The sequence below is a fragment of the Nannocystis sp. genome, assembly GCF_016714285.1.
Taxonomy (GTDB): Bacteria; Myxococcota_A; Polyangia; order Nannocystales; family Nannocystaceae; genus Nannocystis.
In genome coordinates, this window is record NZ_JADJNN010000012.1 from 229358 (window position 1) to 286792 (window position 57435).

Below are 57435 nucleotides of genomic sequence, written 5' to 3' on the forward strand. Positions count from 1 at the left end.
TATGTAGCGGCGTGACGCGAACTCCGAGGGCGATGATCATGGCCGCCGGCTTCGGCACGCGGCTCGGCGAGCTGAGCGAGCTGCGACCCAAGCCGATGCTGCCGGTCTGCGGCGCGCCGCTGGTCCGCTGGGCGGCGCTGTGGCTGCGCGCGCAGGGGATCCGCGAGATCGTGATCAACCTGCACCACCGCGGCGAGCAGATCGAGGCCGAGCTCGGCGACGGCAGCGAGCTCGGCCTGGCGATCGCCTACTCGCGCGAGGACGGCGAGATCCTCGGCACGGGCGGCGGCCTGCGCCAGGCCAGGCCGCTGCTCGACGACGGCCACGGCACCCCGATCGTGGCGATGAACGGCAAGATCATCCTCGACCAGGCGCTCGCGCCGGTGCTCGCGCTGCACCACGCGCTCGCGGCCGAGGCGACCATGCTGCTGCGCCCCGACCCCGAGGCCGAGCGCTGGGGCAGCCTGCGCGTCGACCCCGAGGGCCGCGTGACGCACCTGCTCGGAAAGTCAGGTCCCAAAGACCAGGTCGGCGGCGCGGCGCTGATGTTCACCGGCGTGCAGGTGCTGGCGCCGCGCTTCCTCGATCGCATCCCGGCGAGCGGTCAGCAGTGCATCGTGCGCACGGCGTACAGCCAGCTGCACGCCGAGGGCGGCGCCTTCGCCGGCTTCGTCACCGACGACTACTGGTGGGAGCACTCGACCCGCGAGCGCTACCTGCAGGGCGTCGCCAACGTGATCGAGGGCCGGGCCCGCGTCGCCCACGCCCCGGGCCCGGTGCGCGGCGTCGGTGCGAGCGCGCAGATCGACGCGACGGCGCGGGTCGACCCGATGACGTGGATCGGCCCGGGCGTGCGCGTGGGCGCGGGCGCCGAGATCGGTCCCCGCGTCCAGCTCGGCGCCGGTGTCGTCGTCGACCCCGGCGTCCGCCTACGCGACGCGATCGTGTGGGACGACGCGCACGTCACCCGCGACCTCGAGCACGAGGTGCTGGCCCGCTGATCACTTGCTGGCTGATTGGACATGTCCGTCACGACATGTCCGCCCAGCCATGTTGCTCAGGTCGGGCCTGTCACAGGCGCGACCCATGGCCGAGGATCACGAGACCGGACCAAAGGTCCGGATCGCGCCGCAGGCGCGACCCAGGCCCCGGATGGGGCCGTGAAGCTAATTCTGGCGCTCGCGGGGCGGGGGCAGGCCGTCGAGGATGCGCTTGAACTCCGGGTGGTCCGGGATCATCTGCAGGGCCGCGGTGCAGACCTGGCGGGCCTCGTCGAAGAGGTTCGCGTCGCGCATGCAGGAGGCGAGGGCGATCACCGGCTCGACGTCGCGCGGGTTGATGGCGACCACGGCGCGCAGGTGATCGACGGCCTCGCGCGGGCGGCCGAGCTTGCGCAGGATGATGGCGAGCAGGCTGCGGACCTCGGCGTCGTTCGGGCGCAGGCGGACGGCGTCCATCAGGTGGGCGAGGGCCGCGGTGTCGCCGTCGCTGCCGCGGACGGCGAGCGCGAGCAGCAGGTGCGGCTGCCAGTAGCGGGGGTCGCGGGCGATGAGCTCGCGCAGGAACTTGGCGGCGTTCTGCTTGCCCTTCGGGTCGTCGCCGCGGACGGCGTCGATGACGGCGTCGTAGCGGTCCTCGAAGTCCTCGATGTCGAGCGCGAGCATCGAGCGGCGGGCGAAGGCGTCGTCGTCGAGGCTGCGGCGGGGCAGGGCGAGGATCTTCTCGAGGTAGGGGCGAGCGGCGAGCGGGTTGTCGCCGTCGAGGTACATGCTGGCGCCGTAGCGCAGGACGGTGGCGTTCTGCGGGTGCTTCTCGGCGGCGCGCAGGAGCATGCGGGTGGCCGACTCGAGCTTCTCCTCCTCGTGCAGGTCGAGCAGCATGTCGAGCGAGCTCTTGGCCAGCGAGGGCTGCTCGATCGCGTGGGCGAGCAGGGCCAGCGCCTCCTCCTTGTCCTCGCGGATCTTGCTGGCCTCGGTCTCGGCGGTGTCCCACAGGACGTTGGCGAGGTCGCCGTAGGCGCTGGGGACCTGGCCCTCCTCGACGGCGCGGCGCAGGAAGGGCTCGGCCTGGTCGAACTGGTCGTTCTCGATCAGCAGGCTGCCGAGCTGGGCGAACACCACCGGGCCCTCGTTGCCGTTCTCGACCACGAACTGGGCGACCTTGAAGGCGTTCTCGAGGTCGCCGGCGCTGCGCAGGGTGTCGATGAAGGTGGCCGCGACGGCCGGGTTCTGCGGGTTCAGGTTGAGCGCCTGCTGGAAGGCCTGGACGGCGCTGCCGACGTCGCCGACGCGGCGCAGCGCGAGCGCGAGGTGGTGCCACGCGCCCTGGTCGCCCTTGCGGCGCTGGGCGGCGATGTTGAGGGCCTGGATCGAGAGGGGGATCGCGCCCTGGTCCGGCTGGCCGCCGATCAGGATGTCGACCATCGCGTGCAGGGCCTGCATCGCGGCGTCCATCTCGGGCGCGCGGGCCAGGGCGTCCATCAGCGGCGAGAGCAGCTGCTCGGAGGTGGTCGGCACGCAGCGGCCCTGCAGCGCGCTGAGGTTGCCGAGGCCGACGAGGAAGGAGACGAGGGCCTGGATGTTCTCGCTGCCGAAGGCCTCCTGCCAGGTCTTGCTGGTGGCGGCGAGGCCGAGGCGGTTGGCGATGCCCTGCTGCAGCTCGAACAGCTTGGCGGGCAGCTCCTCGGGGGTGCCGGCGAAGGCCCACTGCTCGAGGGTGGTGAGCGAGGCGCCCTCGCCGGAGCCGTTGAGCTCGACCATGCGGGCGCTGACCTGCAGCTGATCCTCTTGCACGTGCATGTCGGTGACGAGGCCGCGGCGGGCGTTGGCGAAGCGCTGGATGCCCTCGAGCGCGCGCTGGTCGGTCCACGGCTCGCGGAAGATCATCAGCGCGGGGATCTTGCGGCCCTGCTGCTCGTGCAGGGCGGTGAACACTGGCGCGGCCGCCTTGCCGCCGGCCTCGGCAAGTTCCTGGGCCCACCAGCGCTGGATGCCCATCGCCAGGGGGGCGCCCTTGCCCTCGTTGGTGCAGGCGATCGGGAGGCAGACGAAGTCGATCGCCTGGGCCGCTTGCTGCAGCTCCGCGGGCGAACCCTCTTCTTCTTCACCCTCGCCTTCGCCGCTCTCGTCGATCATGAGCTCGCCGTCGTCGAGGGCTTCGGCGTTGTCAAAGTCGGGGTTCGTCTCGTCAGCGGACATAGGCGCGAAGCCTGCCAAAGCCGGCACGAACGCGCAACCGCGGATCTGGTACGTTGGCCGCCGTGCCGCCCCGAATCATGGCGACCGCGGGAGCCAAGTCACGCCCACGGAATTGGGCCGCGCGGGCCGTGGGGACGCTGTGCTTGCTGCACCTGCCGCAGCTGCTGTCATTGGGCTGTACGCCCTCGGTCGCGGCGCGGGCGGTGTGGATCGGCAGTGCGCACGACGTCGACGGCGGTCGCACGCTGTTCGCGTACTCGGCCGGATCGTTCACCAGCAGCCACATCGCTCCGCTCGCGGGCGAGGCCGACGCCGAGGTCGGCGAGTTGCCGCTGCTCCTCGAGCTCGAGCCGCGTGGCCGCGGTGTGCTCGTGCGGGCGGTCGACAGCGGGTGGTTGCACGAGATCGGGACCGGCTCGACGCTGCGCGCGGGCTACGTCGACCTGGCGCATGAGCGGGTGCTGCCGCTGGCGCTGCCGTCGGGGCGCGACGCGGCCAGCTTCCTCGCCGCGGGCGACGGGCTGTGGTGGTTCGAGGACTGCCCGCGGGCGCTGGCCGTGCTGCCGCTGGCGCCGGAGCTGGTGCTCGCGCGCGAGGGCGAGGCCGGCACGGTGGCGCCGCTGCGGCACCTGCTGGACGCGAGCGCGGGCAAGCCGGCGGCGCGCGCGTGCAACCCCGGGGCGATCGACCACGCGGTGGTCTCGGCCGCCGATGCGCCGCGCCTGTTCCTGATCGCGGCGCGCGGGACGAGCCCCGACCTGCGGGCCGAGCAGGAGGCGACGATCGAGCTGTGGCAGGTGCCACGCGGCGACGGTGCGGCCCAGCTGCAGCGCGTCGTGCAGGGCAGCTTGCCGGCGGGGCATGTGCCGGTGCGCCTGCCGGGCCTGCAGTGCAGTGGGGGTCCGGCGTGTCCGATCGCGGCGGTCGACCCCGACGGGATGGGGCTGACCTTGTCGGTGTACGGCGCGGGCTGCCGGCTGCTGCGCTTCGACGCGGCCAGCGGCGCGGCCAGCTGCGCGGTCGCTGACGACGCGCCGGCCGAGCTCGCGGCGGCGCGGATGGTCGCGGCGATCTCGAGCGATCACTACGTGTTTCACGACGGGCTCACGCTGCTGCTCCACGACTGGCGCACGGGCAAACGGGTGCTCCGCACGTTGCCGGGCGACCCGGACGACGCCTTCGTGCGCGTCACCCAGGACGGGCGCGCCGTGGTGCTCGGCTCGAGCCGGGGGCCAGTGCTGCGGGGCGACGCGCAGGGCCTCGACATCCTGAACCTCGAGCAGGGCCTGTGTCCGAACCCGCAGCCGCCGGTGCTGAGCCCGTCGGGGGCCTTCGTCGCGTGGACCTGTACGATCAGCCCGCCGGAGGACGGGACGCTGGTCAACGAGGACGAGCCCAGCGCGGACGCGCTGTCGCTGGGCGACGTGATCCGGGTGTCGGGCGCGGGGCTCGAGCGCTACCAGGGCGTGCCGATGTGGGCCCTGGCGATCGACGACAGCGGCGACCTGCTGATCCACAGCCGCAAGAACCCGCGCCTCGATCACGAGACCCTGCTGCCGCCCGATCCGCCGCGCAACCTCTACGTGCTGGCCCGCGACGGCGAGCTGGCCCGGATCGACGGCCTCGAGCCCGACCCGGAGCAGAGCGTCGGCCTGGCCCAGGACAGCTACCAGTGGATCGCCGCGCAGGCGCTGTGAGGGGCAGATGGCCTCACGGGGCGGCCGCGTTGGCGCGCGTCAGCATCGCGTCGGCGAGCGACCTGAGCATGCGCAGGTAGATGACCAGGATCGTGATCGCGGCGGCGAGCAGGCTGAAGGCGACGCCCATGAACAGCAGCAGCGCGGTGTTGCGGTGGAGGCGTAGTTCGGGGGTGAGGTCGTGGGCCGCGAGGTAGTAGGCGCCGAGGCCGAGGCCGACGATGGTGGCGAAGGCGATGAGCAGGGCGTCGCAGCGGGCCCGCGCGGCGTCGGCCTGCGCGGCGCGGGCGAGGCCGCGAAAGCTCAGCAGCAGCACGACGGTGGCGACGAGGGCGAGCAGCTGAGTGCCGCCGGTGAGACCGCCGAGGTTGAGGTCGCGCAGGGCGTTGCGGTCGCCGTCGCCGAGGACGAAGCCGGCGATCGGGAGCAGGGCGGCGCACTCGGCCGCGAGCCCGAGGGCCATGAGTTGCACGCCGAGGCCGAGGCGGGCGCGAGCGACCGGGACATCGGTGACGCGGACGAGGGCGGCGATCTGGACCAGCCCGATCAGCGGTCCGACCGCGCCGAGCAGGGCGAGGCCGCCGAGCGTGACCCGCGGCGAGAAGCCGCTGTAGCGGGCGAGAAACACGAACGCGGCGGTGCAGACGACAAGGAGCACGCGCAGGGCGGTGGCGTCGCGGTAGCGCTCGATGCCAGCGGCGGCGCGACGCCAGGCGTTCGCGGGCGGGCCGGGCTCGGCGCGGGCGGCGTGGCGGAGGAGGCCGACGACGATCGCCGCGGTGCCCGCGCCGAGGATCAGCGGCAGGGCGTCGCGGATGGTGAACGGCGGGGGCGTGCCCTGTGCGAACGCGGGGAGGTCGGTCATCCAGGCGAGCGGGTAGGCGAGGAGGGCGAGCGTGGCGACGAGCGACCAGATCGGCACGCGAGGCCGGCGCGCGCCCTGCCCTCGCTCGCCGCGGAGGAGGGCGGCGATCAGCAGGCCGAAGCCGCCGAGGCGCAGGGCGAGGCCGCCGAGCAGAAACAGCTGCGCCGACGCCTGGCGATCGGCGGGCGCCATGTTCGGGTCGCCCCACGCGAACATCAGGGCGAACGCGGCGGCCCGCGCGGCGTCGAGGGCGAGGAGTACACCTGCCCCGAGGGACAGGTGATGGGTCAGGCGATCCGCGGTGGCCCGGCCCAGGCGGCTGGCGCCGACGAGCACGAAGCTGACGAGCAGCAGCTCGCCGCCGAGCTCGGCGTGGGCGGCCGCGTCGAGCGCGGCGAACAGCGACTCGCGCTGGTCGTCGGGGATCTCCAGCAGCGCGAAGCCGCGGATCGCCCGCTGCCGGGCCCACAGCACGACCAGCCCGAATAGCGCCGAGCTGGCGAGGGCGAGGGCGAGGAGGCGGGCGCCGAACGGCGTGTCCTGGCGGGGGTCGGACATCTTGGGGCTCAGGGTGCTGGGCTCAGGCGCGGCCGGCGAGGGCGGTGATGCGGTCCATCAGGCGCGGCCGGCGAGGGCGGTGATGCGGTCCGATCAGGCGCGGCCGGCGAGTACGGCGACGCGGTCCATCAGGCGCTGGACCTCGGCCTCGGTGTTGTAGAAGTGGGGGCCGAGGCGCAGGCCGCAGTTGGGGCGCCAGTCGAGCTTGAAGCGCTCCGCGATCAGCTGTTTGCTGGCGGCCTCGCTGGAGGGGAAGTCGACGGCGACGAAGCCGGTGCGCTGGTCGTCGGCGAGGGGCGAGTGGACGGTGAGGCCGCGGGCCTGGGCGCGCTCGATGATGATGTGCGCGAGGGCGAGGTTGTGGGCCCGGATGCGATCGAGGCCGATCGCGTGGAGGTTCTCGTAGGCGGCGCGGGCGACGTAGTAGGCGGGCATCGAGGGGGTGCCGGCGAGGAAGTGGCGGTGGTCGCTGGCGTAGCGGATCGGCGGGGCCTCGAAGTTGAAGGGGTCAGCGTGGCCCATCCAGCCGGTCAGGCGCGGCCGCATGCGCTCGCGCAGCGCGGGCTTCATCCACATGAAGGCGGTGCCCGGGCCGCCGCACAGCCACTTGTGACTGCCGCCGACGACGAGGTCGGCGTCCCACTCGTGCACGTCGATCGGCATGACGCCGACGGTCTGATAGACGTCGACCATGACGAGCGCGCCGACCTCGTGGGCGCGGGCGCAGATCGCCTTGACGTCCTGCAGCGCCCCGGAGACGTAGATGCCGTGGGAGATCGGGACGATCGCGGTGCGCTCGTCGATCGCGGCGAGCATGCGCTCCAACGGGATCGTCATGCCGTCGTCGGAGGGGACCAGGTGGAGGTCGGCCCCAAGCTCGCGGTAGCGGTCCCACACGTAGAGCACGTTGGGGAACTGCAGGGCCTCGACGACGACCTTGTTTCGGGGGCCGGAGAAGTCGAGGGCGCTGGCGACGGCGGCCTGAAAGTAGGCGACGTTCTGATTGAGGATCGTCTGGCCGGCGGGGGCGCCGAGGAAGCGGGCCGCGCTGTCGGCGGTGGCCTGCAGCACGTCGAACCAGTGCGGCCAGACCTCGACGCCCTCGCGGGCCCAGTCGGCGGCGTACTGGGCGAGCGCGGCGACGGCCTGTCGCGGCATGGCGCCCATGCTGTTGCTGTTCATGTAGGTCGTGTCGGCGAGGATCGGGTAGTCCTCGCGGTAGCGGGCCAGATCGGGCTGAAATTGCGGGCGGATCGCGGTCATGGCTGGGCTGCTCCGGAGGACATGTCCCTGGGGACAGGAGATGAGGGGCGGGCGGCGCGGGCCTCGTAGGGGGCGAAGGGTTCGACGCTGACGCGGCGGCGGTTGAGCTCCTTGAGCTCGTCCGCGGTGTAGGCGCGGGCGCTGCCGCGGGGCAGCTGGCGGCGGATGAAGCCCTCGATGGTGCGGCGGGCCTTCTCGGCGGCGGCGAGGCGGGCCTCGTCGATCGCCGAGACGGCCTCGGCCGGGAGCTCGCCGCCGCTGCCGGGCAGGCCGGCGAGCATGCGCTCGTCGCACTCGTCCCAGCGCTGGAACAGGATCGCGCGGCGTTCGACGAGGCTGCGGCTGGCGTCGGTGGTGAGGCCGAGCAGCTCCTGGCCGAGCTCGGCGAGGCGGGTCTCGAGCAGCTGGCGGGTGAAGGCGACGGCGATCTGGATGCGCAGCTCGCGGGTCTGGTTGAGGAAGGCCGTCTTGGCCGCGGCGTCGAACTCCTGGCCGGACAGCGCGAGCAGCCACTCGGTCGGGCCGGTGACGGCCATGCCGACGCCGCCGATGCCGCTCGGGCCGAAGGTCCGCAGGGCCGCGCCCGAGCCGCGCATGCGCTTGCCGTGCTGGTCGCGGCCCCAGCGGTCGCCGAAGCGCACCGAGCCGTCGCGGTTGACGGCGGCGGTGAAGCGCTTGCCGGGGTCGACGAAGAGCACGCTGCCGTCGCGCTGACGGGTCAGGCCGAGGCCGCCGCGCGAGGCCTCGGGGTCGCCGGGCGGGGCCTCGGCGAGCCAGGGGCGGGCGGTCTCGATGCGCGCGCCGCCGGGGTCGGGCGGCAGCGCTGGGCCCTCCGGGGTCGGCTTGGAGCTGGCCTTTGGGGCAGGTGAAGCTGGGCCCTCCGGGGTCGGCTTGGAGCTGGCCTTTGGGGCAGGTGAAGCTGGGCCCTCCGGGGTCGGCTTGGAGCTGGCCTTTGGGGCAGGTGAAGCTGGGCCCTCGGGGGTCGGCGCGGGGCTGGCCTTTGGGGCAGGCGACGCTGGCGGGGCCGGGCCCTCGGGGGTCGCGGCTTTGGAGCTGGCCTTTGGGGCAGGTGACGCGGCGGACGCGGACGCGCTCGCGCTGGTGAGCGCGAGCGCGAGGCCGACGGGGAGCCAGCGGCGCACCTGCGTGTCTCAGCCGTTCTCGGCGACGTGCCGGATGTACTGCTCCGCGCTGAGCAGGTCGCCCAGGGCGGCGGGGTCGCTCGGGCGGACCTTGAGCATCCAGCCGACGCCGTAGGGCTCGGCGTTGACGGCCTCGGGCGAGTCGTTCAGGTGCTCGTTGACCGCGACGACGGTGCCGGAGATCGGCGCGAACAGCTCCGAGACGGCCTTGACCGAGTCGACGTCGCCGAAGCGCTCGCCCGCGGTGACGCTGGCGCCGACGGCGGGGAGCGAGACCATGGTGATGTCGCCGAGCTGGTCGACCGCGTGGGTGGTGATCCCGATGGTGACCGTGCCGTTGGCCTCGGCGCGGGCCCACTCGTGATCCTTGGTGTAACGCAGGTTGTTGGGGATGCTGCTCTCGGACATGACGGGGTCCCTGGTGGGCCTGATGGTGGTTGGCTGGCTGGCGCTCGGGCCAGGTACTTACGGACAGGTTGTTGCGGCCAGGTGCTACGGCCAAATGCTACGGCCAAATGCTACGGCCAAATGCTGCGGCCAGACGGTTTAGGGGCGGCGGTAGAAGGGGCCCTTGACGACCTCGGCGGGGAAGCTGCGCCCGCGCTGCGAGATGGTGAGGACGGTGCCGGGGGCGGACAGGGCGATCGGCACGTAGGCGAGGCCGACCGCGCCGCCGACGGTGGGCGCCGGGCCGCCGCTGGTGACGTGGCCGATCACCGCGCCGCCGGCGTCGACGACCTCGGCGCCGTGGCGGGCGATGTTGCGGTCCTGGACGCGGAAGCCGACGAGGCTGCGGGTCAGGCCGGCGGCCTTCTGGGCGGCCAGCGCCTCGGCGCCGACGAAGGGCTCGCCGCGGCCGAGCTTGTCGAGCTTGACGACCCAGCCGAGGCCGGCCTCGAGCGGGCTGGTGGTCTGGTCGATGTCGTTGCCGTAGAGCGAGAGGCGGGCCTCGAGGCGCAGGGTGTCGCGGGCGCCGAGGCCGATCGGCGCGGCGCCGCCGGCCAGCAGGGCCTCCCACACCGGGGCCGCGACGGCCGCGGGGACGAACAGCTCAAAGCCGTCCTCGCCGGTGTAGCCGGTGCGTGCGGCGGTGACGTCGACGCCGGAGATCCAGCAGCTGGCGAAGCCGAAGCTCGGGACATCGAGCAGGTGCTGACCGCCGAGCTCGGCGACCAGCGCCCGCGCCTTCGGGCCCTGGACGGCGATCAGGGCGAAGTCGTCGGAGTGGTCGGCGATGTCGCAGAGCTTGCCCGCCTGCTGGACGAAGAAGGCGAAGTCCTTGGCGATGTTGGCGGCGTTGACGACGATGCGGTAGTCCTCGGGGCCGCGGCGGTAGACGATGCAGTCGTCGACGATGCCGCCGTCCGGGTAGCACACGCAGGTGTACATGGCGCGACCGTCGACCAGCTTGGCGGCGTCGTTGGTGATCAGGCGCTGGACGGCCGCGAGGGCGCGTGGACCGGTGAAGTCGATCTCTCCCATGTGCGAGACGTCGAAGATGCCGACCCGCTCGCGCACGGCCCGGTGCTCGGCGAGGATGCCCTCGTATTGGAGCGGCATGTGCCAGCCCCCGAAGTCGACCATCTTGGCGCCGCGGGCGACGTGCAGGTCGTGGAGCGGGGTGTGCTGGAGGGAGCCTGGATCGCGGACCATACCGTACCCACGAATAGCCAATCTCGACCCCCGCGGGCAAGGGCACGTGCTACACATGCCCGGCGATGTCGACCTCGGTGAGCGCACGCAGCAGCAGTTCGCCAGGGGCCACAAAGGTGGCCACGAGTGTGGCCGCGCGAATGGCGCGAGGGGGCCTGCTGGTGCATTTGCTGCCCCTGGTGGCGGGTGCGCTGCTGTTGGGCGGCATGGGCGGCTGCAGCGGCAAGGGGCGCCGCGACGAGGTGGTGCCGCCGACGGGGATGAACACGCAGTCGCAGATCCGGCGCTATGTCGACAAGGCGGTGCGACGCTCGAGCGAGGGCGTGATCCTCATGCCGTCGAAGAAGGCCGACACCCTCTTCGATCGCACGCGGCTCAACGAGATCGCCCAGAGCCTGCGGGTGCCTGCGGCGCTGTGCTTCGTCAACCGGGCGATCGAGACGATGAAGCTCGGGCAGCAGGACGGCGAGACGACCTTCCTCGGCGTGCCCGAGGGCCAGATCCGCATCCGCACGCGCATCAACCCGGCCGGCGAGGTGCTCCGCACCGAGATCGTCGAGACCGGCTTCCAGGACGAGTCGATGTACGCGTGCCTCAGCAAGGCGATCAAGGCGATTCGCTGGACCACCAACAAGAGCGGGGTGGTCCAGTTCATCGACGTGATCTACTGGGTCAGCCTCGGCTACCAGGCCGAGGACCACTCGGACGAGGCCCTGCTGCTGCTGCGCAAGCAGCAGGCGATCGCGGCCGAGAAGGCGCGCGGCTGCCTGGTCAACCGGGTCTCGGCCGGGCGCTACCAGGTCCAGGGGCTGTCGCTGATGGACCGCGACGGCCGCACGCTGGTCAACCGCGTCGAGCCGGGGGTGCTGCCCGAGAACGTCGGCGAGTGCGTGGCGATCGTGTTTCGTGACATCCGTATGCAGCCGGTCAAGGAGGCGTTCGTGCGGCCGTTCACGCCGCGCGCGGACTTCGTGGTCGCGACCGACGGGACCGTGAACTTCACCGACGAGCGCTGGCTCGCCGTGCTCAAGCTCGAGGAAGAGGCGATGCGCGAGGCCCGGCTCGCCGAGCTGGCCGGCGACGACCCGGTGACGCAGGTCGATGAGGGCGAGGCGCGGCCAGGCCCGGGCACGCCGCGGCCGTCGCAGGTGGCGGGCACCAGCGGCGCCTCGACCCCGGAGGCGACCCGCGCTGACCCGGCCGCGGGCGGGCAGAAGCTCAAGCTCGGCGGGATGCGCAAGAAGCCGCCGGGCTGAGCTGCTGCGGCCTCAGGGCCCGTGGGCAGGGTTCGTGTGCGGGGCCCGTTCGCGGTCCGTTTGCGTTCGCGGCCCGGCGCTCGTTCAGGGCTTCGGCTTGTCGTGGGTGGCGCGCGGCGGGAACAGCAGGCTGAGGAGCACCGAGCTGAGGATGAGGCCGGCGACCACCGCGAGCGAGACCTTCACCGGGATGTGGTAGGGGGCGAGGTAGCTGCCGAGGCCCATGCCGAGGATCATCTTCGTGCCGACGAAGCTGAGCACCAGGCCGAGGCCGTACTTGAGCAGGTGGAAGCGGTCGATCACGTTCTCCAGCAGGAAGAACATCGAGCGCAGGCCCATGACGGCGCACATGTTGCTGGTGAACACGATGAAGGGGTCCGTCGTGATGCCGAAGATCGCGGGGATCGAGTCGAGGGCGAACACCACGTCGGCGGTCTCGACCATCAGCAGGGTCACGAACAGCGGGGTGGCGTAGCGGCGACCCTCGCGGAGGGTGAAGAAGTGCGGGCCGTCGAACTCCTTGGTGACGCGCAGGTACTTCTCGACCATGCGCTTGACCCAATTGTCCTTCTGGCCGCCGCTCGGCTCGCCCTCGTCGCCGCTGACGAAGAGCAGGCGCAGGCCGGTGAGCAGGAGGAAGCCGCCGAACAGGTAGAGGCTCCACGTGAACATCTCGATCAGCGCCAGGCCGGCGCCGATGAACACGCCGCGCAGGATCAAGGCGCCGAGGATGCCTGCGAACAGCACGCGGTGGAGGTACTCCGCGGGGATCCGCATGTAGCGGAACAGGACGACGAACACGAAGATGTTGTCGACGCTGAGCGCCTCCTCGATGAAGTAGGCGCTCATGAACTCGAGCGCCTTCTCCTGGCCGTAGGCGTAATAGACGTAGGCGTTGAAGGCGAGGCTGAGCGCGACCCAGACGACGGACCAGCGCAGCGCCTCGCCCATCGTGACGCGGTGCGGCTTGCGGTTAAAGACGCCCAGATCGAGCGCCAGGATCACGAAGAAGCCGAGGAGGAAGAGGCCCCAGGAGAGGGGCGAGCCGACGGTATGGAACAAGGCGGGGCTGCTTTCGGCCGGGGGCGGCTCAGGGGGCAGGAGCGGCCGGTGCAGCAGGAGCGCCAGCGGGAGCAGCGGCGGCGCCAGCGCCCTGGGGGGCCGGCGGGGGTCTTGTCGGTGATCGTCTCCACGTGGTCGGCCTTGACGCGCAGCGTCAGCTTGCGGGGTTTGGTCTCGTCGGTGAAGTCGAGGTCGACGAGGGTGCCGCGGAAGGCGATCGGGAAGTTCGGCGCGAGCGGCTTGCCGAGCTCCGGGGTGGTGAAGACCTGGTACTCGAAGGTGATCTCGTAGAGGACGGGATCGGGGACGTGGGCGAACAGCTCGTAGGCGCCGTACTGCGAGTCCTCGACGGTGGGCGCGAGGCCGTTGCCGCTCTGGAAGATCGCCTGGCCGGTGAAGCTGCCGGGGGTGGTCTTGAGCTGCTTGACGTGGTCCCTGCGGGCGTCCTTGCTCATCAAGTTGAACGCCTCGAGGTTCTTCTTGTTGAAGGTGAGGTCGGTGCCGGCCGGGTCGTAGGCCTTGGGCAGGGCCAGCAGGTCCTTCTTCTCCTGCTGACAGCCCGCCAGGAGGGCGCTGGTGATGATGAGCGCAGGGAGCGTGCGGCGCATGGCGGGCAAGCTAGCACGTCCGGACGGGAGCGTGCACCCAGGGACCGGCGTCCGCTGGCGCACGGGCTGGACGAGGTGGCACCGAGGTACCGGCGTCCGCTCGGACTGGCACGGGCTGCCTTGGACTGGCTTGGATCAGGGGGTCGGGTCGTCGGGGAGCAGCTGCGCCGGGCCGAGCGCGCTGGCGAGGGCGTCGCGGGCGGCGCGGGCGAGGTGTCGCTGCGCCCCGGTGGCCTCGAAGGTGACGCGCACGACGCAGCGCAGGCGGCCCTGCGGGTCGGCGCTCCAGCGGGGGTAGGACCCGATCTCGACGCTGGCGAAGTCGGCGACGACGCGGTTGAGGGGGGCGGCGAGGTCGGCCTCGTCGAGCTCGGTGTGCAGGCGCCAGAGGGCCCAGCCGCCGGCGTCGGGGAGCTCGCCGGGGATCGCCTCGAGGGCCTCGATCTTGGCCAGGCACAGCTCGGGGATGCCGGGGAGGACGTAGATCCGGCGATCGTCGACGCGCAGGCGCATCACCGGCCAGCCGTGCTCCGCGGTGAGTTCGGTGCCGGCGGGGAGCTCGGCCATCTTGAGCGCGGCGGGGGTGATGCGCTCGCCGAAGTGGCTCCGCAGCAGGCGCTCCATCGCCGGGTCGCGCTGCAGCGGGCGACCGAGGGCGAGGGCGATGGCCTCCATGGTCACGTCGTCGTGGGTGGGGCCGACGCCGCCGGAGGTGAACACCAGGGGGGTGCGGGCCAGGAGGCGCAGGAGGGCGTCGCCGATGGCGCCGAGCTGGTCCTCGACGGTGCAGACCTCGAGCAGCCGGATGCCGCGCCGGCGCATCATCTTCGCCAGGTTGTGGCCGTTCTGATCGCGGATCTTGCCGCTCAGCAGCTCGTTGCCGATGAGCAGCACGGCCGCGGTCGGGGTGACGGTGAGCTCGGGGGCCATGCGCGGGTCCTTGGCGCGAGGGTAACAGCATGCCGGGCTCCTGTGAGCGATCGACGGGCGCCCGCGCTTGACGTCGGCGGCGGGCGGGGGGTAGTTCGGCGTCGGCGGGAGGCATGGACATGCGCGCGGCAGTCGGCACCAGCGGGGTTGATTTCCAGAGCGTGCAGAGCGCGCCGTCCGCGGTGGGGGCGTCCTTCGCGGTGGGGGTGCGGCGCCCCGGTCGTGACCTGTGTGAGATCGGGGATCTCGATCTCGACGCGACCTGCGAGCTGCTGGCGGCCGCGCGTGCCCTCGTGCCGCTGGCGGCCGGTGACGGGCCGCGCGGGCGAGTGGCGCTGCGCGGCGCGCTGATCTTGAGCCTGTTCAACGAGCCGAGCACGCGCACGCGGCTGAGCTTCGAGGTCGCGGCGCGGCGGCTCGGGGCGCAGGTGGTCGACTTCCAGCACGACGGCGCGAGCTCGGCGGCGAAGGGCGAGACGGAGCTCGACGCGCTGCACAACCTCGACGCGATGGGCTTCGACGCGGCGGTGGTCCGCGACGGGCGCGACGGCTATCCGCTGTGGCTGTGCTCGCAGCTGCGGGCGCGGGTGGTCAACGCGGGCGACGGCGTGCACGAGCACCCGACGCAGGCGCTGCTCGACGCGCTGACGATCCTCGAGGCGTTCGGGCGCGAGCCGGTGCCGGGGGCGCTGGACGGGCTGCGGGTGGCGATCTGCGGCGATCTGCGGCACGGCCGGGTCGGTCGATCGAACCTCCGGCTGCTGCGGACGCTGGGGGCGGAGCTGGTGATCGCGGGGCCGGGCTCGCTGGCGCCGGCGGAGCTGGCCCGAGAATTTGGCGTCGGCCTGGCGCCGGATCTCGACGCGGCGCTGACGGGCGCGCACGTGGCGATGATGCTGCGGATCCAGCGGGAGCGGCTGCCGGCCGACCTGCGCCTGCCCGACGACGCCAGCTACCACGCGGCCTGGGGTCTCACGCAGGCGCGGCTCGGGCGGCTCGCGCCGGGCGGGGTGGTGCTGCACCCGGGGCCGATGAACCGTGGGGTCGAGATCGCCGACGAGGTGGCCGACGGCCCGCGCAGCCGCATCTTGCGGCAGGTGACGCTCGGCGTCGCGGTGCGGATGGCCGTCCTGGCGCGCGCGTGTGGGGTGTCCGCGGAGACATGTCTCAAGGAGCAGGTGGTATGAGCGCGGAGTCTGAGGCGGTCCGGTCCTGGTCCGTGCGTGTGGGGTGTCCGCAGGGACATGTCTCAAGGAGCAGGTGGTATGAGCGCGGAGTCTGCGGCGGGCGCGAGCGATCGGGGGCCGGGGCTGCTGGTGTTGGCCGACGGGCGGGTGTTTCGCGGCGTCGGCTTCGGCGCGCGCACGACCGCGGTCGGCGAGCTGGTGTTCAACACGGCGATGTCGGGCTACCAGGAGATCGTGACGGACCCGTCGTACACCGGGCAGCTGGTGTGCCTGACGGTGGCCGAGGTCGGGAACGTCGGCGTCAACCCGGACGACGAGGAGTCGCGCGGGCACGGCTGCGCGGGGCTGGTGGTCCGCAGCCTGGCGGCGCGGCCGTCGAACTGGCGGGCGACGCAGGACCTGCCGGGCTACCTGGCGGCGCGCGGGGTGCCGGGGATCTGCGAGCTCGACACGCGGGCGCTGACCCGGCACCTGCGCGACGCGGGGGCGGTGATGGCGGCGCTGTCCACCGATGGGGCGGACGTCGAGGGCTTGCTGCGGCTGGCCCGCGCGGCGCCGACGATGGAGGGCCAGGACCTGACGCTGCGGGTGAGCACGCCGCAGCGCTACACCTGGGACAGCCCGAGCTGGGGCGTGACGGCGCCGCCGACCGACGTGCACGTGGTGTGCTGGGACTTCGGGGTCAAGCTGAACCTGCTCCGGCGCCTGCGCGACGAGGGGGCGCGGGTGACGGTGGTGCCGACGGGCACGACGGCGGCGGAGATCGTCGCGCTGCGGCCGGACGGGGTGCTGCTGAGCAACGGGCCGGGCGACCCGGCGGCGGCGACCGGGGTGATCGAGCAGCTGCGGCTGCTGCTCGCGCGCATCGACGTGCCGGTGTTCGGCGTGTGCCTCGGGCACCAGCTGCTCGCGCTGGCGCTCGGCGGGCGGACCTACAAGCTGAAGTTCGGGCACCACGGTGGCAACCATCCGGTGCGGCACGAGGACAGCGGGCGGGTCGCGATCACGAGCCAGAACCACGGCTTCGCGGTCGACATGACGTCGCTCGGGGTCGGGGCGGTGCTGACCCACCGCAACCTCTTCGACGACACGGCGGCGGGGCTGCGCCTGCGCGATCGGCCGATCGCCAGCGTGCAGTACCACCCGGAGGCCTCGCCCGGGCCGCACGACGCGGCCGATCTGCTGGCCGCGTTCGTGGCCCAGGTCCGGCGCCAGCGGGTGCGGGCGCGGTCGGCGTGAGCCGCGAGCCGGTGGTGGTCGGGCGCCACCCGAGCCTGGCCAGCTTGATGCCGGAGCGCGGGCTGATCCGGGTCGGGCCTGACCTTCCGGACATGTCGGATCGGACATGGTGGGAGGGACAGCTCGATCGGCTCGCCGAGGCCGTGTTCGCGGCGGCGCCGGAGCGGGCGGCGCCGTTGATGGCGCGCTGGGACGAGCAGGTCGGTCGCCTCGGCGCCGGCGACCGCGATCACGATCTGCTGCAGGCGACGCGGATCGACTGGGCGCTGTGCGAGGCGGAGCTCGGCAATCCGGGCGAGACCTGGGCGTGGCGGGCGGCGCACGGGCGGGTGCCGGGCGTCGAGGCCGACGGGGCGGTGCAGGCGCTGGCGCGCTCGCAGGTCGGGCTGTTCGAGGTGTGGCCGGGGCGGCCGGCGCTGCTGCGCGGGCGCATCCGCGGGCTGTGTCTGCGGGTCGACGATCCGCTGCTGGCGACGCTCGGCGAGCGCGGGCGGCTCGCAGCGCTGTGGGAGCTGCGGGTGGTGTTCACGCGCGAGGGGGCGCGGGTGTGTCGCCCGCCGATCGCGTACCCGCTCGAGATCCTGGGGCGGCTGACGCGGGCGCACGAGCAGCACTGGCGCGCGCCCGGGCAGGGCCTCGATCTGATGCAGCTGCGGCGCATGCGGCTGCAGTGGACGCGGGCCCGCAGGGGCGGGCTGGCGGCGTTCGGCTGATCAGCGGACGAAGATCATGCCGGGGAGGCCGTTGATGTTGCCGCCGACGCAGGTGTCGTAGCAGGAGCGCCAGCCGGTGGGGAACAGGCCGAAGTCGGGGCCGTCGACGTCGCGGAAGTGGAAGCTGCTCGTGTTGCCGGTGAAGCCGATCCAGTTGAACATGTTGGTGGTGCCGCCGCCGCAGGCGCCCTGCACGGTGGCGGGCTCGCCGATCGAGTAGTGGCTGTTGATGTGCACGTCGATGAAGTTGGCCTGCACGGTGTGGCGGTAGATGCTGCCGGCGAAGGCCTTGGTGCCGGCGTGGTTGCCGAACAGGATCTGGGTGAAGGCGACGCCCTTGCCGGCGACGTCGAGGGCGTAGGCCTGGTTGTCGTCGTTGACGCTGCCGGCGGCGGTGCGCCAGCCGAAGCCGTTGAAGTTGTCGGTGCCGGCGCAGCCGGGGTTGCTCGGGGTGTTGCGTGAGCGGCCGGCGAGGGTCCAGCCGCCGCCGTCGGTGGTCATGTCGCAGTAGACGTCGAAGGGCTGCTTGGGGCCGTCGCCGTCGGTGTCGAGGGTGTAGACGCCGCTGGCGGTCATGGGCAGGCCGCTCTTGAGCTGCTTGCAGGCGGTCGGGAGGTTGCAGGCCCCGTTGACGCAGGCCCCGGTGACGCAGTCGGTGTCGGCGGCGCAGGCCTTGCCCTTGTTGCAGTCGTTGCAGGTGCCGCCGCCGCAGTCGACGTCGCTCTCCTTGCCGCTCTTGAGGCCGTCGCTGCAGGTCGGGAGCTTGCAGGCGACGGTGCACTCGTCGCTGTTGCTCTGGTTGCCGTCGTCGCACTCCTCGACGCCGGCCTGGGCGGCCCCGTCGCCGCAGGCGGCGGCGAGGCAGGTGCTGAGGCAGGCGTCGGTGTCGACCTTGTTGCCGTCGTCGCACTGTTCGCCGGGCTGGGGCGCCCCGTCGCCGCAGGAGGCGAGGGCGCAGGCGTTGGTGCAGTCGTCGGCGTCGACCTTGTTGCCGTCGTCGCAGGCCTCGCCGGGCTGGATGAAGCCGTCGCCGCAGGCCGCGAGGGCGCACTTGGAGGTGCAGGTGTCGTCGTCGGCCTGGTTGCCGTCGTCGCAGGCCTCGGGCGGCTGGATCATGCCGTCGCCGCAGGCGGCGGGCTGACACGTGCTCGAGCAGGCGTCGGCGTCGTCGCTGTTGCCGTCGTCGCAGACCTCGGGGGGCTGGACGAAGCCGTCGCCGCACGCGGCCAGCTCGCAGGTGCTGGTGCACTCGTCGGTGTCCACGTCGTTGCCGTCGTCGCACTGCTCGTCGCCCTCGACGGTGGCGTTGCCGCAGATGGGGTCGGCCGCGGTGGTGGCGACGCCCAGGTCCTGGGCGCTGGCGGTTGTCGTGGGGGTGGCCTCGGTCGCGCTGCTCTCGGTGGCGCTGGCGGTGGGGTCGGAGACCGTCACCGGGACGGAGGCGCCGCTGATGCTCGTCGACTCGCCGCCGCCGGCGCAGGCGGCCAGCAGCAGGGCGCAGGCGAGGGTGGCGGTGGCGGTGGCCGGGGATCGGGTGTGCACGGTCGGTCGAGCCAGGTTGCAGGGAAAGCGAGGGGCCGCCCGACGGAGACCTGGGACATTGAGGGACTTGAACCCTCAGCCTATCGATTGAATTTCGATCGCCCTACCAGTTGGGCGAAATGTAAAGCCAACGCCCACGTGGCGGACCCCTCGCGGCGAGTATGCGGCCGCGGGTCGGCGCGAGGCAAGCGGCGCGCCCGATCGACCTGGCGCGAGGGACAGGTGACGACGGTTGTGAACGAGGGGTCGCCCGACGGCCGTCGGGGTGTACATTGCGGGATTTGAACCCGCGATTTCAGACTCTCGAGGTCTGCGCGTTTACCAGCTACGCCAAGTGTATGGTGACAACACGCCCACGTGGCGACCCCTCGGCCGCAGGATACCCGCGGCCGGGGAGGCCTCGCAAGCGCGTCACTTCTTGGTGGTCGGCGGGGTGGGCGTGGCGGCGCGCTCACGCATGCCTTCGCTGCTGCGCTCGAGCGGCGAGCCGCGCAGCAGCTGGCCGAACAGCTCGGCGGGGCTCTTGCCGCCGAGGAGGGCGACCAAGTTCATGTTGTTGGCGGCGGCCTTCATGACCTCGGCGTCGGCGGCGGCGTGGAGGGCCCCGACGAGCTCGGTCTGGATCGCGGCGAGGCGGACGGCGTCGGCGCTGGCGTAGGCGGCGGCGGTCTGCTGATCGATCTCGGCCATGACGCGGGCGTGGGCCTGGGTGGCAACGTTGGCGAGGTCCGAGGCGCGCGCCTCGGCCTCGGCCGTCTGCACGCGCAGCGCCGCGGCGGAGGCGGAGCGGGCGGCCTGGCTGGCGAGGGCGAACTCGGCGACGGCCTGCTCGAGGCGCTGCTTGCGGGCCTGCTTGAGGTCGTCGCGGTCGGCGGCGAGGCCGAGCTTGTGCAGCTCGACGGTGTGGCCGTCGGTGGCCTCGGCGCGCGAGGTCTCGGCCATGCGCTGGCTGGCGCTGCGCTGGAGGCTGTGCTCCTCGGCGTCGATGTGATCGCGGTTGCGGGTCGACTCGACGCGGCGGCGGGCCTGTTGATCTTGCAGCTGCAGCGAGACGGCCTCGCGCTGGACGTTGCCGAACAGCTCGGCGAGGGCGGAGTCGGCGACCTGGACCCCGAGCACGTCGACGCTGGAGAGGACCATGCCGTTGTCGCTGAAGCTGAGGGTGCTCTGCTCGCCGAACAGGGCCTGGCGGACCAGGGCGGGCAGGTCTTGCAGGATCTGGGTGGCCTGCTGGGTGCGGGCGGCCTCGCGGATGCGGGCGCGGACGGTGTCGGCGAGCAGCTTGACGGGGTCCTCGACGTTGAACCAGCGCTCCGGCTCGCCCTCGAAGCTGCCGGCGAGGCCGAGCTTGACGCGGAAGCGGACGAAGTCGGAGGACTCGACCTCGAAGTTATCGGCGACGCGGCCGCCCTGGATGCGCAGGAAGGCCGTGGTGATCGTGGTGTGGCCGTCCTTGGACTTGCCCTTGCTGAGCTTGATCGAGGTGAGCTGCTCCTCGAACTCGAGCAGCTCGGTGCGCGGGCCGGTGACGACGCGGCGGCCGTGGCGGGAGGTGATCAGCACGGCCTCGTTGTTGGGGATGATCACCGACAGGGCCCAGGGGGTGGTGACGGCGGCGGTGGTGACCTTGTGCGGCTCGGCGTGGCCGATCCACAGGTTCCAGCGGTCGTGCGGGACGTTGCGGTGGACGTGCTCCTCGCAGCGCGGGTCGACCAGGTAGGAGGTCTCGCCGCGGACCATCTTGACCATGCCGGTGCGGAGGTCGCGGACGTAGATGCCGGACTTCTGGTCGATGCCGATCGCGCTGAGGACGACGTTGTCGTGGTCGTTGCCGACGTGGGGCTCGCGCGTGAGGGGATTGAGGACCTCGGCCTCGATGAACGGGAAGAACACGCTGGGGAGGCCGCGGACCAGGAACTCGTAGCCGGCCTCGAACTGCTCGCGGGCCTCGACGGCGGTGCCGGCGGGCAGGCGGGTGAGCAGCTGGGCGCGCGAGACCGGGGAGATGAGGCGGAGGTAGAGGGCCTGGTGCTCGCCGAGCTCGTAGGCGTCGTACACGCGGCGCCGCGAGCCGCGGATCATGAAGGTGTCGTGCGGGCCGGGGAACACGCGGGCGGGGCCGCGGACGATCCGCGGCTTGCCGTCGGCGTCGAACAGGTAGCAGAAGTTCTTGGGGCCGAGGATGACGGCGCGGCGCGAGTAGGGGTCGCTGGCGGCGCGGGAGCTGCCGTCGCTGGCCTTGCCGCCCTTCTTCTGGGCGCGGTCGTTCCACGCCTCGTCGAGGGCGCTGAGCATCACGGCGCGCTCGCCGGTGCTGAGGTCCTGGCGGTGGCGCAGCTCGTTCTTGAGGACGCTGAACTGGCGCACGGACAGGCCCTCGCCGACCTGGGCGAGCAGGCGGGCGAGCTCCTCGACGGCGCCCGGCGGGAGGGTGGCGACGCCGTCGTCCTCGCGGCTGCGGCCGTCGTCCTCGAGGGCGGGGACGACCTCGATGCCGGAGGGCGGGATGAAGAATTGGGTGTGGCGGCCCTGGATGACGATGCGCTGACCGACGCGCAGGGGGGCGGCCTTGCCGGCGTTCTCGGGCTTGCTGGCGCCGCCGCTGCCGGGCTGGGCCTCGTCGTCGGCGTCGATGAAGACGCTCGAGAGCTTGGCGGAGTCGATGACGAGCTTGAAGTAATGGGCCGACTCGTCGACGGCGCCGACGACCTCGACGAGCAGGTACTGGTTGGCGCCGAGCTTGTGGGCGGGGCGGACCTCGGCGGACTGGCCGGGCCACAGCGGGAAGGCGCAGGGTCCGGGGATGATCTTCTTGGTGCCGAGGCGGAGCTCCTTCTCCTTGTTGCCGCCGGGGATGAAGCCCGCGTTGGCGCCGCTGTCGGCCTGCTCGACGAGGATCGGGTTCTCGAGCAGGACGTACTCGCCGTCGCGGGCGATGACGAAGGGGCGGGCCTCCATCGGCGCCGGCTCGTAGCCGCCGCGGCCGTTGGAGCGGACGATGCGGTCGTTGGCGCTGGGGGTGAACTCGGTGGGGCCGATGTGCGTGAGGATCTCGCCCGAGGTCTCGTTGAGCGACCACAGGAAGGAGCGACGCGGGACGGGGATCTTCTGCCGGTTCTCGATGGCCATCGGGGTCTCCTCCGGCCGTGCGGCCGTGCGGGGCCGCAGCATGGCAGAGGTGGCGGGGCGAGGGAACCGGTGGACGGTCGGGCGCGCGGGCGCGCGGGCTTCGGGCGCGTGGTGCAGGCGCGTGGTGCAGGCGCGTGGTGCAGGCGCGTGGTTCAGGCGCGTGGTTCAGGCGCCCGGAGCCGGGTCACGTGCGGCTCACGGTTCGCTGATGGTGAGCCGCTGGTTGCGTGGGATGTTCTCGAGGGTGACGGTCTCGTCGGTGGCGGGGAAGTGGACCTCGAGCTCGGCGACGGGGTCGTCGCCGGGGCCGAGGCCGAAGTGGGCGACGAGCTCGCTGTGGCCGAGGAACAGGCTCGGGCCGCCGATCTCGCGCACCTGCCAGGGTTCACCAGGGCGGATGCGGACGCGGACGCGGGCGCCGCGGCCGTCGCGGTTGGAGTCGACGCCGCGGGCGGCGACGCGGAGCCAGCCGTTCGGGATGTCGCTGTCGTTGCGGTAGAGGAGCGGGGTGCGGGCGAAGTTGACGACCACGAGGTCCTGGTCGCCGTCCTCGTCGTGGTCGAGGGTGACGAGGGCGCGGCCCTGGTGGTCGTCGGTGACGCCGGCCATGGCGGAGATCTCGAGCATGGTGCCGTCGCCCTGGTTGTCCCACAGGCGCATGGGGTCCATGAGGTAGAGGTCGGCGTTCCAGCCGTTGGTCATGACGAGGTCGAGGTCGGCGTCGTTGTCGTGATCGAGGAAGGCGGTGCCCCAGCCCCAGCCGCCGTCGCGGACGTCGGCGAAGTCGGTGGCGTCGCTGAAGTGGCGGTCGCCGTCGTTGCGGTACATGCGGTTGCCGGTCTTCTCGCCGGCGCCGGCGATCGAGGTGACGAAGATGTCGAGGTCGCCGTCGCCGTCGAAGTCGGCGATCGCGGTGCCCATGCCGTTCTCGTCGGTGCCGACGCCGGCGGCGACGGTGCCGTCGAGGAAGCTGCCGTCGCCCTGGTTCCAGAACAGGCGGCTGCAGCCGAAGTCGCTGGTGATGACGAGGTCGGGGTAGCCGTCGTCGTCGAGGTCGGCGAAGCCGGGGGAGAGGGCGAGCACGCCGGCGATCGGGTACTTGATCTTGACCTGGAGGTGCACGTCCTCGATCGCCACGCCGGCGGCTAGCGTGACGTCCTCGAAGTGGCCGGGGGACTTGGCGCCTTGGTTGTGCAGCAGGCGGGCGTGCGAGGGGTCGTCGCCGAGGGCGAGCTGGGTGCGGTACTCGCCGACGTAGAGGTCGAGGTAGCCGTCGAGGTCGTAGTCGCCGAGGGCGGGGGTGTTGCCGGTGTGCTGCAGCTTGCTCTCGATGCCGGCGCCGCGCAGCAGGGCCTCCTCGCTGAAGTGGCCGGCGCCGTCGTTGATGAAGAGGTAGTGGCGGGTGCCGCCGATGTTGGTGAGGTAGAGGTCCTGGTCGCCGTCGTTGTCGAGGTCGCCCCAGGCGGCGCCGTTGGTGTTCTGCACGGTATCGAGGCCAGCCTCGGCGGTGCGGTCGACGAAGTGGCCGAGCCCGTCGCCGCGCAGGAGCACGCCGGATCCGTAGATGCGGGTGGCGAATAGATCGAGGTGGCCGTCGCTGTCGTAGTCGCCGACCGCGACGCCGCCCGAGTACCATTCGGCGGTGCAGAAGTGGCCGGGCTTGTTGATCGCGGTGGCGTCGACGAGGCAGGTCGGGGGCTTGTGGAACTCGCCCTGGGTGTAGGTGAGGCCGGCGGCGGCGCTGACTTCGGTGAAGCGCACGCTGCCCGGGGGCGGGGCTTCGGTGTCGACGGTGTCGGTGCCGCCGCTGCCGCCCGAGGCTGAGCCGGCCGAGCCGGCCGAGCCGGTGCCGGTGCCGGGGTCGCTGGCGTGGTCGTCGGTGTCAGTGGGGGCGGGGTCGCTCGAGCTCGGTGGGGCGTCGCTGGCGTCGCTGGTGGTCGGGAGCGAGGTGCCGCCGGTGTCGGCGGCGTGCGTGTCGGCGCCGGGTTGGGCGGCGGCGTTGCACGCGAGGCACAGCGCGGCGAGCGGCCCCCAGCTCGGCGAGCTGTTTGAGGAGGCCGCTCGGACGGGCCGTGCCGGGGGGCTCACGGGCAGATGGCCCCGCAGCCGAGGGCCTCGTCGGCGCAGATGCCGTCCCAGAAGAATTCGCAGCAGAACGGGTCCTGGGCGCACACGCAGTCCTCGATCGGGCCGACGGTGCAGATGCCGGGGTCGCCCGTATCGCAGCAGCCGCCGGAGCTGCAGCCGGAGCTGTCGAAGTCGTCGCAGCTGTTGTTGCAGGCCAGAGTGCCGCCGGCGAACACGTTGGGGTCGACGCTGGCACAGTCGGCGCCCCCGAGGTCGTTGCCGTCGCAGACCTCGCCGCCCTCGATGGTGTCGTTGCCACAGACGGCGTCGATGCACTGCGAGGTGTCGAACTCGTCGCAGGCGAGGGCGCAGAGCAGGGTGCCGCCGCCGGCGAAGCCCTGGGAGACGCAGTCCTCGCCGCCGAGGTCGTCGCCGTCGCAGGTCTCGTTGTCCTGCTTGAGGCCGTCGCCGCAGCCGACGCAGGCGGAGGTGTCGAAGGTGCACTGGTCGACCGCGCACTGCAGCATGCCGTCGGTGAAGCCGAGCGACAGGCAGTCGGCGCCGTTGAGGTTGTCCTGGTCGCACTCCTCGGGCATCTCGATGATGCCGTCGCCGCAGCTCGCGGGGGCGCAGGCGGTGGTACAGCCGTCCTCGTTGTCGTCGTTGCCGTCGTCGCAGGTCTCGGGTCCGTTGACCTCGGCGTCGCCGCAGAACGGGCCGACGGCCTGGCAGTCGGGCATGCAGCCGTTGTAGGCGCCGTCGTTGATGCCGTCGTCGCAGACCTCGCCGTCGTCGACGACGCCGTCGCCGCACACGGCGGTGCCGCCGGTGCTGCCGCCGGTGGTGTCGCCGGTGGTGGTGTCGCCGGTGGTGGTGTTGCCGGTGGTGGTGTTGCCGGTGGTCGTGTCCGGGCTGGTGGTGGTGCCGGGATCGGTGCTGCTACCGGTCGCGCTGGTGCTCGGGGTGTCGGTGGTCGGGACGTCGGTGGTCGAGGCGTCGGTGGTCGGCGTGACGGTCGTCTGGTTGCCGGTGGTGTCGTCGCTGCTGTCGCCGGTGCTGCTCGTGGAGCTGCTCTCCGTTGTGCCGGTGCTGTCGTCGCCGCAGGCGGCGAGGAGGAGGGCGGCGAAGGAGGCGCCCGACATGGTGCGGGCGAGGGGGGGACAGAGCTGGAGGAAGGTCATGGGTATCGGTCGATCTCTCGGTGATGGGATAGCCCGGCGAGCGTGGTGCCGAGAGCGGCGTCACGACCCGAGGTGATAAGCGCGAGGCCCCGTTGTAATGGAGGGGGCCGCGGCTGATCAAGGCAGCCGGGATCCGGAATCGCCGGCTCGCTCGGTGAGTGTCCCGAGCGAGTCGCGAATTACATGGTCACGAAGATCGTCCCGGCGGGGTCGCCCGCGCGGGCGTGCCGGTTCAGGGGGTGCACGAGACCTGGGAGATGGTCACGTCGTCGACGCTCCAGCCGCCATGGTCGTAGGAGCCGCCGGCGCCGCGCGAGTGGCAGATCCGGACCTGCATGTTGGCGTTCTTGTGGGCGGTGACGTCGAACTTGATCTCCTTCCAGTTGGGGTCGTTGGTCACGTTGTTCGCGTAGCCCGTCTCGAGCAGGATCCACGCGTTGCCGTTGAACACCTCCAGGCGCTGGATCGAGTAGGGCGTGTAGTCGGAGTGGAGGTGGCGCCAGAAGGTCCACCACACGGTCGGCAGCCCGGCGGTGTTGACCTTCGGCGAGGTCAAGCAGCGCTGCGTATTGAGGGGGGTGTTGCCGTCGGTGAGCAGGCCGCCGACGAGCGTGCCGGCGACGCCCTTGTCCATCGTCGCCGTGTGGTCGTCGGCCGGGTCGGTGCCGGTGCCGCCGCTGCCCGCGGGGGACACGACGGCGGGCTTGATCTCCCAGTTGGTGTCGAGGGTCCAGCCGGCCGTGTTGTCGAGGAAGGGCTCGTAGAACGCGTAGCCCTTGTTGTTCGGGTCGCCGCAGAAGCCTGCGAGGCAGGTCGTGTTCGCGGTGCAGCCGTTGGCGTCGTCGCAGGCGACGCCGTCCTTCTTGTCGTCGGGCAGGGTCTCGCAGAGGCCGCTGTCCGCGTTGCAGGCGCCGATCCCACACGTGGTGTCATTCGCCTTGCAGTCCTTGAGCGCGCCGGCGCACACGCCCGCGGTGCACACGTCCATCAGGGTGCAGAGATTGGCGTCGTCGCAGGCCGTGTCGTCGGCCACCGGGGTCTTGGCGCAGGTGAAGGTGTTGAGGTCGCAGGTGCCCGTGTTGCACATGTCGTCCTGCGCCGCGCAGTCGAGGTCCGTGGTGCACTCGGGTGTCACGCAGGTGCCGCCGGCGCAGGCGACCGACACGCAGTCCTCGTTGACGGTGCAGAGCTGGCCGTCCTGACAGTCGCCGCAGATGGCGCCGCCGCAGTCGACGTCGGTCTCGTCCTGGTCCTGCACGCCGTTGGTACACAGGTCGACCATGCCGGTGCTGCCGCCGGTCGAGCCCGACGGGTCGCCGGACGATCCGGTCGAGATGTCGGTGGTGCTGGCCGTGGACACGTCGGTCGTCGACGCGTCGGTCGTGCTGACGACGTCGGTGGTGCTGCTGACGTCGGTGGTCGACCCGACGGTGGTGGTCGGGGGCTCCGTGGTGGTCGGCGGTTCCGTCGTGACGGGGTTCGTCGAGGTAGAGACCTCGGTCGTCGAGGTCGAGCTCGTCGTGCCCGCCGTCTCCGTGGTGATGGCGCCGCCGTCGTCGGCGCAGGCGGTGAGCGCGAGCCCGCCGATGGCGGAAATCAAGGTTAGATAGTGTTTCATCTGGGTGTCATCTCTCCGTGGGCCTCGTCGTAACACAGGCCCTCGGCCAAGAAACGGGGAGGCGTCGTTGCTGCACACCCAGCCACGACCTCGGCATTCGCGAACTTCGGTCCTGCCTGCGCGCGGCGTTCATGCAGCTGCAAGTGATGGCGTTGGCGCCATCGCAGGGTGCTAGGGGGTCTTCGTGGGCAGGGCCTTCTCGACGGCGGCGGTGAGCTCAGGGCCCATCGGCTCGACCGCGGATTCGAAGCGGGCGACGACCTTGCCGCTCGGGTCGACGAGGAATTTTGTGAAGTTCCACTTCACCTCACCCTTGATGCCGTCGGGGGTGTCCTCGCTGAGGGTCTTGTAGAGCGGGGCGATCTCCGGGCCCTTGGCGTGGACCTTGGCCATCATCGGGAAGTCGACGGCGTACTTGCTGGTGACGAACTCCTTGATCTGGGCGGCGTCGCCGGGCTCCTGGCCGCCGAAGTCATTGGAGGGGAAGCCGAGCACGACCAGGCCGCGATCTTTGTAGCGGCCGTAGAGCTCCTGCAGCTGGGCGTACTGCGGGGTGTAGCCGCACTCGGAGGCGACGTTGACGAGCAGCACGGCCTTGCCGCGGTAGTCGGCGAGGCTGGCCTTGGTGCCCTCGAGGGTCTCGACGCTGTGGTCGAGGATCGGCCCGGCGGCGGCCAGCGGGGCGGGCTTGGCGGCGGCGTCGGTCTTGGTGGGCTCGGTCTTTGTGGGCGCTGTCTTGGTGGGCTCGGTCTTGGCGGCCGGGGCTGCGCCGCAGGCGACGAGGGACAGGGCGACGAGGACGGCGGTGGATCGGAGCATGCGACAGCATTAGGAGATCAGGCCGCGGCTGTCGAGCGGGCGCTGGTAGATTGACCCAATGCTCGCCCTGGCCCTCGCCTTCGCCGTCTCGGCCCACGGATCCCAGACCCGCAAGGGTACGCAGATCCCGTATGTCAGCCACCTGCTGCAGGTCAGCGGCCTCGTGCTCGAGCACGGCGGCGATCTCGAGCAGGCGGCGGCGGCCCTGCTGCATGACGTCGTGGAAGATACGCCGGCGACGCTCGAGCAGGTGGCGGCGAGCTTCGGCGCGGGGGTGGCGGCGATCGTCGGCGACTGCACCGATACGGGGCCGGACGAGGCGCCGGGGAGCAAGCGGCCGTGGCTCGAGCGCAAGCACGACTATGTGGCCCACCTGCGCGAGGTGTCGGCCCGCAGCGCGTTGATCGTCGGCTGCGACAAGCTGCACAATCTACGCACGCTGGTGGCCGACCTCGAGGCGCTCGGGGCCGGGGTGCTGGGGCGCTTCAACGCTCCGCCGGCGCAGCAGCGGTGGTTGCACGGGGAGCTGCTGGCGGCGCTGCGGGACAAGCTGCCGCCGCGGCTGCACGCGGAGCTGTCGCAGCTGTGTGAGCGTTACGCGGGGCTCACTGCGTGAGCGGCACGCCGAGCTGACGCAGCTGTGTGAGCGCCGTGGGGCTCACGGCGTGAGGGCCCGAGCGGTCAGCCGAGCTCGCGATGAAAGGCGTCGCGGGCGGCGGGTCCGAGCTTGTCGGCGATCGCGGCGAGCTGGGCTCGCTCCTCGGGCGAGACGTTGCCGACGTTCATAAAGCCGCCGGAGGCGTTGGCGACCTGCAGGCACAGCTCGACGATGTTCTCCGCGCGGGCGTCCCCGACCACGAGGCGGAGCACGTCGAGGCTCTCGCTCAGGAACTGCTCCGAGGGGCGGACCTCGAGCAGGGTCTCGATCAGGAGGTAGGGCTCGCTGCCGTGCTCGAGGCCGCGGCCCTTGAGGATGTCGAGGATCGCGGCGCGCTCCTGGCGGGACACCGAGCCGTCGGCCCAGGCGATGTGGATGAGGGGCATGAGGTCGAAGACGCGGAGGCGGGCGCCCGAGAAGCCGAGGGCCTGGATCCGCTGGGCGATCGACAGCGTGTCCTTCTTGCTGTTGCCGAGGTCGGTGGCGGCCTCGCTCAGCTGGGCGCGGAGCTTCTCGCGGAGCTCCTGGTCTTGCTTGCGGAAGTAGGCGTCTTCTTGGTCGGTAGGATGGATCGACATGGCGCGGGCCGCACCGTATCATTGGCCCGCGCCATGTCAATGTGCCTGGCGAGTGGCTACTGCGGGAGGGTCTCGAGGTCGAGGCCGCCGGGGTACCAGTAGCTGGTGTACTGGCCGTAGCCGTAGACGCTGATGCCGACCGGGAGGTCGGACTTCACGTCGTGGTTGCCGTCGATGTTGTTGCCGAGCTTGACGCGGGCGACGCCGAAGTTGGTCGCGCCGATCGGCGTAAAGCCGCCGACGGCGACGGCGTCGAGGGTGACCTTGGCGGCCATCGGGGCGACGATGTTGACGTAGTTGGTCTCGTAGTTGATCGGCGCGTGGAACAGGTAGGTCTTGCGAAACTGCTCGGTGGCGACGGCGAGGGCCATCGCGGGGTCGCCCGAGTTACCGCCGGCGTCCTGACCGAGCATGGTCTGGGCGATGATGATCTTCTTGTCGGAGGTGACCTCGAAGTCGGCCTTGGTCTGGAGGATCTCGATGTACTGGCCGCCCTTGGCGATGTTCGCGGGGGCGCCCTGGGGCGGGTCGTAGGTGAGGTTGGTGTCGTCCTCGGTGGCGACGATGCGGACCATCTGGGCCTTGGGCACGTTGCCGCCGGTGGGGATCAGCGGCGGGGTGACGATGTACTTCTTGGCCAGGGTCTCGTAGGGGAACATCGACTCCTCGAGGTGGTCGCAGTAGCCGACGTCGAAGGGGACGAACGAGCAGATGTGGCCGCCGATGACCTGGATCGGCTTGTCGGCCTTGACGCGGGTGCCGGTGACGTCGGCGATGCTGGGGTTGCCGTTGACCTCGGACGAGAAGACCTCGAGCACGTCGCCGCGGTTGAGCATGATCTGGCCGGTGCCGTCGGCCTGGACGCCGCCGCCGGCCTTGACCAGCTTGCCGGTCTCGGAGGGGCTGAGGGTGACGGTGGTGCCGTTCTCGCTGGCGGTGACGGCGTAGAAGCCGGAGATGCGGGTGCCGAAGTTGACGGCGTCCCAGGTGTTGCGGGCGACCACGAAGTAGTCGCCGCTCCACACGTTGACGGGGAGCAGCAGCGAGGCGTCGTTGGTGAACGAGTTGCCGCCGTTGAGCTGGTACTCGAGCGGGTTGTACTGGTAGACGGTGACCGGCTGGTCGGAGCGCAGGCGGTAGGCGCCGCCCTTGACGTTGATCGAGGCCGGGGGGTTCTGCACGCTCTTGAGGGTGAGGTCCCACGGGAGGGTGATGGCCTTGACGCTCTGCGGGCCGACCATGTCGTTCTTGATGACCTGGCCGTTCTTCTCGATCACGATCTTCGCGTTGCTGTCAGTGGTGTTGGCGACGGTGACGGCGAAGTTGAAGTTGTTGGCGACGATGTTGGCGGTGACGGTGGGGTAGTAGTCGCAGCCGATGTAGCTGGTGCCGAGCGACTTGGGCGCGCAGTTGCCGAGGCACTGGCCGCTGTTGGCGTCACAGGTGACGCCCTGGACGCCGTCGCAGAAGTACTCGTCCTCGGCGGTGCCCTCGGCGTTGCAGACCTTCGAGATCTCGCCCTCACACTTGGCCTCGTTGGGGACGCAGAACAGGCAGCCGAGGTCCGGGGCGCAGCCGTTGTCGCAGGGGGTCTCGTCGGTGAAGCCGCCCATGCCGTCGCAGGTCTTGGCGGTGTCACCTTCACAGATGATCGTGCCGGCGTCGCAGGGGGGGCCGCCGGTCGAACCGCTCGAGCCGGCGCTGGTGCTGTCGCCGATCGAGGTGCTGTCGCCGCTGGTGGTCTGGGTAACCACGCCCATGGTGGTGCCGGTCGACGCGTCGGTGGTCGGGCCCGCGGTGGTGAGGCCGGTGGTGCCTTCGGTGCCGCCCATCGTGCCCCCGGTCGGGACGTCGGTGGTCGGGGTCTCGCTGGTGGGCGCCACGGTGGTCGGGTTGTCGGTGGCGCTGGCGGCGGTGCCAGTGCTGCTCGACTCGCCGGTGGTGGTGGTCGCGGTGCCGTCGTCGCTGCAGGCGGAGGCGACGAGGCCGAGACAGAAGAGGGCGTGCGGGGAGGAGGGTAGGCGAATGCTCATGCATCGGAGCCTCTCAGCTCTGCGTGCGGGCCGCAATCGCCGATGTCCTGCCGGGGGGCCCCAGGACCCAGGCCCCAGGATCCAGGCCCCAGGACCCAGGCCACAGGACCCAGGCCCCGGAGACAGGTGCTTCACCCGGGGATGAGCTTGAGGTCGAGGCCGCCCGGGTACCAGTAGCTGGTGTACTGGCCGTAGCCATAGACGGTGACGCCGAAGGGCTTGTCGCCGGCGAGGGAGTGGTTGCCGTCCATGTTGTTGCTGAGGGTGACGCGCATGACGCTGTAGCCGGTGGTGCCGATCGGCTTGAAGCCGTTGACCGGCTGGCCGTCGAGGGTGATCTTGGCGTCGCTCGGGGCGACCAGGTTGGCGTAGTTGTTCTCGTAGCTGAGCGGGGCGTGGACCAGGTAGCTGTCGCGAAACTGCTCAGTGGCGACGGCGAGGGTCATGGCGGGGTCGCCGGAGCTGTCGTTGCCCTGGCCCTGCATGTACTGGGCGACCAGGATCTTCTTGTCGCCGGTGATCTGGAAGTCGGTGAAGTTGGCCGACATCTCGAACCAGTCGCCGGCCTTGGCGAGCATCGTCGGGGCGCCGTTCTGCGGCGGCTCGTAGCTGATCGTGGTGGCGTCCTCGGTGGCGATGACGCGGACCATCTCGGCCTTGGGGACGTTGCCGCCGGTGGGGATCAGCGGGGGGGTGACGATGTAGCTCTTGGCGAGGGTCTCGATCGGCAGCATGGCCTCCTCGAGGCGGTCACAGGCCTGGGTGCCGAGGGGGACCTGGGTGCACTTGTGCCCGCCGAACACGGCGACCGGCTTGTCGGAGCTGACGAGGGTGCCGGTGAGGTCAGCGTCGGGGATCTGGCCGGTGGTCTTGGTGAAGACCTCGAGCACGTCGCCCTCGTTGAGCTTGATCTGGCCGGTGCCGTTGGACTTGACGCCGGCGCCCGCGTACACGGAGGCACCCGTGGCGCCGGGCGTGAGGGTGACGGTGGTGTCGTCCTCGCGGGCGACGACGGCGTAGAAGCCGGGCAGGTAGAAGTTGCCGGTGGTCCAGTGGTTGCGCGAGGCGACCATGTAGCTGCCGGTCCAGATGTGCGTCGGCAGCAGCAGGCTGGCGTCGTTGGTGTAGGAGAAGGAGCCGCCGACCTCGTACTCGATCGGCTCGTACTGGTAGACGGTGACGGGCTGGGTCGAGCGCAGGCGGTAGGCGCCGTCGACGACCAGCACGGTCGGGCCGGCCTCCTCGATGGTGGGTTTGACGAGGGCGTCGACGTAGGGGAGGTTGATGACCTTGGCGGTGCCCGGGCCGACGCTGGTCATCTGGATCACGCCGTCGCCCTTGGTGATGGTGATGTCGGCGGCGGCGTCGGTCGTGTTGGCGACGACGACGGCGTAGTTGAAGACCCAGGGCTGGGTCTCGTGCAGGTTGCTGAGGGTCGCGGGGAAGTAGTCGCAGCCGATGTAGCTGGTGCCGAGGGCGAGCTTCGAGCAGGTGCCGAGGCACTCGCCGGTGCCGGGGTCGCAGGTGACGCCCTGGACCGGATCGCAGGTCTCGGCGTCGACCCACTCGTACTTGTCGTTGCACTTCTGCGAGAGCATGTCGACGCACTGGTAGGTGTCGGGGACGCAGGGGGTGCAGCCGACGTCGTCGATGCAGGCGTCGGGACAGGCCTCCTCGCTCTTGTAGCCGCCGGTACCGTCGCAGACCTTGGCCGAGCCGGCTTCGCAGACGATCGTGTCCTCGGCGCAAGGGGTCGAGCCGGTGCTGGCGGCGACACCACTGCTGCTGGCGTCGCCGCTGGTGCTGATCACCGCCATCGTGGTCTCACCCGAGGTGGGACCGCCGGTGGTGAGATCGGGGGTGCCGGTGGTCGTCGGGGTGCCGGTGGTGGGCGTGACGGTGGTCGGGCCGGGGCCGGTCTCGGTCTGGCTGGCGAAGGAGGTGGCGTCGCCGTTGTCGCCGCAGGCGGCGAGGAGCAGCGCGAGCGCGAGAGGGCCGGGGGTTCCGTGCGTCCAATTCATGTCGGCGACACTCGCACGCTTCACGGGCTCGTCGCAAACACGGCCTCGACCTGGAGCGGGACCTGAAGCGGGGCTGAAGCGGGGCTGAAGCGGGGGCTCCAGCTTTGCTCCCGTTGGCTCGCTCAGGGCTTGAAGACGTGGGTGTAGCGGGCCACCTGCTCGGAGGCGGGGAAGCGCAGGCGAGAGACCAGCGGGGCGAGGCAGCGGAGCAGGGCCGCGTCGCCCTGGTGCTCGCCGAGGTCCATGGCGACGCCGTTGTGGCGCGGGCCGCCGACCTGCAAGGAGAGCTCCAGGCGGGCGAGCGGGGGAGCATGGCTGCGCATACACCGATGCACGCCGGGGGTGACGGTGTCGATGAGGCGGTGGAAGGTGGCCTCGGGCGGGGCGCCAGGGGTTCGCGGTGAGGCGAGCTCGGGCTCGGCGGCAGGCGGGCGCTTGCGGGGCCTCGGGGGCTGCGCTGCGTGGTCGTCGTTCGTGGGGGCGCGGCCGCTGAGCTGTGGACCGGACGCCTCGATCGCGAGTACGGGCGGGACCCCGGGGCCGGGCGCCTCGATCGCTGGTAGTGGGTGGGGTGCCGCGGCGGGGATCGGGATCGTGGGGCCGGGGTCCACGGTGGTGGGGATCGGGTCAGCGAGGGCCGTGGCGGCGCCTGTGGGGGCGCTAGCGAGGGCTGCCGCGCTGGCGTCGAACCAGGTGTCGCGGGGGCCGCCTGGGATCGTCGCGGCGAGCAGGATGCCGGCGAGGGCGAGGACCAGGCCGAGCAGGCCGCTGCGTAGGTTGGGACCGCGGCCGAAGGCGGGCACCAGGATCATCGTGGTCGAGGTGGAGGCGCCAGCTCCGAGGCCAGCTCCTGGGCCAGCGCCTGGGCCAGCGCCGAGGTGGTGGGCCGCGCGGGCGGGCAGCATGCCGAGGCGCCACAGGCCCGAGGGTTCGGCTTCGGCCTCGTGGATGGCGATCGTCTCGGCCTCGGCGTCGGCGGCGGCGCCACGGATCGCCTGCGCCATCGCGTGGGCGCTGGGGTAGCGATCGGCGCGGTCCTTGGCCAGGGCGCGCAGGACCACGGCCTCGAGGGTGGCGGGGATCTCCGAGCCGGCGGCGCGGCGCAGGGGCGCCGGCGGGGTCTCGATGTGCATCCGCATGATCGCGGCCGGGTTGTCGCCGGTGAACGGCAAGCGGCCGGTCAGCAGCATGTACATCATCACGCCGAGCGCGTAGATGTCGACGCGGTGGTCGCAGGTGAAGCCCTGGATCTGCTCCGGGGCGAGGTACTCGGGGGCGCCGAGGCGGCCGGGCGGCGTCGGCCGACCGGTGCTGGGCATCAGCCGCGCGAGGCCGAGGTCGAGCACCTTGACGAAGGTGAAGGGCGGGCCCTCGTCGAGGTCGCGCTCGAGGGCACGATCCGGGCGCCGGTCGGGGTCGTGGCCGTCGCGGCGGACCAGGAAGCAGTTGCCAGGCTTGATGTCGCGATGGATGACGCCGCGGTCGTGCGCGGCCTGCAGCGCGGCGCAGACCTGGACGGCGATGGTGACGACGCGGCGCCACGGGAGCGGGCCGGGGCGGGCCTCGAGCAGGGCGTCGAGGCTCTCACCCTCGAGGAACTCCATCACCGAGTAGAGCAGGCCGTCGTCGCTCTGGCCGAGGTCGGTGACGGCGACGCTGTGCTCGTGGCGGAGCCGGGCGCCGAGCAGGGCCTCCTGGTGGAAGCGGCGGCGGAAGTCCTCGTCGCCGCAGTAGTCAGGGTGGAGCACCTTGACGGCGACGGCTGTCCCGAGGGTCATGTCGCGCGCCTCGTAGACGGTGCCCATGCTGCCGCCGCCGATCCGCCGGCGCAGGCTGTAGCGGGCCCCGAGCACGCGGCCCGAGAGATCCGGCGCGCGCACGACCGGGAGCGGCAGCTCGGCGTCAGCCGAGGCCCGGGGTTGCTTGCTCGAGGTGAACCGGATCTCCACCAATCTCTCTGAGATTTCATGGATCGCGCAGGATGTCCACCGCTCTGATCCTGGGCTTCGATCAGGTGCTGTCATTTGTGAATTCTGGCTAACACTTGTTTCACGAGACGATGCTCGGTGAGGGCGGCGACAGGGATGTCGTGACGATGTTCACGGTGGCCTGTGCGGGCACTGGCGGTTTGCCGGAGTTGCCTCGCAAGGGTGCGTGGGTGTGGCTGGCCGTTCAGTCCTCGCCTGGCGTGCTTCGCTTCGCTCGCCCACCCGGCTGCGGATTCACGGCCAGCCACACCCACGCACCCACGCACGGTAACGCCGTGAACGGCGCTGGCGGCGGCTCTGGCTTGATCGCATCGCGTGGTTCGAAGCCAGGGCCGAGTCGGGCAGCTTGCGGCCGTGATCGGCCGCAAGATGCCCGACACCCTGAACCCGTTACCCGCCGCAGATCCGATTGCGTGCATCCGGGAATACGTGCACGTGACGCGATTGAGTTGCGTGGCGCATGGGAGTGCACGTGCGGCCAGCTCGTGGATCGGACAGCGAGCTCGCTGTCCGATCCACGAGACATTCAAACGTGCGAAGCGTTGCCCGCGGAGGATCTGCGGCGGGTACCGGTTCCAGGGGTCGGGTCCGCGGCGGCCGTGGCCGTCTAGCCGGGAGGCATGGTCATGGGCTTGTTGCCGGTGGGCTCGCAGCCCCACTTGAAGTTGTCGAGGAAGATGTAGCTGTCGAGGATCGGGTCGGCGAGGTCGAAGATCGCGAACACGACGGTGATCTGCTCGCCCGGGGTGACGCCGGCCGTGGTCTGCAGCCAGTTGGTGCCGGCGTGCTGACGCATGCAGGTGCCGCCGAACACCGCGAGGTTGCCGCCGTCGTCCTTGAAGTCGAGGAAGCCGGCGTTGAGCGAGATCGGGTGGCCCTGCTGATCGAAGGAGATGTTGCCGGTCCACTGCTCCGACTCGAGCCAGCCGATATACATGTCGTTGTATTGCGACTGGTAGTAGTCGGGGTATTCGACGGAGAAGAAGGCGAAGTCGTAGCTGAAGGAGGTGACGTCGGGCGGGACCTGCAGGGTGAAGCGCAGCTCGGCGTAGTCGAAGGCGGCGCCGCCGGCCTGGAACTGGGCCTGGAGGGTGTTGGAGCAGTCGCCGGTGCCGATCAGGCCGGGGTTTTGCGTGCAGTCGCCGCCGACCTGGTTGATCTTGATCGGGGGCATCGGGTTGCCGACGTCGTTGTTGCCGGGGAGCTCGTCGTTGCAGTGGGTCGGGCCGAGGTTGCTGTCGCCGTTGGGGGTGACGAGGTTCAGGTCGGCGACCAGGCCGCTGCCGAGGACGGCGAACTGCGAGCCCTCGCGGGCGTTGTAGATGCCGGCCTGGCCGAAGTTGCTGCGCACGCCCATGGCGCCGACGTTGCCGAAGGTGGTGGCGTTGACCTGCAGCTCGCCGGGGCAGTTGAGGCCGATGGCGTTGAACAGGTTCTGGGTGCCGTTGTCGCAGGGCACGTGCTCGGGGATCGTGCACATGCACTCGGGGTTCATGGGGTCGGCCTTGCAGTCGATGTCGCCGGTGTCGACGGGGCCGCTGGTCGCGGGGGGCTCGCCGAGGTCGAACTTGGGGCCGTTGCTGTCGTCGCCGGTGTCGGCGGGCGGGTTGTCCGTGGCGGAGCCGCCGGTGCCGTTGCTGGTCGCCTCGGTGGCGGCGCTGGTGCCGGCCTCGGTGGCCGGGGCGGTGGCGGTGATGCTGCCGATGCCGGGGCCGCCGCCCACGTCCTCGCCGTCGTCGGAGCCGCTGTCCTTGCCGCAGCCCGTGAGGGCGAGCGCCACCATGAGTCCGCGAATAACGGTGTTCGAGACGGAGGACATCATGGCCTCACGGTACCGAAGTTCGCGGCGATGAGAAGGCTGGAAATGGGGTCGGCGACCCGAGTCGGGGTCGGGGTCCGGGGCTGGAGGGGGCGCAGAACGCTGAACCACGGGAGCTGGCGGGCGATCTGTGTGGTGTTGCAACGACGGGGCGGCCGGCGGTGGTGAAAGTCACGGCGCTGTCAGTCGAGCAGGCGGATGCCGAACAGGCGGTGCTGCTGCTGGCGGAAGCGGGCCTCGTGGTAGAGGCCGAGGTAGTTGATCTCGGTCTCCCACGGGGGGCCGGCGCGCTGGAGGTGCTCGAGGCCGGCGATCACGTCCTCGAACTTGTGGATGAAGCGCCAGGCGGGGCGGTCGACGCTGGCCTCGAGGGCGTCGAGGGCGGCGGTCAGCTTGCGGATCGCGGGCGGCTGGACGAAGCCGCGGCGCATGAGGTCCTGCACCGAGTTGGCGACGCGCTCGGGGGTGTAGCCGGCGGCGGCCATGGCGGTGAGGACGCGGACCAGGCCGGCGCCGGAGAGGAGGCCGGCGTCGAACAGGAGGACGGCGACCTGGAAGTAGTTGTAGTTGGCGACGACGCGGGCGCCGTAGGGGGCGAAGCGCTCGAGCGGGGAGCGGCGGTCGAGGTGGATGAAGATCCGGCGGACGACGTCGCCGGCGCCGGCGAGGCGGCCGTGCATACGTCATGATCTCGTCGACGTCGTGGCGGTAGACCTTGCAGGCGGTGAGGATCGCGGCCATGCGCTCGGCGGAGATCCGGCCGGCGAGGATGTCGGCGTAGAGGCTGTAGACGAAGGCGTCCTGCTCGGCGTCGTCGCCGAACAGGTACTCGTCCTGGGTCTCGTCCCCCAGGTGGCTGTGCAGGAGGGCCTTGAGCTTGTAGCCGACCTGGCCGCGCAGGGCCCGGAAGCGGCCGCGCAGGAGGTTCTCGAGGTTCGGCTTGAGGATGAAGACGTCGGGCTCGACGCCGTCGAGGCTGAGCTTGCGGGCGAGCACCTTGCGCATCTGCTGGGGCGAGCCGCTGATGAAGGTGACGTGGCGGTTGCTGCGGTCGGCGGGGTCGAGGAGGGCCTGCAGGAGGGCCTGGGCGCCGGCGATCGTGGCCTTGTCCTCGGGCTTCTGCCGGAAGGTCTTGATCAGGTCCTTGAGGGTGTCGAAGTTGGTCGCGAGGTAGGTCTTGTCGAGGTCCCAGCGCAGGTGGACGAGGCGGCGCGGGGGCCCGGCTCCGGGGGGGGTGGGCGGAGGCGCGTCGGTCATGGGGCGGGCTCCTCGAGGTCGCGGGCGACGGGATCGGCGACACCTTCGGCGACACCTTCGGCGACACCTTCGGCGAGCTTGCTGCGCATCGCGGCGACGCCGGCGGCGACGGCGTCGAGGACCTGCAGGCGATCGATCTTGGCGCCGAGGCGGATGGCGTTGAGGAAGGCGCGGCGGCCGGAGTTGGCCTGGGTGACGATGACGGCGCGGTCGAGGCCGAGGAGGGGGGCGCCGCCGTAGTTCTCCCAGTCGGTGAACTCGCGGACGGCGGTGATGCCGTCGGCGAGCATGCGTACGCCGACGCGCCACTGGATCCGTTCGGCGGCGCGCTGGATCAGGGCCTCGGCGGTGGCGGCGACGCCCTCGAGGGTGCGCAGCAGGACGTCGCCGGTGAAGCCGTCGGTGACGACGACATCGGCGTCGCCGGAGGTGACGTGGTCGGCGCGCAGGCAGCCGATGTACTCGAAGCCGGGCTGGCTGTGTTGGAGCTGGCGGTGGGCGTCGCGGATCCGCTGCGGGGCGCTGCTGGTGCTGGCGCCGTTGGACAGCAGGGCGACGCGCGGGCGCTCGAGGCGGGAGATCTTGGCGGCGTAGGCGGCACCCATGGCGGCGAAGGTGACGAGGTCGTCGCTGGTACACGAGACGGTGGCGCCGACGTCGAGCAGGAGGGCGAAGGGGTCGGAGGCGGGGCCGTGCGGGCGCAGGGTCGGGTAGACGGCCGCGAGCGCGGCGCGGCTGACCGAGGGGATCCGCTGCAAGGTTGCGAGGGCGGCGGTGACGATCGCCCCGGGGCCGCCGGCGGACACGAAGATCGCGGCGGGGTCGCGGGCGAGCAGCTCCATGCCGACGACGACGCTCGAGCGCGGGGCGCGGGCGAGGGCGGTGCGGAGGTCCTGCTCGGGGTCGATGCGGTCGGCGGCGTGGACGACCCGCAGGTGCTCGGCGTCGTGGGCGATCCGCTGGAGGGCGAGGGTGATCTCGGACTCGTCGCCGACGACGGTGATCTGGTGGAGGCGCTCGAGGCTGGCGATCGCGGCGGCCTCGAGGGCCTCGCCGTTGCACTCGCGTCCGGCCCCTGCGCCGGGACAGCTGTCGATGACGATGTGCGCCACGGGGCTCGCGTTGTACCAAACCCGGGCGCTGACTGGCGAGGCCCCAGCGAGCCGGACCGCCGCTCGCCAGTGTGACGGGCGCTACAGGGCGAAGCGGTTAGCGAAGCTCGCCGGTGGACGGCGTGACCGGGGCTACAGGCGGGCGCAGCGGAGCTCGACCAGCCAGGCCTCGCAGTCGGCCTCGTTGGCGGCCTCCTCGGGCAATGGGCTGCGGGCGAGGGCGTCGCTGAGTTCGGCCTCGAGCGCGGGCCAGGCGGCCCGGTGGCGGGCGTCGACCTCGGGGCTGACGGCGCCCTTCTCGGCGCCCTCGGCCTTGATCTTGATCAGCTCGAGGGCGTCCGGATAACCGAGCTGCGGGGCGAGGATCCGGAGGTCGGCGATGAGCTCCCCGGTGCGCAGCAGGTGGATGCCGGTGAGGGCGACGCGGTAGGCGTAAAGCAGGGTCTTGGCCCGCGGTCGCTCGGCCTTCTCGTGCTCGCGGCACATGCCCTTGAAGAAGCCCTGGTAGTGGCGAGCGCAGCGGCGCGAGACGCTGGCGCGGGCGAGGGCTTGCAGCTGCAAGAGCTCGGGGCCGGGGTAGAGCTGGAACTTGGAGAGCAGGCGCTCGAGCAGGTTGCCGTTGCCGTTGACGAGCAGCTGGAGGCCCTTGCCGAGCTCGGTGAGGGTGAGGTCGCACTCGGTGGCCTCGAAGTCGACGAGGCGGTCGAAGGTCTCGGGCGGGCGGTGGAGGCCGAGCAGCTTGCGGGTGGGGGCGAGGAACAGGCCCTTGAGGTCGAGGTCGCTGTCGGCCGAGGAGAAGCCGTAGTCGTGGCTGCCGGTGACGCCGCACTGGATCGCCAGGCCGGGCACGGGGCACTGGGCGATGAAGCGGCGGCCGAGCTCGAGGTCGGGGAGGGCGTTGGGCGGGAGGTCGATGGCGGCGGCATGGCGGGGTGCCCGCGGGGGGGGGGGGGGGGGGGGGGGCCCGGTCATGGCGAGGCCTTCAGGACGTCGGCGACGAGCTCGGCGCACAGGCGGTCGAGGCCGGCGTCGTCGGGGGCGGCGGGCAGGGGCGAGGTCGCGGCGGCGGCGTGGACCTGCTGGCCGAGGGCCTCGGCGCGGGCCATGAGCTCGTCGTAGCTGAGGGCGCCGGACTTGATGCCGAGCAGGTCGTCGCGGTCGTCGCGGCGGACCAGGACGCGGCCGGTGCTGACGATCTCGAGGCCCATGCGCAGCAGACGGATGAGGTGGAGGGCGTGCTTGGTGTCGTAGCCGAAGCGGGCCTCGAGCTCGCTGCGCCGCGGGTTGCGGGTCTTTTGCCACGAGAGGTAGGAGTCCCACTCCTTGCGGGCGCCGCGGTAGCGACGCTCGCGTTCGAGGATGTCGAGGAAGTTGGTGCTGAGGTCGACCAGCTCGAGGCGCTGGTCGGCGAGCATGGCCTCGACGGCGCCGAGCTGGTCGCGCGAGATCTGGGCGCGGTCGGGGAGGCCGAAGTCGGCGCGCTGGGGCTCCTTCTGCGGCGGGTTCATGACCCACTTGCGGTGGGTCTTGATCCGGCCGAGCTGCGACATGGCGTAGCCGGAGAAGCTGTCCTTGACGCGCAGCGAGAGGAACTGCTCGCGCGCGGCGAGCAGGCGCTCACCGGCGGGGGTCATGTGCATGTGGCACTCGCTCGGGGTCCACAGCAGCTCGAGCACGGTCGGGTTGGCGGCGGCGGCGAGGCGGAAGTACTTGCGGATCTCGTAGCGGACGTGATCGCCGGTGAGCTCGATCTGCTCCGGGCCGCCGAGGTAGCCGTGGTACCAGCCGGCGGGGCCGACGAGCACGCCCTTGAGGTCGACGTCGGAGGCGGGGGTGGCGAGGCCGTAGGCTTGCGAGCCGTGCACGGTCTCGTAGATGAGGGTGCCGGGGGTCTCCATGACGCCGGGGACGGTATCACGGGGCGCGGGGCGGGGGCGGGCCGGCGAGGGGGAGGTCTTGCAGCTCGGCGCGGACGGCTTGCATGAAGGCGGGGCCGGGGTCGCCCTTGCGGGTGCGGTAGTCGGGCTCGCGCTCCTGGAAGTAGGGGTGGGCCTCGAAGGCGAGGTACTCGTGGTGGCCGATGAGGTGGGTGATGCCGGGGAAGCGGGCGACGAGGTGGCGGACGAGGGCGACGTTGGCGGCGCGCTGGGCCGCGGTGAGCGGGAAGCGGCCGTTGTCGCCGACGTTCTCGACGCCGATCGCGAGGTGGTTCAGGCCGACGACGTGGCGGGCCATCCAGGTCTCGGGCATGAGGCGGACGATGGTGCCGTCGCGGTCGACCAGGAAGTGGGCGGAGACGTTGAGGTCGCCGGCTTTGGCGATGATCGTGCGGCCGCGCTCGACGCTGGGGCGATCGAAGTAGCGCCAGGTGCCGTCGAGCGAGCCGCCGCCGGTGAAGTGCAGGACGATTATCTTCGGGTCGATCGTGATGTCGCTGGCGGCCGGGTCCTGGTGGCGCTTGCGGTAGGTGATCGTCTTCTCGCGGCGGGCGGCGTCGTAGGTGATCGGGCGGTCGAGGATCGCTAGCTCGGGGATCGCGGGCGGTGGTTCAGGGGCGGGTGGCGTGGCGATCGCAGGTGGCGCGTCGGGGGCGGGGTGGGCCGGCGGGCGGCGGGTCGAGCGCGGGCGGCGGGCGGGGGCGAGCGGCGGGGGATGGCGGCGGGCGGCGGGGCGCAGGCGATCAGGAGGCTGGCCGCGAGGACAGGGCCGGAGAGACAGGGTCTTTGGGACATGTACGTGGGGCCAGGCGAGCGCACGGGGCTCACTCGTCCTCGCGGCGGGCCTTGCGGGCGGCCTTGCGCTCGCGGCGGGCCTGCTTGTCCTCGACGGCCTGGATGCGCTTGGCCTGGCGGCGCTCGCTGGGCGGGCGGCCGGGGAGGGCGGGCTGCTCGTCGTGGTGCTCGGGGAAGCTGCCCGGGGTGGCGCCGAGCTCGAAGATGGCGACCTCGCGGCGGGCTCGCTCGCCGATCCGCAGGGGGATGACGGCGGCGCCGATGCCGGCGCCGACGTACACGGCGCCGGAGGGGGGCGTGGCGGTGCGGGTGCCGTAGATGCCGTGGATGTAGCGGTGGCCGATGACGCGGCCGAGGGCGAGCTCGTTGAGGCGGGCGAGGGTGACCTGGCCGGCGTGGGTGTGGCCGGAGAGGACCAGCGAGACGCCGGCGCTCCACAGGCGGTCGGCCTCCTCGGCGATGTGCGAGAGGCCGAGGGTGGGGAGGTCCGGGCGCAGGCCGTGGACGGCGCGCTGCCAGTCGGCGTGGCCGGTGTAGGCGTCGTCGAGGCCGACGACCTGGAGCTGCTGGTTGTGGAGGGTCAGGGTGGTGTGGGCGTTGTCGAGGACGAGGGCGCCGGCGCGTTGCAGGGTGCGGCGGACCTCGGCGCCGCCGGCCCAGTGGTCGTGGTTGCCGAGGACGCAGATGACGGGCGATCGGTAGGCGGCGATGAGCTCGGCGAGGGGGTCGAGGTAGAGCTGGCTGTGGCACACGAAGTCGCCGGTGATGACGACGAGGTCGGGGCTCTGGGCGTTGACGAGGTCGACGGCGGCGCGCTGGACGGCCATCGGGGTGATGCGGCCGACGTGGATGTCGGTGACGTGGGCGACGCGGAGCGGATGGGTGAGCAGCTCGGCGTGGCGGACCGGGCCGGCGAAGCGGCGCAGCTCGATGTGGTCGCCGCCGTCGATCAGCTTGAGCGGGTTCCAGGCGCGGGCGCGGAGGATGCGGGCGGCGAGGCCGGCTTCGGGCGAACCGTCGCGGACGGGCGTGCGGGCCATGGAGCGGCAGTATAGCGGCCTGGGCGTGCGGGTCGGCGGGCGCGAGGTGTCGCGCGGGCAGCGCGTGATCGCGCCGCGGGGCATGGACCCGGCCGGGCGGCGGTGATATTGGGGTGAGCGGGCGCGGAGGCGCCGACGATCCACGCCGTGATCGGCCCATGAGCGCAGCACCGATCCCTCGCCCGGCGCGACGACTGCAGGCAGCGCGGATGATCGGCGCGGCCATCATCGGCATCCTCGCGGAGCGGGTGGTCTCGGGGTCGCCGCACAGCTATCTGGCGCTGACGGTGCCGCCGGGGCTGAGCGTCGGGGCGCTGTACAGCCTGACGATGGCGCTGCTGTCGGGGCTGTGCGCGCTCGGTCTGCTGACCGGGCGGCGCTCGGCCTACGTGGTGTTCCCGCTGCTGCTGTCGATCCACATCGGGGTGTTCGTGCCGGTGCTGGCTCAGGACGCGCCGGTGGCGGCGGTGGTGTTGCTGTGGAATCTGCTGCTGATCGGCGACTACCTGTTCTCGCTGAGCGTGCGCAACCCGCGGGCGCGACGGGCCGAGGTGCACGACGCCCAGGCGACCTGGGTGGCCCGCTACGGCGGCGCGGCGCGGCACCTGCTGCTGGTGTCGGTGCTGGCGACGACGGCGGTCGGCGGGTTTCGCCTGACCGAGTCGTCGACGGCGCTGTACCTGTGTCTGGGGCTCGACGCGGCGGTGGTGGCCGCGACGGCGCCGTTCGTGTTCGGGCTGCTGCGTCAGCGGCGGCGCTACATCATCGGGTTGGCGCTGCTGCTGGTGTTGATGCTGCCGCCGGCGCTGGTGAACCCGGCGGCGCTGCTGGCCCTGCTCGGGGTGTACGCGGCGGGGGTGTTGACGCTGATGCTCGGGCGCAGCCAGGTGTTCGCCGACCTGCTGCAGAGCTTCTATACCCGGCCGGCGCTGCTGATCCTGTCGACCTTCGGGATGATCGCGGGGACGGGGGCGCTGCTCCTGACCTTCCCGGCGGCCTCGGCGGGGCCGCACGCGGTGCCCTTCCTCGACGCGCTGTTCACGGCGATGAGCGCGACCTGCGTGACGGGGCTGATCGTGCTCGACACGCCGGTGGCGTTCTCGGGCTTCGGGCAGGTCGTGATCCTGCTGCTGATCCAGCTCGGGGGCCTCGGGATCATGGTGCTGTCGACCTTCGCCACCGTGCTGCTGGGCGGGCGCCTGGCGCTGCGCGGGGAGCAGGCGCTCGAGGAGGTGCTGGACCTGGCCAGCCCGGGCTCGGCCTACGAGCTGACGCGCTTCATCGTGGTCTCGACGCTGCTGATCGAGGCGGCGGGGGCCGGGCTGCTGGCGCTGTCGTACCACTACCACTACGGCTACGAGCCGCTCGAGGCGCTGTGGCGCGGGGGCTTCCACGCGGTGTCGGCGTTCTGCAACGCGGGCTTCTCGCTGTGGAGCGACTCGCTGATCCAGTTCCAGCGCGACGCGTTCGTGCAGGGGGTGCACATGGCGCTGATCGTGCTCGGGGGGCTCGGCTTCTCGGTGCTGGCGGCGCTGTGGATGTCGGCGCGCGGGGGCTCTCGGCGGTGGTCGCTGCAGACGCGGATCGTGCTGCTGATGTCGGCGGGGCTGCTGGCGGGCGGCTGGGCGCTGTACGCGATGACGGAGTGGAACGCCTCGCTGGCGGGCTTCGGGTCGGCGAGCGACAAGCTGCTGAACGCGCTGTTCCAGAGCGTGTCGCTGCGCACGGCGGGCTTCAACACGGTGGACTATGCGGGGCTCGAGGGCGCGACGATCCTGATGATGGTCGTGTGGATGTTCGTCGGCGCGTCGCCGGGGAGCACGGGCGGCGGGATCAAGACGACGACCCTCGCGGTGATGCTGGCGGCGCTCCCGGCGCTGATCCGCAACCAGCCGCGGGCGATGCTGCTGCGCCGCACCATCCCGCACGACATCGTGTACCGGGCGGCGACGATCATGACGGTGGCGACGATGGTCGCGGTGCTGGCGATCTTCCTGCTGCTGGCGACGCACGAGGAGATGGGCTTCGAGAAGGCGGCGTTCGAGGCGGTCAGCGCGCTGGCGACGGTCGGGCTGAGCATCGGGGCGACGGGCGAGTTGAACGCGACGGGCAAGTGGGTGATCATCTTGACCATGTTCATCGGCCGGGTCGGACCGATCTCCCTCGCGCTGGCCCTGGGCTCGCCGAACGGCAGCCAGATCACGTACCCCGAGGCGAAGATCATGGTGGGCTAGGGCTCGCCGGAGGTTGCAGAATGAGCGGAGATTTCGCGGTCATCGGTCTCGGGCAGTTCGGTCGCGCGGTGGCGCTGTCGCTGGTGCGCGAGGGCGCGGCGGTGCTGGCGATCGACCAGCTGCAGGAGCGGGCGCAGATGGTGGAGTCGGAGGTCGACGCGGTCGCCTGCGCCGACGCGACCAACGAGCTGGCGCTCGAGGAGCTGGGGCTCGAGCGCATGAGCTGCGTGGTCGTGGCGATGGGGGCGCGCGCGCGCGAGACGTCGATCCTGACGACCGCGCTGCTGCGCCAGCGCGGCATCCCGCGGATCATCAGCCGCGCGGCCAACGAGCTGCACGGGCGGGTGCTGCTGGCGGTCGGGGCCCACGAGATCATCAACCCGGAGCTGCAGATGGGGCAGCGTCTGGCGCGCAACCTGGCCCACCCGACGATCCTCGAGCAGATCGCGCTCGACGAGAACACCAACCTGGTCGAGCTGGCGAACCCGGAGCAGTTCATCGGCAAGAGCCAGGAGGAGCTCGACCTGCGCCGACGCTACGGGATCTCGGTGGTGGCGGTCCGGCGCGGGGGCCAGGTGCTGCCGCCGATGGTGCCGGGTGACCGACTCGAGCGCGGCGACCGACTGATCGTGGTCGGGCCGCCGGCGTCGGTGCGACGGATCGCCAGCCTGGCGTGAACGAGGGCCCCGATGACACTGCGCACGCGGATCCTCCTCGGCTACGGGTACCTGATCGGGCTGCTGCTGTTTAGCGTGTCGGTGGCGGCGGTCAACTCGCAGCGGGTGGCCGGCAACGCCAAGCTGATCATCGAGCGAAACATTCGCAGCCTGACGCCCGCGATCGCGATGCTGGAGCAGCTGGAGCGCCAGGACTCGGAGACCCTGTTCGCGCTGCTGCACCCGACCACTGGCACGGGGCTCGACGTCGCGGAGCGGGGCTTCGAGGCGGCGCTGGTGGCCGCCGAGGACGTGAGCAAGGTCGGCGGCGACGAGTTGGACGGGCCGACGCTGGCGGCGATGCGTAAGAACTACGACACCTATCGCAAGGCCCGCGCCGAGCTGCTGTCGCGGGTGTACGAGGACTCGGTGGCGGCGGCGGACGACTACCGCGGGCCGACGCAGACGGCGCTGCTGGTGCTCAAGGCGGAGCTCGACGACTACGTGCAGCGCAAGACCGGGGCGCTCAAGCAGGCCAACGACGAGGCGTCGCGCTCGGCGGTGGAGGGGGCGGTGCTGCTGGGGGTGATGGTGACGGTCGCGCTGCTGTCGCTCGGGTTCTTGTCGCGCAGCTTGCAGCGCGACGTGCTCGGGCGGCTGACGGAGGTGGGGCACGTGACCGAGGCGATCGCGGCGGGCGACCGCCGTCGCCGGGTCCGCGACTTCTATCAGGACGAGCTCGGGCTGGTCGCGCGCCAGCTGAACGCGGCGCTCGACCGTCAGCAGGAGCTCGAGTCGCAGATGCAGGGTCGCCTGCTCGAGCAGCGGCGGATCCTGGTCGGGCTGATGAATCAGTGGCCGACGCCCGCGGGGATGATCGGCATCGACGGCGAGCTGGTAGCGACCACGCTGACCCTGGAGGACGAGGCCGAGCTGCACCGGCTGACCCCGCGGGTGCGGGTCGCGGCGAAGGTCCTGATGACGCGGCGCTTCGTCAAGGCCGAGGAGCTGGCGGTCGACATCAAGGCGAGCGACGGGCGGCGTGTGGTCCAGATCCGGGCGCTGGCCTCGGGTGACAACCAGATCGCGGGCTGGCTGGCGAGCTTCGTCGACCCGAAGATGCATGAGCCCAGCGGGGTGATGGCGCTGCCGCGCGAGCCGAGCGGGGTGTTCCCGATCGGGCCGGACCTGAGCGGGGTGACGCCGATCGTGCGTGAGGGGAGCGGGGTGTTCCCGGTCGGACCGGAGCTCAGCGGGGTGACGCCGGTGCCGCGCGAGGGCAGCGGGCCGATCGGTGGTGGTGGCAGCGGTGAGAGCGGGACGGTGCGGCCAGTGCCGCGGGGCCTCAGCGCCTCGCTGGCGGCGGCGGCGAGCGGGCCGATGCGGGCCGCGTCGCGCGAGCGCGGCGGCGTGATGGCGGCGGCGACGAGCGTGGTGGCGAGCGCGGTGCCCGGCCCCGTGCCGGTCCCCGCGCCCGCTGCCGCGCCAAACCCCGTGGTGCCCGTGGTGCCCGCGGTGCCGGCCCCCGCGTTCGTGCGGCCCCCGCCGCGCGGTTCTGAGGGGTCGTCCTGACCTGGCTCGTACGACGTTCTGCCGGCTGTTGCGAGCCGTGGCGGCGATGGGCCGGGGCTGGTGTAGGATGCGGGCGGCGTGTGCACATGCACGCGGCGGAGGTAGAACTTGGCGACAACAAGGCGACCAGGCGGCAAGGGTAACAACGGCGCGGCCGAGATGATCGGCGACCTCAAGGCGAAGCTCGGGGGCAAGGGCGGCTGGATGGACTGGGTGTGGATCGGCGGCGCCTCGATCGCGGTGCTGGCGGTGATGTTCGGCTCGTTCACCTCGATCGAGCCCGGTCAGGTGGCGGTGCGGGTCAACAACGTGACGGGCGGTCAGCTGACGGTGACCCAGCCGGGGCTCATCACGCGGCTGCCGTTCGGGATCCACACCGTCTTCGTGCTCGACGCGAGCCCGCAGACCTTCTCGATGCACGGGCAGAAGCAGACCGACGACCTGAACGTCGGCGAGCTGACGGTGCGCGCGAGCGACGGGTCGAACTTCCACTTCCAGGACACGACGATCATCTTCCAGATGATCGGCGACGAGGCGGCCAAGGTGATCCGCGACGGCGGGGTCGAGCGCGGGTATCTGCGGTGGATGCGGCCGTACGCGCGGGCGATCCTCCGCGACGAGTTCGGCAAGGAGTCGACGATCTCGGTGAGCAACCCGGCCAAGTTCGGCGAGGCGACCGAGCGGGCCAAGACCCGGCTCAACGAGCTGATCGGGGCGCACGGCCTGCAGGTGACGCAGATCGTGACGCCGCGGCCGCAGTTCACCGAGGACTACGAGAAGCTGATCGAGGAGCGCAACGGGGCCGGCAACCAGCTCGAGGTGATCAAGAGCAACCTGGCGGCGGCGCAGACGACCCGCGACCGCAAGCTGGCCGAGGTCAACCGCGACCAGAACCGGCTGATCCAGGAGAAGCGCACCGAGCTCGAGTCGGGGCTGGCGAGCGCGCTGGCCGAGCAGGCCAACAACACCCGTGAGGCCGACACCTACAAGATCTCGGCGATCGGTCAGGGCCAGGCGATGCGCAGCGCGGCGACGCAGCAGGCGCAGGAGCTGCGCGGGCAGCTCGACGCCGAGTACCGCAGCCGCAAGGCGGAGATCGACGCGTTCAAGACGCAGCCGGTCGAGCGGGTGATGGAGCGGCTGGGCGAGCGGCTCAAGGGCGTGACGATCGCCATCGAGCCGTGGGCGAGCGACGCGTCGCCGTCGCGGGTGGAGATCGAACAAGTGGCGGCTGGAGGTGGCAATTGAGCGCGATCACGAGGATCTCCCAGATCATCTGCCTGTCGGCGATCACCCTGCTGATCGCGCCGACCTGCTTCATCAGCACGGTGCCGCTCGGGGCGATCGGGGTGCGCAGCAGCAGCTTCTCTGGCGTGCTCGAGGCGGACCTCGAGCCGGGCTGGCACCTGAGCATCTCGACGGTGCACAACCTGACGCTGCTGCCGAGCCGCTACCTGTTCCTCGACTACGGCTCGGAGGAGAACCAGGGCCTGCAGATCCGGACCCGCGACAACAACAACGTGTTCGTCGACGTGACGGTGCCGTACCGCATCAAGCCCGGCGAGGCCCACCTGATCATGAAGGCGGGCAACCACGTGCGGACCAACAACGACACGTATCGCTTCCAGCGCCTGGCGACGGAGACGACGGTGTCGGTGCTGCGCGAGGACCTGGCGAACCTGACCTCGTCGGACTTCTACAACACGGACAAGCGGCTGGCGGTCGCGGGCGACACGCTGAAGGTGCTAAACGAGGAGCTGGCGCCGCTGCACCTCGAGGCGCAGGCGGTGCTGGTGCGGGCGGTGACCTTCCGCCCGGAGTACGAGGTGCAGCTGCAGGCGATCCAGCTCAACGAGCAGAACAAGCTGCTCGACGGGGCGCGCCAGAAGGTGGCGCAGCAGCAGCAGGAGCTCGACAACTTCGAGCTGCAGACCACCGCGCTGGCCAACGCGCGCCAGCAGGAGTGGATCAAGATGCAGGCGGACCTCGAGCGGGCGTACCAGGTCGGCTTTGTGGTCGATCCGGACGGCGACCGCACGGTCGGAGCGGCGCGGCGGCAGCTGGCGGCGCTGACCGAGGAGCAGCGCGGCAAGCTGCGCGAGGAGGCGAGCAAGGTGCTCGACATCGCCGACACCGAGAAGATCACCGACGCCTATCTGCTGGGGATCCAGAACATCCAGGCCGAGACCCTCGAGTACAAGCAGCGGGTCACGGCCGGGGCCGACGGCATCTCGGGGCGCCTCAAGGCCGAGGGCGAGGCGGACGTGGCGGCGGTGCGCGGCGACTTCGAGAGCAAGATCAACGCGCTGCTCGGGAGCCCGGCCGGGCGGGCCTACGTCGCGTGGAAGACGGCGGAGAACGTGACCTTCAGCCCGACGCTGACCTTCCAGAGCCGCGAGGGGGTGCCCTCGGTGCTGCGGCTGCGTAACTTTGCGCTGCAGTTCATGGGCGGGAGCTGAGCGGCCGCGCGGGGGCCCGCGGGACATGACCTGTGGGCCATGGCCTGCGGGACATGGCCTGCGGGACATGGCCTGCGGGACATGGCCTGCCTGTGGGGCAGGTCCTGCGGGTTGATCAGGGCGGGGTCGCGGGCGGGGTCGCGGACGGGGTCGCGGTTGTGGGCGGGCGCATGCGCAGGAGCGGGTCGGCGGGCGGCTTGCCGGCCTCGCTCGGGGGGCTTGTGCGGGGTCAGGGGGCGGGGCGGCTGGCCCGGGGTGCCGGTGGCTGGCGCACCGGTGTGGTGCAGGCGGGGGTCGAGCGGGGGGGTCGGCGGGGGGACGGCGGCGGCCTTGAGGCGGGGGTCGAGGGGGACGGTGACGTGGAGGTTCTTGAGCGAGCCGATCGCCTCGGGCTCGACGCGGACGATGCGGTCGGCGATGCGCTCGCCGGTGGGCTCGCGGACGACGACGGCGTAGTCGCCGGCGACGAAGACGCCCCGGAGGCTGTAGTTGCCCTGGGCGTCGGTGGTCGCGTGGGCGATCACCGGGCCGGGGGCGGCGGGGTCGAACACGGGGCCGGCGACCGAGTGCACGGTGACGGCGACCGAGTTCACGCCGGTGCCGGGGTCGCCGGGGCCGCCCTCGGCGAGGACCTTGCCGGCGAGGTGGGTGACGCGCGCGCCGTTGGCGTCGGCGTAAGAGCAGCGGGCGGCGTCGGTCGAGACGTTGCCGTCGCGCAGCGGCGGCATGCGGACGTTGGGGCAGGTGGAGGGGGTGCCGTAGGCGACGTCGCGGGGGTAGCGGTAGTGGCTGTTGGCGCGCGCGCCGGTGCAGGCGGCCCCCAGGAGGAGTGTGAGGGCCAGCGAGGCCAGCGAGGCCAGCCTGGTCTGGGCGGAGATCGATCCGGGCCGGCGAGGAGGGGAGCGACGCATCGCTGGCAGTGTGCCCGAAAGCCCGGGCCGCCGGTTGACCGGCTGTCCCGCATGTGTTTCGCTGGCCTCGTATGGCGGACTTGCGTGGAGATCCACTGGGGATCGAGCTGCACAGCGGCGTCGGCCGATTCATGAAGGCCGTGTACGCATGGACGTTGACCGGCGTGGGGCTGACGGCCGCGACGGCGGGGCTGCTCGGGCGCTCGCCGGAGTCGGTGGAGATGCTGCGCGAGGCGCCGGGATCGGGGCTGCTGTGGCCGGCGCTGGCCGTGCTGGCGCTGGCCTGCGGGACCCGGCTGCACTCGCTGCGACCGCGGCTGGCGCGGGCGGCCTTCCTCGGCTTCTCGGCGCTGTTCGGGGCGGCGCTGGCGTGGATCGGGGCGGTCACGGCGTTGACGCCGGGGCGGCTCGGGCTGGCGGTGGCCGTGGCCTGCGGGGTGTTCGTGGTCCTGGCCGTGTTCGGCAGCCGGACCCGGCGAGACCTCAGCGGCTGGGGTCCGGTGCTGATGGCGGCGTTGCTCGGGAGCATCATCGCCGTGGTGCTGGACCTCGGGGTGCTGCGGGGTGCCGGGGTGCCGGGCCTCGATACCGGCGTTCAGGCGCTGCTGTGTGGGATCTTCGCGGGTTTTGTGGCGCACGACACCCAGAAGATCAAGCAGATGTACCGCGCCCACGGGCCGCGGGACAACCTCGCGGTGGTCGGGGCGCTCAAGCTGTACCTCGACTTCGTGAACCTGCTGCTGGCGACGCTGCGTCTGGTCGGCGGCTACCGCTGAGTGCGTGATGGTCTTGCGCGGGCGCGCGGTCGTGGCATCCTGGCCGCGATCGCGCACCCCGAGGATCGCATGCACCACACCTACCTGTTGTCCATCCTCGCCGTCACGGCGCTGCTCGGCGCCTGCGGCGACGGCAAGTCCAAGCCGAGCAAGATCGCAGCCGCCTTCGAGCATCAGGTCGACCCCAAGGGCGACGCGAAGCAGGCCGGCGAGCAGATGCAGAAGCTCAAGGAGAAGGTCGCGGCCGACGCGGAGGCGGCGGTGCTGGCCCAGATCGACAAGGTCACGGTGCCTGCGGCCGACGTGCCGGGCGAGATCAAGGCGGCCTGCGACGCGATGCGCGGGGCCTTCGATGAGTTCGTGCAGAAGCGCCTGGCGAGCAACAAGGATGAGCTCGAGAAGTGGAAGGTCATGAAGGGCTACGACCTCGACAAGGCGGTCGAGGCCTGCCTGACCGAGAACCAGCCGAAGGTCGCGGCGTGTCAGAAGAACGCGTTCGCGAACGCGTCGCTGGAGATCGGGCGCGACCGGGCCGAGTCCTTGCTCGCGACCTGCACCAAGAAGTTCGGCATGCCGCTCGCGGCGGCGCCGGGTGGCGACAAGGCCAAGCCGCAGGGCTGAGGCCTGAAGCGGGCAGAAGCGGCTGAAACGGCAGAAGCGGCCTCAAGCGGCCAATTGGGGGACGGTGGCGTTTACGCGCACGGGTGGTTATGCTCGTGGACGATGTCTCACCGCCGCCTCCTCGCAATCCCTCTCGCGCTCGTGGCGTGTGATCCGGCGACCGGCGATCGGGACGGCGGGCTGGATGTCCCGGAGGACAGGTCGGATGTCCCGGGGGACATCCGGGCGCCGGGCGGGCTGGATGTCCCGGAGGACAGGTCGGATGTCCCGGAGGACATCCAGGACGCGGCCGAACTCGGGGCGCCGCGCGGGATGTCGCCGCTGGGCGGCCCGCACGGTTGGACCACGCCGACGCCCGCGCCGCTGCCAGCGGTCAAGGCGCCGCTGCCGGCGGCGTATTGCAAGATCAACGTCAACGGCGTCGATCACGACACAGAGACGGACTACGTGCCGCACGTGGTCCAGTGCGAGAACGGGGGCGCCAACTTCGAGGCGCTCAAGGCCCAGGCGATCGCGGCCCGGTCGGTGGCGTACTACGCGATGGCGAACGACGGCAAGATCTGCGACGGGCAGGGCTGTCAGGTGTACTCGTGCAACGCCAACCCGACGCAGGCGCAGCTCGACGCGGCCAAGGCGACGGCGGGGCAGTACCTGTCGTTCAACGGGTGGCTGACCTATGCCTTCTACGTCGCCGGCGACTCGACCACGGCGCCGCCGAGCTGCGTCGACACCGACAACGGCAACGCCTCGGCGACCGAGAAGTGGGTGACCTTTAATAATGGCAAGACGGTCTACGACGTCGACCAGACGGGGCTCGGCTTCAAGTTCCCCGAGGACGTGAATGTGGCGGGCTACGGGCAGAACCGCGGCTGCATGTCGCAGTGGGGGGCGCGCTGTCTCGAGAACAAGAACGGCAAGAACAGCACGGACATCCTGCAGTTCTACTTCGGCGCGGACATCCAGATCTTGCAGGCGGAGGGGTCGTGCGTGGTCCCGCCGAACAAGCCGGCGAGCGGGTCGCTCGACGAGGTGAGCTGCACGCAGCTGCGCGGGTGGGCCTTCGACGGCGACAGCGGGGCCGCGGCGATCAACGCGTACGTCAGCTTCAATGCGCCGCTCGGAGATCCGGCGGCGGTGTCGATCACGCTGCTGGCGTCGGAGCAGCGCGACGATCTGTGCGACATGCTCGGCAGCTGCACGCACGGCTTCTCGCACGGGCTGCCGCGCTCGCTGATGGACAACCAGCCGCACCCGGTGCACGCGTACGCGGTCGATCCGCAGGCCGATCCTGTCGAGGTTGGCGGTAGCCCGAAGGACCTGCTGTGCCCGCCGCCGGCGCTGCCGGAGGGGGTGCGGCGGCACATTGGCAGCCCGGAGGTGTTGGCCGACTGGCAGTTCGACACCTTCTGGCAGATGGCGAAGGTCGACGACGCGACGCTGAACGCGATCGCGGAGTGGCAGGCGATCCCGACCTCGCCGCTGCTGATGCGGGTCGAGGGCGACCCGGCGGTGTGGCTGTTCGACAACGGGTTTCGTCGGCTGATCCCCAGTCCGGAGGTGGCGGCGGCCTGGAAGATGGATCTCAACGCGGCGGCGCTGTGGACCGCGGAGGAGCTGATGATGGTGCCCGAGGGCACCCCGCTGCGACCGGAGCCGTTCCTGATCACGGGCGCGGGGCCGGCGGTGTACCTGATCGACGACGCGCAGTGTCCGGCGCAGGGCGACCCGAACGACCCGCTGTGTCCGCCACCCGACCCGAGTGGGGGTAGTGACGGCGGCGAGAGCAGCGGCGGGGCGGGCAGCTCGGGTGGCAATACCCCGACCGAGGGCTGGGTCGGGTCGGAGGGCGGCGCGAGTGCGTCGAGCGGGGCGGGCGAGGGCGGGCAGTTGGACAGCGGACCGGCGTTGCCGCCGGGGTACGGCGGCCAGAGCGGCTGTGTGGTCGATCCGGTCCAGCGGGGAGCGCCGGGTGTGCTCGTGCTCGTGGGGGTGTTGTTGCGGCGACGGCGACGCTGGCGTCGGTTGTTGGGGGGTCGGCGGTGGTCGGCGCTGTGCTCGCGGGGCGACGCTAGCGATCGGGCAGGTGGATCGGCTCGGGGCCGGCGAGGGTTGGGGGCGCGAGCAGGGCGTCGAGGCTGCGCTGCGTGATCGGGTGGTAGGCCGGACGGGCCTTCGCGTAGATCTCGTGGGCGCGGGGTTGGCCGGTCGGTGAGGCGAGCAGGGCCTCGTAGATCGGGGTCAGGTATTTGCGGCGGCCGACCTCGACGAGGAAGCGCTCGAGACGGGCGTCGGCGGGCCGGTAGTCGTGGGTGGCGGCCAGCAGCAGCCACTGCGCGAGCACCTCGTAATTGCTGCTGGCGCCGAGCTGGAAGGCGGCGTCGAGCTGATCGAGCAGGGCCACGGCGTTGCTCGCGGTGAGCGGGAGGCTCCGCAGGAAGTAGATCCAGTGCTGCGGGCTCCACGTGCGGGTGGGCAGCTTTTTCGCGGGGGTCTCGCCGCGGGCGAAGGAGGCGGCTGCGGTGGCGACGGCGTCGAGGCCGGGGGCGCGGGCCTGCGGGGCGTCGGGGAGCAGGCCGGGGCTGGTCAGCCAGAGCTCGAGGTCGGGGGTGTTCTGGCCGGGGAGCAGCGGCTGGGTGAGCAGGACCTCGCGGAAGAAGCGGGTGAACTCGGCGGTGGGCTGGCTGGTGAAGGCGTGCTCGGCGAACCAGCGGGCGAGGGCGAGGTCGAAGGCGGGGCGGCCGAAGGCCTGCTCGAGGCGGCGCAGCAGCAGGTAGCCCTTCTCATAGGGGATGTCGGAGAACACGTCGTCGGGGTCGCGGCCGGCGAGGTCGACGTGGAGGACGGTGTCGCCGGGGTGCTCGGCGAGGGCGGCGAGGTCTCTCTCGAGGTCCTGGCGGCCGAGGGCGGCCTCGATCTCGGCGCGCTCGGCCCCGTAGATGGCCTCGACGATGCGGCGCTCGAGGTAGACGGTGAAGCCCTCGTTGAGCCAGAGGTCCCGCCAGGTGGCGTTGGAGACGAGGTTGCCGGACCAGCTGTGGGCCAGCTCGTGGGCGATGAGGGCGACCAGTGAGCGGTCGCCGGCGAGGATCGTGGGGGTGACGAAGGTGACGCGGGGGTTCTCCATGCCGCCGAAGGGGAAGGCGGGCGGGAGGACCAGGACCTCGTAGCGGCCCCAGCGGTAGGGGCCGAATTGCTGCTCGGTGGTGGTGAGCATGGCCTCGAGGTCGGCGAACTCGGCGCGGGCGCGGGCGACCAGGCTGGGCTCGGCCCACACGCCCGTGCGCGGGCCGGTACTGGCCGACTCGAGGCGGCCGACGGCGAGGGCGAGCAGGTAAGGGGGGATCGAGTGGTCGAGGGCGAAGCGGTGGACCTGGCCTTCGGGACCTGTCTCGACGGACAGGGTCTCGGCGGCCATGACGGGCACGGTGGGGGCCGGGCTGCGCACGCGGGCGTCGAAGGTGATGCGGATCCCGGGGCTGTCCTGCACGGGGACCCAGGAGCGGGCGTGGATCGCCTGCGACTGGGTGTAGAGAAAGGGGGCGAGGTGGTCGGCGGTCTGCTCCCGGGCCGAGCCACTGCAGGCCGCTGGCGGCGGGGGTCGTACGGTAGGTGACGCGGACGCGGTCGACCGCGGGCGGCAGGTCGATGTGCAGGGGTCGGCCGAGCACGGGATGCAGGCCGCCGAGCCCGAAGGTGGTGGCTGCGCCAGGCGAGGTCGGTGGCGCCGGCGAGGCGCAGCGGGGGATCGGTGGCGGCGGCGGCGGCGACCTCGACGCGGTCGATGGCGAGGTCGCGGGTATCGAGGATCAGCTGGCGGGCGTCGGGGCGGCGGGTGATGGCGAGGGTGACCGCGCCGCTGAGGATGTGGGAGTCGAAGTCGACGACGAGGTCGAGGCCCAGGTGGGTGACGCGGGCCTCGTCGGGGCGGGCGAAGGAGTGGGGTCAGGGCCGGGGGCCTGCAGGGGGGGAGGGCCGGGACCGCGGCGGGAGGGGTGGGGATGGTCGGCGTCGGGGTGTTCGACATGCACGCGGGCCCGAGCGAGAGGGTGAGGACGAGGTTGGCGAGCGCAGGGCGCGAGGGGAGGCGCAAGGTGGGGCGACGATAGCGGAAAATGCGAAGGGCCGGGCGCTTGCGCGTCCGGCCCCGATGTCGCTCAGGCGGGCAGCTGGCCCGCGGTGGCGTCTTCTCTAATCGCGGCTGGTCAGGGACATGACGAACTGCAGGATGTACCAGAACATCAGGGCGACCGAGGCGAACAGGGTCAGCGCGGCGGCCACGTAGGCCTGCGGGTGGTAGTGCCGCATGATGTTGGAGGTGTCGTAGAGGATGTAGCAGGCCGACAGCGCGATCATGAAGACCACGAAGAGGATGCCGAGCTGGAACCCGAAGATGAGGCTGAAGGCGATGAGACCCAGGGCGCCGAGGCTGAGGATCATCAGGGCGCCGCGCATCCACGAGAAGTCCTTCTTGGTGACCATGACGATGCCGGTCAGGGCCGCGAAGATGGCGAGGGTGCTGACGCCGGCGGTCATGATGACGTCCGGGCCGCCGTAGGCCTGGGCGAGCAGGAGCAGCGGGATGAAGATGACGGCCTCGGCGAGCACGTAGAGGCCGAGCCCGAGGTACTGCATGGGCCGGCTGCTCGAGTGGCGGGCGAAGTAGTCGGCGATCCAGCTGACGCCCACGAACAGGAGGAGCACCAGGCCCCAGTGGGTCTGCAGCATCGACACGCCGAGCTGGCGCATGACGGCTGTGTTGAGGAAGACGAACTCGAGGGCCACGAACGCGGCCATGGCCCCGCCGAGGTGGAGGTAGGTGCGCTCGATGAACTTGGCGCGCTCGGCGACGCTGGTGCCGGCGTCGGCGTCCTGGCCCTGTTGATTCGGGTAGTACGACTGCTGTTGCTGGTTGAAGCTCACGGAGACCTCCGGGGCGATGCGCCCGCGACCGCCAAGGTAGCGTCCCTGGCGGCGGTGGGCAAGATCGAGACCGGCGTTTACAGGGGCGGGGAGAGGGCGGTACGTACGGGCTGATGGCGAAAAAGCGCGATCCGATCGGGGCACTGATGGACTTGAACGTCGGGCGTCACCCGCTGACGCGCCTGCAGCGGCTCGCCAACGCGATGCGCGCCGGGGCTGTGCCGCTGGCGGCGCTCGATGAGACGGTGACGGTGGACGAGAGCAGCGGGGTCGTCACGCGCATGATGGCGCTGTGTGGCCACTGCACGGGGCCGTGTTGCAG

Annotated in this window: 45 protein-coding genes, 2 tRNA genes and 1 pseudogene (1 of these 48 running past the window's edge); 17 read left to right on the forward strand and 31 right to left on the reverse strand. The window is 71.6% G+C overall.

Going from position 1 to position 57435, the window contains the following annotated elements; translation table 11 throughout:
- The first annotated feature begins 32 nt into the window (after nt 1-32).
- Nucleotides 33-1001, forward strand: coding sequence for a nucleotidyltransferase family protein (locus tag IPJ59_RS21890; RefSeq protein WP_293273158.1), 969 nt, complete (start codon nt 33-35; stop codon nt 999-1001).
- 165 nt (nt 1002-1166) lie between these two features.
- On the opposite strand, the gene IPJ59_RS21895 is transcribed toward IPJ59_RS21890, so the two are convergent.
- Nucleotides 1167-3197, reverse strand: coding sequence for a tetratricopeptide repeat protein (locus IPJ59_RS21895; protein WP_293273159.1), 2031 nt, complete (start codon nt 3195-3197; stop codon nt 1167-1169).
- Nucleotides 3198-3259: 62 nt separating this feature from the next.
- Between IPJ59_RS21895 and IPJ59_RS21900 the strand changes: the two genes are divergently transcribed.
- Nucleotides 3260-4894: a hypothetical protein gene (locus IPJ59_RS21900; RefSeq protein ID WP_293273160.1), complete on the forward strand. Its 1635-nt coding sequence runs from the start codon at nt 3260-3262 to the stop codon at nt 4892-4894.
- 13 nt (nt 4895-4907) lie between these two features.
- Here IPJ59_RS21900 and IPJ59_RS21905 read toward each other — a convergent pair whose 3' ends face one another.
- The 5 genes from IPJ59_RS21905 to gcvT all read right to left on the reverse strand — a co-directional run bounded on the left by IPJ59_RS21905 (nt 4908) and on the right by gcvT (nt 10375).
- The gene (locus IPJ59_RS21905) at nt 4908-6317 is read right to left on the reverse strand and encodes a hypothetical protein (protein WP_293273161.1); all 1410 of its coding nucleotides are present in this window, start codon (nt 6315-6317) and stop codon (nt 4908-4910) included.
- A gap of 93 nt (nt 6318-6410) precedes the next feature.
- A complete protein-coding gene (locus IPJ59_RS21910; protein WP_293273162.1) occupies nt 6411-7580 on the reverse strand; it encodes an aminotransferase class V-fold PLP-dependent enzyme in 1170 nt (389 codons plus the stop codon).
- Nucleotides 7577-8722, reverse strand: a complete 1146-nt coding sequence (locus IPJ59_RS21915; protein ID WP_293273163.1) for a hypothetical protein — start codon at nt 8720-8722, stop codon at nt 7577-7579. Before IPJ59_RS21915 ends, IPJ59_RS21910 begins: the two co-directional genes overlap by 4 nt.
- 9 nt (nt 8723-8731) lie before the next feature.
- On the reverse strand, nt 8732-9130 hold the full coding sequence (gcvH, locus tag IPJ59_RS21920) for a glycine cleavage system protein GcvH (RefSeq protein WP_293251388.1): 399 nt from the start codon (nt 9128-9130) through the stop codon (nt 8732-8734).
- Nucleotides 9131-9268: 138 nt separating this feature from the next.
- Nucleotides 9269-10375, reverse strand: a complete 1107-nt coding sequence (gcvT, locus tag IPJ59_RS21925; RefSeq protein ID WP_293273164.1) for a glycine cleavage system aminomethyltransferase GcvT — start codon at nt 10373-10375, stop codon at nt 9269-9271.
- A 161-nt stretch (nt 10376-10536) separates the two neighbouring features.
- Here gcvT and IPJ59_RS21930 point away from each other — a divergent pair, with 161 nt between their 5' ends.
- Complete coding sequence (locus tag IPJ59_RS21930; RefSeq protein WP_293251392.1) at nt 10537-11631, forward strand: hypothetical protein; 1095 nt, start codon at nt 10537-10539, stop codon at nt 11629-11631.
- 84 nt (nt 11632-11715) lie between these two features.
- Here the strand turns inward: IPJ59_RS21930 and IPJ59_RS21935 are convergent, their stop codons facing one another.
- The 3 genes from IPJ59_RS21935 to IPJ59_RS21945 form a co-directional block, all read right to left on the reverse strand.
- Nucleotides 11716-12693 carry a TerC family protein gene (locus tag IPJ59_RS21935; RefSeq protein WP_293251394.1) on the reverse strand — a complete coding sequence of 326 codons (978 nt, stop codon included), beginning with the start codon at nt 12691-12693 and terminating at the stop codon, nt 11716-11718.
- Entirely contained in the window at nt 12633-13301 is a 669-nt protein-coding gene (locus tag IPJ59_RS21940) for a hypothetical protein (RefSeq protein WP_293273165.1), read from the reverse strand. Before IPJ59_RS21940 ends, IPJ59_RS21935 begins: the two co-directional genes overlap by 61 nt.
- Nucleotides 13302-13436: 135 nt before the next feature.
- Nucleotides 13437-14231: a competence/damage-inducible protein A gene (locus IPJ59_RS21945; RefSeq protein ID WP_293273166.1), complete on the reverse strand. Its 795-nt coding sequence runs from the start codon at nt 14229-14231 to the stop codon at nt 13437-13439.
- Nucleotides 14232-14350: 119 nt separating this feature from the next.
- Here IPJ59_RS21945 and IPJ59_RS21950 point away from each other — a divergent pair, with 119 nt between their 5' ends.
- The 3 genes from IPJ59_RS21950 (at nt 14351) to IPJ59_RS21960 (ending at nt 17370) form a co-directional block, all read left to right on the forward strand.
- Nucleotides 14351-15418 carry an aspartate carbamoyltransferase catalytic subunit gene (locus IPJ59_RS21950; RefSeq protein ID WP_293251400.1) on the forward strand — a complete coding sequence of 356 codons (1068 nt, stop codon included), beginning with the start codon at nt 14351-14353 and terminating at the stop codon, nt 15416-15418.
- A gap of 78 nt (nt 15419-15496) precedes the next feature.
- Nucleotides 15497-16657, forward strand: a complete 1161-nt coding sequence (gene carA / locus IPJ59_RS21955; RefSeq protein ID WP_293251402.1) for a glutamine-hydrolyzing carbamoyl-phosphate synthase small subunit — start codon at nt 15497-15499, stop codon at nt 16655-16657.
- Nucleotides 16654-17370, forward strand: a complete 717-nt coding sequence (locus IPJ59_RS21960) for a hypothetical protein (protein ID WP_293273167.1) — start codon at nt 16654-16656, stop codon at nt 17368-17370. The genes carA and IPJ59_RS21960 overlap by 4 nt, the downstream gene beginning before the upstream one ends.
- Here IPJ59_RS21960 and IPJ59_RS21965 read toward each other — a convergent pair whose 3' ends face one another.
- The 7 genes from IPJ59_RS21965 to IPJ59_RS21995 form a co-directional block, all read right to left on the reverse strand.
- Complete coding sequence (locus IPJ59_RS21965) at nt 17371-18912, reverse strand: DUF4215 domain-containing protein (protein WP_293273168.1); 1542 nt, start codon at nt 18910-18912, stop codon at nt 17371-17373.
- Between the two features lie 52 nt (nt 18913-18964).
- Nucleotides 18965-19035: transfer RNA gene (locus IPJ59_RS21970), tRNA-Glu, on the reverse strand.
- Between the two features lie 143 nt (nt 19036-19178).
- Nucleotides 19179-19251 (reverse strand) — tRNA-Ser (locus IPJ59_RS21975).
- A 72-nt stretch (nt 19252-19323) separates the two neighbouring features.
- A complete protein-coding gene (locus IPJ59_RS21980) occupies nt 19324-22041 on the reverse strand; it encodes a hypothetical protein (protein ID WP_293251408.1) in 2718 nt (905 codons plus the stop codon).
- 195 nt (nt 22042-22236) lie between these two features.
- Complete coding sequence (locus tag IPJ59_RS21985; RefSeq protein ID WP_293273169.1) at nt 22237-24129, reverse strand: CRTAC1 family protein; 1893 nt, start codon at nt 24127-24129, stop codon at nt 22237-22239.
- Nucleotides 24126-25289 (reverse strand): hypothetical protein, encoded by a 1164-nt coding sequence (locus IPJ59_RS21990; protein ID WP_293273170.1) that lies wholly within the window; start codon nt 25287-25289, stop codon nt 24126-24128. The genes IPJ59_RS21985 and IPJ59_RS21990 overlap by 4 nt, the downstream gene beginning before the upstream one ends.
- Before the next feature lie 232 nt (nt 25290-25521).
- Complete coding sequence (locus tag IPJ59_RS21995; protein ID WP_293273171.1) at nt 25522-26571, reverse strand: hypothetical protein; 1050 nt, start codon at nt 26569-26571, stop codon at nt 25522-25524.
- Between IPJ59_RS21995 and IPJ59_RS22000 the strand changes: the two genes are divergently transcribed.
- Nucleotides 26570-26899: a hypothetical protein gene (locus IPJ59_RS22000; RefSeq protein ID WP_293251416.1), complete on the forward strand. Its 330-nt coding sequence runs from the start codon at nt 26570-26572 to the stop codon at nt 26897-26899. The two genes, IPJ59_RS21995 and IPJ59_RS22000, sit on opposite strands and share 2 nt — an antisense overlap.
- A gap of 179 nt (nt 26900-27078) precedes the next feature.
- Here IPJ59_RS22000 and IPJ59_RS22005 read toward each other — a convergent pair whose 3' ends face one another.
- Entirely contained in the window at nt 27079-27726 is a 648-nt protein-coding gene (locus tag IPJ59_RS22005) for a glutathione peroxidase (protein WP_293273172.1), read from the reverse strand.
- Nucleotides 27727-27784: 58 nt separating this feature from the next.
- Here IPJ59_RS22005 and IPJ59_RS22010 point away from each other — a divergent pair, with 58 nt between their 5' ends.
- Nucleotides 27785-28342 (forward strand): HD domain-containing protein, encoded by a 558-nt coding sequence (locus IPJ59_RS22010; RefSeq protein ID WP_293251420.1) that lies wholly within the window; start codon nt 27785-27787, stop codon nt 28340-28342.
- A 65-nt stretch (nt 28343-28407) separates the two neighbouring features.
- On the opposite strand, the gene IPJ59_RS22015 is transcribed toward IPJ59_RS22010, so the two are convergent.
- The 12 genes and pseudogenes from IPJ59_RS22015 to IPJ59_RS22065 form a co-directional block, all read right to left on the reverse strand.
- Nucleotides 28408-28962: a tellurite resistance TerB family protein gene (locus IPJ59_RS22015; protein WP_293273173.1), complete on the reverse strand. Its 555-nt coding sequence runs from the start codon at nt 28960-28962 to the stop codon at nt 28408-28410.
- Between the two features lie 56 nt (nt 28963-29018).
- Nucleotides 29019-30995 carry an IgGFc-binding protein gene (locus IPJ59_RS22020; protein ID WP_293273174.1) on the reverse strand — a complete coding sequence of 659 codons (1977 nt, stop codon included), beginning with the start codon at nt 30993-30995 and terminating at the stop codon, nt 29019-29021.
- A 131-nt stretch (nt 30996-31126) separates the two neighbouring features.
- A complete protein-coding gene (locus tag IPJ59_RS22025) occupies nt 31127-33016 on the reverse strand; it encodes an IgGFc-binding protein (protein WP_293273175.1) in 1890 nt (629 codons plus the stop codon).
- A gap of 122 nt (nt 33017-33138) precedes the next feature.
- The gene (locus IPJ59_RS22030; RefSeq protein WP_293273176.1) at nt 33139-34965 is read right to left on the reverse strand and encodes a serine/threonine-protein kinase; all 1827 of its coding nucleotides are present in this window, start codon (nt 34963-34965) and stop codon (nt 33139-33141) included.
- Between the two features lie 646 nt (nt 34966-35611).
- Complete coding sequence (locus IPJ59_RS22035; RefSeq protein WP_293273177.1) at nt 35612-36826, reverse strand: fimbrillin family protein; 1215 nt, start codon at nt 36824-36826, stop codon at nt 35612-35614.
- 179 nt (nt 36827-37005) lie between these two features.
- Nucleotides 37006-37503 (reverse strand): hypothetical protein, encoded by a 498-nt coding sequence (locus IPJ59_RS22040; RefSeq protein WP_293273178.1) that lies wholly within the window; start codon nt 37501-37503, stop codon nt 37006-37008.
- A gap of 82 nt (nt 37504-37585) precedes the next feature.
- Nucleotides 37586-38080, reverse strand: a pseudogene (locus tag IPJ59_RS38020) (phosphatase domain-containing protein); the annotation flags it as partial.
- The gene (locus tag IPJ59_RS22045; protein WP_293273179.1) at nt 38077-39192 is read right to left on the reverse strand and encodes a hypothetical protein; all 1116 of its coding nucleotides are present in this window, start codon (nt 39190-39192) and stop codon (nt 38077-38079) included. The pseudogene IPJ59_RS38020 and the gene IPJ59_RS22045, both read right to left, overlap by 4 nt.
- A gap of 132 nt (nt 39193-39324) precedes the next feature.
- A complete protein-coding gene (locus IPJ59_RS22050) occupies nt 39325-40164 on the reverse strand; it encodes a nucleotidyltransferase domain-containing protein (protein WP_293273180.1) in 840 nt (279 codons plus the stop codon).
- The gene (locus tag IPJ59_RS22055; RefSeq protein WP_293273181.1) at nt 40161-41090 is read right to left on the reverse strand and encodes a DNA polymerase beta superfamily protein; all 930 of its coding nucleotides are present in this window, start codon (nt 41088-41090) and stop codon (nt 40161-40163) included. Before IPJ59_RS22055 ends, IPJ59_RS22050 begins: the two co-directional genes overlap by 4 nt.
- Nucleotides 41091-41106: 16 nt before the next feature.
- On the reverse strand, nt 41107-41910 hold the full coding sequence (locus IPJ59_RS38025) for an N-acetylmuramoyl-L-alanine amidase (RefSeq protein ID WP_366524657.1): 804 nt from the start codon (nt 41908-41910) through the stop codon (nt 41107-41109).
- A 43-nt stretch (nt 41911-41953) separates the two neighbouring features.
- Complete coding sequence (locus tag IPJ59_RS22065; RefSeq protein ID WP_293273182.1) at nt 41954-42964, reverse strand: metallophosphoesterase; 1011 nt, start codon at nt 42962-42964, stop codon at nt 41954-41956.
- A 158-nt stretch (nt 42965-43122) separates the two neighbouring features.
- Between IPJ59_RS22065 and IPJ59_RS22070 the strand changes: the two genes are divergently transcribed.
- The 8 genes from IPJ59_RS22070 to IPJ59_RS22105 all read left to right on the forward strand — a co-directional run bounded on the left by IPJ59_RS22070 (nt 43123) and on the right by IPJ59_RS22105 (nt 54341).
- The gene (locus IPJ59_RS22070; RefSeq protein WP_293273183.1) at nt 43123-45198 is read left to right on the forward strand and encodes a TrkH family potassium uptake protein; all 2076 of its coding nucleotides are present in this window, start codon (nt 43123-43125) and stop codon (nt 45196-45198) included.
- A gap of 20 nt (nt 45199-45218) precedes the next feature.
- Complete coding sequence (locus IPJ59_RS22075; protein WP_293251433.1) at nt 45219-45875, forward strand: potassium channel family protein; 657 nt, start codon at nt 45219-45221, stop codon at nt 45873-45875.
- 12 nt (nt 45876-45887) lie between these two features.
- Nucleotides 45888-47426, forward strand: coding sequence for a methyl-accepting chemotaxis protein (locus tag IPJ59_RS22080; RefSeq protein ID WP_293273184.1), 1539 nt, complete (start codon nt 45888-45890; stop codon nt 47424-47426).
- Between the two features lie 108 nt (nt 47427-47534).
- On the forward strand, nt 47535-48674 hold the full coding sequence (locus tag IPJ59_RS22085; protein WP_293251435.1) for an SPFH domain-containing protein: 1140 nt from the start codon (nt 47535-47537) through the stop codon (nt 48672-48674).
- Nucleotides 48671-49885: an SPFH domain-containing protein gene (locus tag IPJ59_RS22090; RefSeq protein WP_293273185.1), complete on the forward strand. Its 1215-nt coding sequence runs from the start codon at nt 48671-48673 to the stop codon at nt 49883-49885. The genes IPJ59_RS22085 and IPJ59_RS22090 overlap by 4 nt, the downstream gene beginning before the upstream one ends.
- 982 nt (nt 49886-50867) lie before the next feature.
- Nucleotides 50868-51572: a Bax inhibitor-1/YccA family protein gene (locus IPJ59_RS22095; RefSeq protein WP_293273186.1), complete on the forward strand. Its 705-nt coding sequence runs from the start codon at nt 50868-50870 to the stop codon at nt 51570-51572.
- 69 nt (nt 51573-51641) lie between these two features.
- On the forward strand, nt 51642-52193 hold the full coding sequence (locus tag IPJ59_RS22100) for a hypothetical protein (protein ID WP_293273187.1): 552 nt from the start codon (nt 51642-51644) through the stop codon (nt 52191-52193).
- A gap of 102 nt (nt 52194-52295) precedes the next feature.
- Nucleotides 52296-54341, forward strand: coding sequence for a SpoIID/LytB domain-containing protein (locus IPJ59_RS22105; RefSeq protein ID WP_293273188.1), 2046 nt, complete (start codon nt 52296-52298; stop codon nt 54339-54341).
- On the opposite strand, the gene IPJ59_RS22110 is transcribed toward IPJ59_RS22105, so the two are convergent.
- Together IPJ59_RS22110 and IPJ59_RS22115 are read right to left on the reverse strand one after the other, a co-directional pair.
- Nucleotides 54262-55680: a M1 family metallopeptidase gene (locus IPJ59_RS22110; protein WP_366524653.1), complete on the reverse strand. Its 1419-nt coding sequence runs from the start codon at nt 55678-55680 to the stop codon at nt 54262-54264. The two genes, IPJ59_RS22105 and IPJ59_RS22110, sit on opposite strands and share 80 nt — an antisense overlap.
- Nucleotides 55681-56381: 701 nt before the next feature.
- The gene (locus IPJ59_RS22115; protein WP_293251442.1) at nt 56382-57113 is read right to left on the reverse strand and encodes a Bax inhibitor-1/YccA family protein; all 732 of its coding nucleotides are present in this window, start codon (nt 57111-57113) and stop codon (nt 56382-56384) included.
- 113 nt (nt 57114-57226) lie between these two features.
- Here IPJ59_RS22115 and IPJ59_RS22120 point away from each other — a divergent pair, with 113 nt between their 5' ends.
- Nucleotides 57227-57435 carry the beginning of a YkgJ family cysteine cluster protein gene (locus IPJ59_RS22120; protein WP_293273189.1) on the forward strand. The gene runs 292 nt beyond the window's last position, so the window shows 209 of its 501 coding nt (coding positions 1-209); the start codon lies at nt 57227-57229; its stop codon lies off the right edge, out of view.

Bases quoted from the DNA above. Each gene is read 5' to 3' on its own strand.
- IPJ59_RS22025 (WP_293273175.1), bottom strand. From the start codon at position 33,016: ATGAATTGGACGCACGGAACCCCCGGCCCTCTCGCGCTCGCGCTGCTC.
- IPJ59_RS21950 (WP_293251400.1), top strand. From the start codon at position 14,351: ATGCGCGCGGCAGTCGGCACCAGCGGGGTTGATTTCCAGAGCGTGCAG.
- IPJ59_RS22005 (WP_293273172.1), bottom strand. From the start codon at position 27,726: ATGCTCCGATCCACCGCCGTCCTCGTCGCCCTGTCCCTCGTCGCCTGC.
- IPJ59_RS22000 (WP_293251416.1), top strand. From the start codon at position 26,570: ATGCCGGTGCTGCCGCCGGTCGAGCCCGACGGGTCGCCGGACGATCCG.
- IPJ59_RS21940 (WP_293273165.1), bottom strand. From the start codon at position 13,301: ATGCGCCGCACGCTCCCTGCGCTCATCATCACCAGCGCCCTCCTGGCG.
- IPJ59_RS21910 (WP_293273162.1), bottom strand. From the start codon at position 7,580: ATGACCGCGATCCGCCCGCAATTTCAGCCCGATCTGGCCCGCTACCGC.
- IPJ59_RS21990 (WP_293273170.1), bottom strand. From the start codon at position 25,289: ATGACCTTCCTCCAGCTCTGTCCCCCCCTCGCCCGCACCATGTCGGGC.
- gcvT (WP_293273164.1), bottom strand. From the start codon at position 10,375: ATGGTCCGCGATCCAGGCTCCCTCCAGCACACCCCGCTCCACGACCTG.
- IPJ59_RS22075 (WP_293251433.1), top strand. From the start codon at position 45,219: ATGAGCGGAGATTTCGCGGTCATCGGTCTCGGGCAGTTCGGTCGCGCG.
- IPJ59_RS21980 (WP_293251408.1), bottom strand. From the start codon at position 22,041: ATGGCCATCGAGAACCGGCAGAAGATCCCCGTCCCGCGTCGCTCCTTC.
- IPJ59_RS21945 (WP_293273166.1), bottom strand. From the start codon at position 14,231: ATGGCCCCCGAGCTCACCGTCACCCCGACCGCGGCCGTGCTGCTCATC.
- IPJ59_RS22020 (WP_293273174.1), bottom strand. From the start codon at position 30,995: ATGAGCATTCGCCTACCCTCCTCCCCGCACGCCCTCTTCTGTCTCGGC.
- IPJ59_RS21995 (WP_293273171.1), bottom strand. From the start codon at position 26,571: ATGGTCGACCTGTGTACCAACGGCGTGCAGGACCAGGACGAGACCGAC.
- carA (WP_293251402.1), top strand. From the start codon at position 15,497: ATGAGCGCGGAGTCTGCGGCGGGCGCGAGCGATCGGGGGCCGGGGCTG.
- IPJ59_RS22010 (WP_293251420.1), top strand. From the start codon at position 27,785: ATGCTCGCCCTGGCCCTCGCCTTCGCCGTCTCGGCCCACGGATCCCAG.
- IPJ59_RS22095 (WP_293273186.1), top strand. From the start codon at position 50,868: ATGGCGGACTTGCGTGGAGATCCACTGGGGATCGAGCTGCACAGCGGC.
- IPJ59_RS22040 (WP_293273178.1), bottom strand. From the start codon at position 37,503: ATGCACGGCCGCCTCGCCGGCGCCGGCGACGTCGTCCGCCGGATCTTC.
- gcvH (WP_293251388.1), bottom strand. From the start codon at position 9,130: ATGTCCGAGAGCAGCATCCCCAACAACCTGCGTTACACCAAGGATCAC.
- IPJ59_RS22070 (WP_293273183.1), top strand. From the start codon at position 43,123: ATGAGCGCAGCACCGATCCCTCGCCCGGCGCGACGACTGCAGGCAGCG.
- IPJ59_RS22105 (WP_293273188.1), top strand. From the start codon at position 52,296: ATGTCTCACCGCCGCCTCCTCGCAATCCCTCTCGCGCTCGTGGCGTGT.
- IPJ59_RS22055 (WP_293273181.1), bottom strand. From the start codon at position 41,090: ATGGAGACCCCCGGCACCCTCATCTACGAGACCGTGCACGGCTCGCAA.
- IPJ59_RS22050 (WP_293273180.1), bottom strand. From the start codon at position 40,164: ATGACCGGGCCCCCCCCCCCCCCCCCCCCCCCGCGGGCACCCCGCCAT.
- IPJ59_RS21890 (WP_293273158.1), top strand. From the start codon at position 33: ATGATCATGGCCGCCGGCTTCGGCACGCGGCTCGGCGAGCTGAGCGAG.
- IPJ59_RS21905 (WP_293273161.1), bottom strand. From the start codon at position 6,317: ATGTCCGACCCCCGCCAGGACACGCCGTTCGGCGCCCGCCTCCTCGCC.
- IPJ59_RS22065 (WP_293273182.1), bottom strand. From the start codon at position 42,964: ATGGCCCGCACGCCCGTCCGCGACGGTTCGCCCGAAGCCGGCCTCGCC.
- IPJ59_RS21895 (WP_293273159.1), bottom strand. From the start codon at position 3,197: ATGTCCGCTGACGAGACGAACCCCGACTTTGACAACGCCGAAGCCCTC.
- IPJ59_RS22080 (WP_293273184.1), top strand. From the start codon at position 45,888: ATGACACTGCGCACGCGGATCCTCCTCGGCTACGGGTACCTGATCGGG.
- IPJ59_RS22015 (WP_293273173.1), bottom strand. From the start codon at position 28,962: ATGTCGATCCATCCTACCGACCAAGAAGACGCCTACTTCCGCAAGCAA.
- IPJ59_RS22035 (WP_293273177.1), bottom strand. From the start codon at position 36,826: ATGATGTCCTCCGTCTCGAACACCGTTATTCGCGGACTCATGGTGGCG.
- IPJ59_RS22100 (WP_293273187.1), top strand. From the start codon at position 51,642: ATGCACCACACCTACCTGTTGTCCATCCTCGCCGTCACGGCGCTGCTC.